Origin of the sequence: Phocaeicola faecicola, assembly GCF_013618865.1 — a bacterium.
Classification (GTDB): Bacteria; Bacteroidota; Bacteroidia; order Bacteroidales; family Bacteroidaceae; genus Phocaeicola; species Phocaeicola faecicola.
Genome location: NZ_JABSOE010000037.1, coordinates 1 through 44,517 on the forward strand (window position 1 = coordinate 1; position 44,517 = coordinate 44,517).

The 44,517-nt window shown below is 45.4% G+C and carries 43 protein-coding genes and 4 tRNA genes; 34 read left to right on the forward strand and 13 right to left on the reverse strand.

The window, feature by feature from the left end; all coding sequences use genetic code 11:
* Positions 1–144: 144 nt before the first annotated feature.
* The 3 genes from H3001_RS10995 to pta all read right to left on the reverse strand — a co-directional run bounded on the left by H3001_RS10995 (position 145) and on the right by pta (position 3,636).
* On the reverse strand, positions 145–1,185 hold the full coding sequence (locus H3001_RS10995; RefSeq protein ID WP_181214951.1) for a sugar kinase: 1,041 nt from the start codon (positions 1,183–1,185) through the stop codon (positions 145–147).
* A gap of 160 nt (positions 1,186–1,345) precedes the next feature.
* The gene (locus tag H3001_RS11000; protein ID WP_181214952.1) at positions 1,346–2,545 is read right to left on the reverse strand and encodes an acetate/propionate family kinase; all 1,200 of its coding nucleotides are present in this window, start codon (positions 2,543–2,545) and stop codon (positions 1,346–1,348) included.
* 80 nt (positions 2,546–2,625) lie between these two features.
* The gene (gene pta, locus H3001_RS11005) at positions 2,626–3,636 is read right to left on the reverse strand and encodes a phosphate acetyltransferase (protein WP_181214953.1); all 1,011 of its coding nucleotides are present in this window, start codon (positions 3,634–3,636) and stop codon (positions 2,626–2,628) included.
* A gap of 239 nt (positions 3,637–3,875) precedes the next feature.
* Between pta and H3001_RS11010 the strand changes: the two genes are divergently transcribed.
* The 4 genes from H3001_RS11010 (at position 3,876) to H3001_RS11025 (ending at position 6,915) form a co-directional block, all read left to right on the forward strand.
* Positions 3,876–4,226, forward strand: a complete 351-nt coding sequence (locus H3001_RS11010) for a CidA/LrgA family protein (protein WP_181214954.1) — start codon at positions 3,876–3,878, stop codon at positions 4,224–4,226.
* Positions 4,207–4,902, forward strand: coding sequence for an LrgB family protein (locus H3001_RS11015; protein WP_181214955.1), 696 nt, complete (start codon positions 4,207–4,209; stop codon positions 4,900–4,902). The genes H3001_RS11010 and H3001_RS11015 overlap by 20 nt, the downstream gene beginning before the upstream one ends.
* Positions 4,903–4,981: 79 nt before the next feature.
* Positions 4,982–5,872: a DUF2156 domain-containing protein gene (locus H3001_RS11020; protein ID WP_181214956.1), complete on the forward strand. Its 891-nt coding sequence runs from the start codon at positions 4,982–4,984 to the stop codon at positions 5,870–5,872.
* A complete protein-coding gene (locus H3001_RS11025) occupies positions 5,869–6,915 on the forward strand; it encodes a GNAT family N-acetyltransferase (protein ID WP_181214957.1) in 1,047 nt (348 codons plus the stop codon). Before H3001_RS11020 ends, H3001_RS11025 begins: the two co-directional genes overlap by 4 nt.
* 325 nt (positions 6,916–7,240) lie before the next feature.
* On the opposite strand, the gene H3001_RS11030 is transcribed toward H3001_RS11025, so the two are convergent.
* From H3001_RS11030 to H3001_RS11040, 3 genes are all read right to left on the reverse strand, one after another.
* Positions 7,241–8,059 (reverse strand): glycoside hydrolase family 16 protein, encoded by an 819-nt coding sequence (locus tag H3001_RS11030; RefSeq protein WP_181214958.1) that lies wholly within the window; start codon positions 8,057–8,059, stop codon positions 7,241–7,243.
* Between the two features lie 70 nt (positions 8,060–8,129).
* The gene (locus H3001_RS11035) at positions 8,130–9,740 is read right to left on the reverse strand and encodes a RagB/SusD family nutrient uptake outer membrane protein (RefSeq protein WP_219915873.1); all 1,611 of its coding nucleotides are present in this window, start codon (positions 9,738–9,740) and stop codon (positions 8,130–8,132) included.
* A gap of 18 nt (positions 9,741–9,758) precedes the next feature.
* A complete protein-coding gene (locus tag H3001_RS11040; protein WP_246368563.1) occupies positions 9,759–12,863 on the reverse strand; it encodes a SusC/RagA family TonB-linked outer membrane protein in 3,105 nt (1,034 codons plus the stop codon).
* Positions 12,864–13,165: 302 nt separating this feature from the next.
* Here H3001_RS11040 and H3001_RS11045 point away from each other — a divergent pair, with 302 nt between their 5' ends.
* Positions 13,166–17,110, forward strand: a complete 3,945-nt coding sequence (locus H3001_RS11045; RefSeq protein WP_181214959.1) for a two-component regulator propeller domain-containing protein — start codon at positions 13,166–13,168, stop codon at positions 17,108–17,110.
* Between the two features lie 212 nt (positions 17,111–17,322).
* On the opposite strand, the gene H3001_RS11050 is transcribed toward H3001_RS11045, so the two are convergent.
* Together H3001_RS11050 and H3001_RS11055 are read right to left on the reverse strand one after the other, a co-directional pair.
* Positions 17,323–19,017 (reverse strand): S41 family peptidase, encoded by a 1,695-nt coding sequence (locus H3001_RS11050; RefSeq protein WP_181214960.1) that lies wholly within the window; start codon positions 19,015–19,017, stop codon positions 17,323–17,325.
* Between the two features lie 48 nt (positions 19,018–19,065).
* Positions 19,066–20,055: an adenosine kinase gene (locus H3001_RS11055; RefSeq protein ID WP_181214961.1), complete on the reverse strand. Its 990-nt coding sequence runs from the start codon at positions 20,053–20,055 to the stop codon at positions 19,066–19,068.
* Positions 20,056–20,134: 79 nt separating this feature from the next.
* Between H3001_RS11055 and H3001_RS11060 the strand changes: the two genes are divergently transcribed.
* From H3001_RS11060 to H3001_RS11200, 29 genes are all read left to right on the forward strand, one after another.
* Positions 20,135–20,208 (forward strand) — tRNA-Asn (locus H3001_RS11060).
* 25 nt (positions 20,209–20,233) lie between these two features.
* Positions 20,234–20,307 (forward strand) — tRNA-Asn (locus H3001_RS11065).
* A 23-nt stretch (positions 20,308–20,330) separates the two neighbouring features.
* Positions 20,331–20,404, forward strand: a tRNA-Asn gene (locus H3001_RS11070).
* Positions 20,405–20,633: 229 nt separating this feature from the next.
* Entirely contained in the window at positions 20,634–21,050 is a 417-nt protein-coding gene (locus H3001_RS11075; protein ID WP_181214962.1) for a hypothetical protein, read from the forward strand.
* Positions 21,051–21,210: 160 nt separating this feature from the next.
* Positions 21,211–22,980 (forward strand): signal peptide peptidase SppA, encoded by a 1,770-nt coding sequence (gene sppA / locus H3001_RS11080; protein ID WP_181214963.1) that lies wholly within the window; start codon positions 21,211–21,213, stop codon positions 22,978–22,980.
* 15 nt (positions 22,981–22,995) lie between these two features.
* A complete protein-coding gene (lpxK, locus tag H3001_RS11085) occupies positions 22,996–24,102 on the forward strand; it encodes a tetraacyldisaccharide 4'-kinase (protein WP_181214964.1) in 1,107 nt (368 codons plus the stop codon).
* Complete coding sequence (locus H3001_RS11090) at positions 24,059–24,868, forward strand: purine-nucleoside phosphorylase (protein WP_181214965.1); 810 nt, start codon at positions 24,059–24,061, stop codon at positions 24,866–24,868. Before lpxK ends, H3001_RS11090 begins: the two co-directional genes overlap by 44 nt.
* Positions 24,869–24,877: 9 nt before the next feature.
* Complete coding sequence (gene thiL / locus H3001_RS11095) at positions 24,878–25,915, forward strand: thiamine-phosphate kinase (RefSeq protein ID WP_181214966.1); 1,038 nt, start codon at positions 24,878–24,880, stop codon at positions 25,913–25,915.
* Between the two features lie 158 nt (positions 25,916–26,073).
* A tRNA-Phe gene (locus tag H3001_RS11100) sits at positions 26,074–26,146 on the forward strand.
* Between the two features lie 445 nt (positions 26,147–26,591).
* Positions 26,592–27,827: a site-specific integrase gene (locus H3001_RS11105; protein ID WP_155268008.1), complete on the forward strand. Its 1,236-nt coding sequence runs from the start codon at positions 26,592–26,594 to the stop codon at positions 27,825–27,827.
* Positions 27,828–28,082: 255 nt separating this feature from the next.
* The gene (locus H3001_RS11110) at positions 28,083–29,252 is read left to right on the forward strand and encodes a hypothetical protein (RefSeq protein WP_032584131.1); all 1,170 of its coding nucleotides are present in this window, start codon (positions 28,083–28,085) and stop codon (positions 29,250–29,252) included.
* A gap of 3 nt (positions 29,253–29,255) precedes the next feature.
* On the forward strand, positions 29,256–30,131 hold the full coding sequence (locus H3001_RS11115) for a hypothetical protein (RefSeq protein WP_032584134.1): 876 nt from the start codon (positions 29,256–29,258) through the stop codon (positions 30,129–30,131).
* Between the two features lie 56 nt (positions 30,132–30,187).
* Positions 30,188–30,805 (forward strand): DUF4313 domain-containing protein, encoded by a 618-nt coding sequence (locus H3001_RS11120; RefSeq protein ID WP_227204741.1) that lies wholly within the window; start codon positions 30,188–30,190, stop codon positions 30,803–30,805.
* Between the two features lie 15 nt (positions 30,806–30,820).
* Positions 30,821–30,976, forward strand: coding sequence for a hypothetical protein (locus H3001_RS11125; RefSeq protein ID WP_181214967.1), 156 nt, complete (start codon positions 30,821–30,823; stop codon positions 30,974–30,976).
* 15 nt (positions 30,977–30,991) lie between these two features.
* Entirely contained in the window at positions 30,992–31,336 is a 345-nt protein-coding gene (locus H3001_RS11130) for a hypothetical protein (RefSeq protein ID WP_032584139.1), read from the forward strand.
* Between the two features lie 18 nt (positions 31,337–31,354).
* The gene (locus tag H3001_RS11135) at positions 31,355–32,332 is read left to right on the forward strand and encodes a hypothetical protein (RefSeq protein ID WP_032584141.1); all 978 of its coding nucleotides are present in this window, start codon (positions 31,355–31,357) and stop codon (positions 32,330–32,332) included.
* 33 nt (positions 32,333–32,365) lie between these two features.
* Positions 32,366–32,659 carry a DUF4120 family protein gene (locus H3001_RS11140; RefSeq protein ID WP_004326290.1) on the forward strand — a complete coding sequence of 98 codons (294 nt, stop codon included), beginning with the start codon at positions 32,366–32,368 and terminating at the stop codon, positions 32,657–32,659.
* 299 nt (positions 32,660–32,958) lie between these two features.
* On the forward strand, positions 32,959–33,897 hold the full coding sequence (locus tag H3001_RS11145; protein ID WP_032584144.1) for a hypothetical protein: 939 nt from the start codon (positions 32,959–32,961) through the stop codon (positions 33,895–33,897).
* Positions 33,894–34,163 carry a hypothetical protein gene (locus tag H3001_RS11150; RefSeq protein ID WP_009121403.1) on the forward strand — a complete coding sequence of 90 codons (270 nt, stop codon included), beginning with the start codon at positions 33,894–33,896 and terminating at the stop codon, positions 34,161–34,163. Before H3001_RS11145 ends, H3001_RS11150 begins: the two co-directional genes overlap by 4 nt.
* Positions 34,160–34,972, forward strand: coding sequence for a DUF4121 family protein (locus tag H3001_RS11155; protein WP_032584146.1), 813 nt, complete (start codon positions 34,160–34,162; stop codon positions 34,970–34,972). The genes H3001_RS11150 and H3001_RS11155 overlap by 4 nt, the downstream gene beginning before the upstream one ends.
* Before the next feature lie 21 nt (positions 34,973–34,993).
* Positions 34,994–35,713 (forward strand): N-6 DNA methylase, encoded by a 720-nt coding sequence (locus H3001_RS11160; protein ID WP_032591937.1) that lies wholly within the window; start codon positions 34,994–34,996, stop codon positions 35,711–35,713.
* A 26-nt stretch (positions 35,714–35,739) separates the two neighbouring features.
* Positions 35,740–36,630 carry a hypothetical protein gene (locus H3001_RS11165; protein WP_004326295.1) on the forward strand — a complete coding sequence of 297 codons (891 nt, stop codon included), beginning with the start codon at positions 35,740–35,742 and terminating at the stop codon, positions 36,628–36,630.
* A gap of 86 nt (positions 36,631–36,716) precedes the next feature.
* Positions 36,717–36,983, forward strand: a complete 267-nt coding sequence (locus tag H3001_RS11170; protein ID WP_032584151.1) for a hypothetical protein — start codon at positions 36,717–36,719, stop codon at positions 36,981–36,983.
* 43 nt (positions 36,984–37,026) lie between these two features.
* Positions 37,027–37,620 carry a hypothetical protein gene (locus H3001_RS11175; protein ID WP_032584153.1) on the forward strand — a complete coding sequence of 198 codons (594 nt, stop codon included), beginning with the start codon at positions 37,027–37,029 and terminating at the stop codon, positions 37,618–37,620.
* Positions 37,617–39,551 (forward strand): hypothetical protein, encoded by a 1,935-nt coding sequence (locus H3001_RS11180; RefSeq protein WP_032584156.1) that lies wholly within the window; start codon positions 37,617–37,619, stop codon positions 39,549–39,551. Before H3001_RS11175 ends, H3001_RS11180 begins: the two co-directional genes overlap by 4 nt.
* 2 nt (positions 39,552–39,553) lie before the next feature.
* Positions 39,554–40,312 carry a hypothetical protein gene (locus tag H3001_RS11185; RefSeq protein WP_032584158.1) on the forward strand — a complete coding sequence of 253 codons (759 nt, stop codon included), beginning with the start codon at positions 39,554–39,556 and terminating at the stop codon, positions 40,310–40,312.
* Positions 40,313–40,368: 56 nt separating this feature from the next.
* The gene (locus H3001_RS11190) at positions 40,369–40,704 is read left to right on the forward strand and encodes a type II toxin-antitoxin system RelE/ParE family toxin (protein WP_005776869.1); all 336 of its coding nucleotides are present in this window, start codon (positions 40,369–40,371) and stop codon (positions 40,702–40,704) included.
* Positions 40,688–40,993 (forward strand): helix-turn-helix domain-containing protein, encoded by a 306-nt coding sequence (locus H3001_RS11195; protein WP_004326306.1) that lies wholly within the window; start codon positions 40,688–40,690, stop codon positions 40,991–40,993. The genes H3001_RS11190 and H3001_RS11195 overlap by 17 nt, the downstream gene beginning before the upstream one ends.
* A complete protein-coding gene (locus tag H3001_RS11200) occupies positions 40,993–41,340 on the forward strand; it encodes a hypothetical protein (protein WP_032584159.1) in 348 nt (115 codons plus the stop codon). The genes H3001_RS11195 and H3001_RS11200 overlap by 1 nt, the downstream gene beginning before the upstream one ends.
* Positions 41,341–41,383: 43 nt before the next feature.
* Here H3001_RS11200 and H3001_RS11205 read toward each other — a convergent pair whose 3' ends face one another.
* The 5 genes from H3001_RS11205 to traN all read right to left on the reverse strand — a co-directional run.
* Complete coding sequence (locus H3001_RS11205; RefSeq protein ID WP_032584196.1) at positions 41,384–41,839, reverse strand: glycoside hydrolase family protein; 456 nt, start codon at positions 41,837–41,839, stop codon at positions 41,384–41,386.
* A gap of 47 nt (positions 41,840–41,886) precedes the next feature.
* Entirely contained in the window at positions 41,887–42,390 is a 504-nt protein-coding gene (locus H3001_RS11210) for a DUF3872 domain-containing protein (protein WP_032584161.1), read from the reverse strand.
* A complete protein-coding gene (locus H3001_RS11215; RefSeq protein ID WP_032584163.1) occupies positions 42,387–43,247 on the reverse strand; it encodes a toprim domain-containing protein in 861 nt (286 codons plus the stop codon). The genes H3001_RS11210 and H3001_RS11215 overlap by 4 nt, the downstream gene beginning before the upstream one ends.
* A 6-nt stretch (positions 43,248–43,253) precedes the next feature.
* On the reverse strand, positions 43,254–43,811 hold the full coding sequence (locus tag H3001_RS11220; RefSeq protein ID WP_032584164.1) for a conjugal transfer protein TraO: 558 nt from the start codon (positions 43,809–43,811) through the stop codon (positions 43,254–43,256).
* Positions 43,808–44,517 (reverse strand): conjugative transposon protein TraN (gene traN, locus H3001_RS11225; RefSeq protein ID WP_246368564.1); only part of this gene is annotated, 710 nt, incomplete at its 5' end. The genes H3001_RS11220 and traN, both read right to left, overlap by 4 nt.

The following is a 44,517-nucleotide window of genomic DNA, read 5'->3' on the forward strand; positions in this document are numbered from 1 at the left end:
TTCCCCCGTTTTGGCTGCCAAACCTTATTTTCGGGGGAATATCTAAAGATACAAAAAAGCCAACTAATTCGCAATACATTGTGTATGAATTAGTTGGCTAATTTTATACTATTTACTGAGTGTCCCTATTATATTATCTGATAATTATCGGGCTACTTCTCCGTTTTCATCCTTTGCCAGCAGACCTTCTACCTCAGAAACCTTCACAATGTTATAGTCGCCTGCAATCGTATTTTTCAATACGGAAGCTGCCGTAGAAAAGTCTACCCGCTTCTGGTCGTCATCGTAGGCATGCTGCGCGTACAGCAAGGCACCGCAGAACGCATCCCCTACTCCTACACAGTCAACCACATTGTCGATATCGAATACCCGGGTATGTTTCAGGGTACCGTTCGAATACAGCAGTCCCGCAAAGGTATGATGTTCCGAACTCATCACATTGCGCAAAGCCACATAAATGTACTTGCAGTCGGGCACCTGACGGCTGATGGCCTGGCAGAATGCCTCATAGGCTGCCACATCATACTTGTTTCCTGCATTGCGGGCCTTGAATCCCGGTGCCGGAATGCCCGTCAGCATGGCATATTCGCCTTCACTTCCGAACATGATGTCGCTGGGTGTCATCAGCGGACGGAGGACCTCCTGTGCAGTCTTTCCGTAATTCCAGAGATTCTTCCGGTAGTTGATGTCATACGAGATTGTCAGTCCCATTTCCTTGGCAATGTCTACCGCTTCACGGCACACCTCTGCCAGTCCGGGAGTCAGCGCCGCATCAATTCCCGACCAGTGGAAAATGGCCGCATCCTTGAAAATCTCCCTCCAGTTCACCATTCCCGGCTTCAGTTCCGAGAAAGCCGAACCGTCGCGGTCGTAAATCACCTTCGAGTTGCGCATCGCCGCTGCCTTCTCCATATAATAGGTTCCCAGACGCTTTCCGCCGATCAGGATGTGACCGGTTCCGATATTGTGCGAACGGAGTTCGGCAATGCAACTTTCCCCCAGTGCATTGTCCGGAAGACGGGTAATGTATTCTACTTCCCCTCCAAAATTTGCGATTGAAATTGCCACATTCGCCTCACTTCCCCCATAATTCACCAGCAGTTCGCGGCTCTGCTGCAGACGCAGGTTGTCGGGAGTCGTCAGACGGAGCATGATTTCCCCAAAAGTTACAATTTTTTTCTTCATATCCGATTCATTTATGAACTTACCTCCTGTCAAAAAACAAAAGAAAGAAAGGAATCTCTCTGCAAGTGTGTTCTTTCTTTGTGACATTCGTACCGCAAAGATACACAATCTTGCAAGGAAATTCCTTTCTTTCTGTTAATATTTTACCTCAGGACAAGGCTTACTTGTTGGCCAGGATGTCCATCGTATCAGTAGCAATCATCAGTTCCTCGTCGGTCGGGATAACAACTACCTTCACCTTAGAATCGTCAGTTGAGATGATGGCTTCTTTGCTGCGAACCTTGTTCTTTTCAGCATCGATCTTCACGCCCAGGAATTCCAGTGTCTTACATACACCGGCACGGGCAGTTGCCTGGTTTTCACCTACACCACCGGTAAACAGGATGACGTCTACTCCGCCCATGGCAGCAGCGTATGCACCGATGTACTTGGTAATGCGGTAGAAATACATGTTTTCTGTGCGGATAGCTACCGGATCATTCTGAGCTACGGCATCTTCCAGTTCACGCATGTCGCTTGAACGCTTGAATACGCCCAGCACACCGCTCTTCTTGTTCAGCAGGTCAGACATCTGGTCTGGAGTCAGACCTTCCTTCTTCATGATGTACAGGATAGCACCACCGTCGATGTCACCGCAACGAGTACCCATCATCAAGCCTTCCAGCGGAGTCAGACCCATAGTGGTATCAATACATTTTCCGTCTTTTACGGCAGCGATAGAACCACCGTTACCGATGTGGCAGGTGATGATTCTTGAGCCTTCTACCGGAATGTTCAGGAATTCGCATACACGCTTTGAAACGTAGCGGTGAGAAGTTCCGTGGAAACCGTAGCGGCGGATACCGTATCTTTCGAAATATTCGTAAGGCAGCGGATACAGGTAAGCATGCTCAGGCATTGTCTGGTGGAATGCAGTATCGAATACGGCTACCTGAGGAACTTCAGGCAACAGTTTCTGTACGGCATAGATACCCTTCAGGTTAGCCGGGTTATGCAACGGGCCCAGGTCGCAGCATTCTTCAACGGCAGCAATCACTGCATCGTCGATCAGTACAGAACCGCTGAACTTGGTTCCTCCGTGCAGTACACGGTGACCTACGGCGTTGATTTCGTGCAAATCCTTCACTGCACCGTATACAGGGTCAGTCAGGATTTCAAAAATAAACTGAACACCGGCAGTATGTTCCTTGATTTCGCGCTCGAAGATTTTCTTTTCACCGTTAGGCAAAGTAATCTTCAGGAACGAATCCGGCAAATTGATTTTCTCAAGTCCTCCCTGAGCCAGGACTTCCTTGGTTGTCATTTCAAACAACTTATATTTGATAGACGAGCTTCCGCAGTTTAAAACTAAAATTTTCATATTTGTTTTTTGGTTAAGATAAGATAAAGACTTGAGTTCCCTCTCTTCTTCCCGGAGAAGGAACCCAAGAGATTAATAAATTACTGAGCCTTTGCAGCAATCGCCTGATTGGCTGTAATGGCAATCATCTTGTATACGTCATCGATAGAGCATCCGCGAGACAAGTCGTTCACCGGACGTGCGATACCCTGCAGGATCGGACCGATGGCAGTAGCGTGACCCAGACGTTCAACCAGCTTGTAAGAGATGTTTCCTACTTCGAGGCAAGGAACTACCAGTACATTGGCCTTACCGGCGATTTCAGAACCCGGAGCCTTGCTCTGTCCTACTCTCGGAACCAAAGCTGCATCGGCCTGCATTTCACCGTCAATCTTCAGGTCAGGAGCCATTTCTTTTGCAATGCGCAAAGCCTCAACCACCTTATCAACCACTTCATGCTTAGCTGAACCCTTGGTAGAGAAGCTCAACATAGCTACACGCGGTTCGATACCTGCTACGGCCTGTGCAGTCTGAGCAGTACATACTGCAATCTGAGCCAGCTGGTTGGCATCCGGAACCGGAGTTACGGCTACGTCACCCATTACCAGTACACCGTTGTCACCGCATTCAGGAGCGTGAGTCAGCATCAGCATGGCACCTGAAACACAGGTTACGCCCGGAGCTGTCTTAATGATCTGCAATGCAGGACGAAGTACGTCGCCTGTTGTGTTGCGTGCTCCAGCCAACTGTCCGTCCGCGTCGCCAGCCTTGATAATCAAACAGCCCAGGAACAAAGGATTAACCACCAGCTTACGAGCTTCTTCGATGGTCATGCCTTTTTTCTTACGAAGTTCGCACAACAGCTGTGCGTATTCTTCTTTTTTCGGATGATTTTCCGAATCGATAATAGTAGCCTTGTTAATATTTCCCAGTCCCCACTCTTTGGCAAGGTTCATGATTTCATCTGGGTTACCTAAAAGGATCAGATCGGCAACACCGTCGGTCAAAATCTGGTTAGCTGCCTTTAAAGTACGTTCTTCAGTTCCTTCCGGAAGTACAATGCGCTGTTTGTTTGCTTTTGCGCGTTCAACAATTTGACTAATTAAATCCATGATTGATATGTTAATTATGTGATTTTATTTTTGTGTACGATAACATCCTATCCAATTCACGATGCAAAAATACTCATTTTTGTAATATCTAGTTTGCAAAAACCAGTTTTTTTTCTTCTAAAGTATGTAAAAAAAATACCGTGTCTGTTCTCGAAAAAGAAAAACTCGGGTTTTTATATCCGCTTTATGCCCGAATCCATATCTTTGCAGTCGTTTTCAAGATAATATAATCAATAGGTATGATACGTCAATGCTTTATCCTTTTCGGATGCCTGGCGTTGGGTGAACTGATTGTTTACCTCACGCACATACAGCTTCCTTCGAGCATTATAGGAATGCTGTTATTGACCCTCTTCCTGCAATTAGGATGGGTAAAACTGCAATGGGTGCAGGGACTTTGTGATTTTCTGGTAGCTAACCTGGGCTTTTTCTTCGTACCGCCTGGAGTCGCGCTGATGTTGTATTTTGATATCATCGCCGCTGAGTTCTGGCCGATTGTCACCGCCACACTTGTCAGCACCGTATTAGTATTAATTGTTACCGGATGGGTTCATCAAATTGTTCGAAAATATGGATTTCCTAGAAAATAAATTCTTTTTGCTGGCCATTACATTTGGCTTTTTCTTTGTTTCCAAACTTTTGCAGAAAAAGACCGGCTGGGTCATCATCAATCCCATACTGATTGCCATCGCCCTGCTGATCTGCTTTCTGAAGGTTTCGGGTGTATCTTACGAAAAATATCAGAAAGCCGGAGAGCTGATTGAGTTCTGGCTGAAACCGGCCGTAGTAGCACTGGGAGTGCCCTTGTACTTGCAGCTCCGCATGATCAAGAAGCAGCTGATGCCGATTCTTATCTCACAGCTGGCAGGATGTCTGGTGGGACTTGTCTCGGTGGTCATCATCGCACAGGCAATGGGGGCCTCTCCCGAAATCGTCATCTCACTGGCTCCAAAGTCGGTCACTACCCCTATCGCCATGGAGGTATCGACTGCCACTCACGGTATTCCTTCACTGACGGCAGCCGTGGTGATTGTAGTCGGTCTGTTCGGTGCCATCTGCGGGTTTAAGGTACTGCAGGTTGGTCACGTAGGCAGCCCCATCGCACAGGGATTGTCCATGGGAACGGCCTCACACGCAGTAGGAACCTCACGCGCCATGGAAGTGAGCGGCAAGTACGGCGCCTATGCCAGTCTGGGACTGACACTGAACGGCATACTTACGGCACTGCTTACGCCTACCATCCTGCATCTGCTGGGACTGTGCTGACAAACGGAGGAATTCCGAAAACAAAAGTGCAAGTGAAAACGTTTTTTCTACAGTAGTTCTTAAGACATATCCACACTTTATGATCTCATTTCACCCCATAGCAATCGAAGACAAACCCCTGGTAGAGAAGTATACCCTGCAGGGAAAAAGACAGAACTGCGACCTCAGTTTTGCCAATCTTTACAGCTGGCGTTTCCTGTACCGCACGCAAGTTGCGGAAAAAGACGGATTTCTGCTCTTCCGCTTCTACGTAGACGAGGAACTGACCTATATGATGCCGGTGGGCGAAGGTGATCCGTGTCCGATAATCGAAGAACTGATAGAGGACGCTCAAAGCAAGCACGCACGGTTTCGCATGACAGGCATCTGTGCCAACATGCTTGAGATGCTGAAAACACATTTTTCCGGCCGGATGACTTTTACTTCCGACCGGGATTATGCCGACTATATCTATCTGCGTACCGACCTGGCTACGCTTTCGGGGAAAAAATACCAACCCAAGCGCAACCATGTCAACCGTTTTAAGAAGAGTTATCCCGACCATTCTTACGAGCCGCTCAGCCAGGAACTTGTGAATGAGTGCCTCCGGCTGGAGACACAGTGGTGCAAAGCCAACAACTGTGCGGAAAACGAAGCGCTGGAATCGGAGCGCCAGTCGATGACGGATGCCCTGAAGCACATGGAAGAACTGAACCTGCTGGGAGGCATATTAAGGGTGGACGGAAAAATTGCAGCCTTTACCTTCGGAGCCCCTATCAACCAGGAGACTTTTGATGTCTGTGTGGAAAAGGCCAATACTGAGATTGAGGGAGCCTATGCGGTAATCAACCAGGAATTTGCCAGCCGGATTCCGGAACAATATGTGTATGTCAACCGCGAAGAAGACCTGGGAATTGAAGGACTGCGGAAAGCCAAACTGTCGTACCAGCCGGAAATCCTGCTGGAAAAATATACCGCCGAACTGCTATGAACCTGAAAGAAGCTACCCGAAAACTCTGGGAGACGTGCTTCGACGACAGCAAGGAGTTCACGGATCTCTATTTCTCCAGACGGTATACCGATGAGGTCAATCATTTCATCGAACTCGACGGACAGGTGGTATCGGCTCTTCAGACTTTGCCCTACCCGATGTCGTCCGGTTCTTCTCTGATCAGAACAGCCTATGTATCCGGAGTATGTACACATCCGGACTATCGGGAAAGAGGACTCATGAAAACGCTCATGCAGCAGACTCATCAGGCCCTGTATCGGGAAGGAGTGGTACTGGCTACGCTTATTCCGGCAGAGGAATGGCTGAAAGGATATTATGCCCGTTTCGGGTACGGTATCAGTTTCTTTTATCAACAGCGTTCCGAAGTTATCAACAAGTACACACAACCTGTTAATAACTTAGAAAGTAATCTGATAATAAGAGAGATAGACCAGTTAAAATCGTGGAATAAATCTCTTTTCCGTTTTTTTGAACAGGAAAATCTGAAAAGGAATGCTTACCTTCAACACACGTATGAAGATTCGCAGGACATACTGGCAGACCACCTGCTTTCAGGCGGCAAACTCTACGTGGCCTATGCCGGCGAAGAGATAAGAGGTATGGCATGGGGTATCCTTCACGAGGGACAACTGACACTGAAAGATTTTTCTTTAGGAGAAGGAGTGGAGAAAGACCAGCTGTTTACGGCATTGGCCATCCACTGCGAGGCAAATGAAATCAACTATATGCTTCCCGGAAAAGCTCCGGAAGCACAGCCTTTGGGAATGGCACGGGTCATCCATGCAGAGAAAGCGCTTTCTCTCTTTGCCCAAGAAGGGATACTGACAGTTCCCGGCATACAGATCAGCGAAGACAAGGACATTCCTGAAAACAACGGATATTACTGCCTTGAGAAAGGAAGGTATATCCGTGTGGGAGAAAAAGCTCCTTCCGGAGAGGAGGTGCCCTGCTTCCAGCTCAGCGAACTGATTCCCGGCCTGTTCAACCGGATGCATCCTTACATGAGCCTGATGCTGAACTGAACAGACAGGGTATGCGGTCTTCAAATCAGGATCAAGAGCGAATAGGCTGCCCATACATCACGGGTTCATAAACAGTACCAGCAAGTCCATCAGACAACTTTTGAAATATCGAAGATTATATAAGGAAACAATAAAAAGACATTGTAAAAATGGTATATGAAGTGATTAAGTCCTATCAACTTCATATACCATCTTATTTTCCGCTTACTGATTCCCTTCCATCAATAAGGAGTTTTTTGCCATCCGCTATACATCTCTTTAAAGATAGTCTGCCCGGAAACCAGTTATTACAGTCATTAATATACTTTCTATTGTAAAAACCATCTTATATTTTTGTAACTTTTACCCAGTCTATCCACAACTCTCCCGGGAGGTCATTATCATCTATCTTACCCGGCCATGTAGAGGCACCGTTTAATTCTCCTCCAAGAGAAAAATTAAGTATTATATCATATAAATAGCTGCAAAACGGGAACTGCATTTTCTCTGAAGGCAGATTCAGGTTATTGTATCTCCATGTTTCAACACCATCGATATAGAAAATCACCGCTTCTTCTGTACGGTCGGCTCCATAAACATGATATTGAGTGACATCGAAGTTTGTCGGACGGTCAGGGTTTGTAGCCCCCGCCGAGCCACCATCTCCATTGATGTAATAGGTATGAACTGTCTGATATACATCGTAAGGAGTACCTTGTACCCACTCCATGAGATCTATCTCACCACCTTTGGGCCACTGCGGAGCGTTCATAGGCATCTGCCATATTGCCGGGAAACCGCCTTTTACCAGTTTTGTCAGTCTGGCTCTGACTTCAAGTCGTGTATTGGAGGGAAATCCAATTTTCGTTCTGACACCTCCGTTCTTATAAATTCCATTTTCTTTCGAAGCCTTAAGTTTCAGTATGCCATCTTCTATCTTTACGTTCTCGTAGCCTTCAACATGCTTGAAATGCTGCCCCCAGGCATTATTGCCATACTTACATAACTCCCATACAGAATTGTCAGGAATAGATGTACTACCTGAAAAATCATCGATAAACAGAAGCTTACTGTCTTCTTCTCCTTCTTTTTTATCACATGACGACAATACAGTTGATATCCCAAGGAATACAGGGATAATTATCAAGTAAATTATTCTATACATAGTCGAAAATATTAAAATTTGCCTATTAATGAAACAAGATTACCTTTAAAACAATCCTGTTCCTGTAAAACTATTTCCATTCATCATGTTGCACAAGCAGCTTATTAGTATCAATCTCGCCTTGTGGAATTGGCCATACATTATCCTGAGGACCACGGTAAGCACAGTCATATACTCCGAAACCATAGAATTCTTTGTCATGCTGCATTCGCTTGATGCCATTTTCCCATTCGTCCCATCTGTACAGGTCGGCAAACCGCAAATCTTCGAACGCCAGCTCAACACGGCGTTCATGGCGTACTATTGCTCTTAATTCTGCCTGAGACAGATGATTTCCTTCAGCTTTTTCTATAGCTGGCATACCGACGCGGGCACGAACTTCATTGATGTATTTACTAACCTCCTCCTGTGGCATACCTTTTTCTATTTTCGCTTCAGCCATTGACAGAAGAACTTCTGCATAACGAATGATATAATAATCAAGACTGCCATCGTATTCGTTTGCTGTATTTTCCGGAGTATACCATTTAAGGATACAGGCAGTAGACGATGCAGGCAGATTATTAGTAAACTTTTTACCGTTCCATGTCATACCTGGCAGCATCAATGTTGCTTTAAGACGAGGGTCGCGATTTTCGTATCTTGCATAGTCAGGGTTAGCCTTGGTATGCCCTCCCTTTTTCAGACTACCTTTAAATAAAGGAGATTTGTTGATAGGCAGTCCATCAGTACAGTAAAAATCATCGCACAAATTCATTGATGCTTCAATGGCATTCATTGGAGCCCCCCAGCATACACCGAATGTACTTCCTTCTTTCAGGCCAGGCCCTTTATAGTGTACGCTGAGCAGAACTTCATCCGCAGTCTCGTTTCCTTCCTTGAACAGATCTCTGAAGTTTGCTTCATAGTTTGAACCGTCACCTGACTTGAACAACTTTACTTTACCGATTACATTATCGTATGCAGCTATGGCATCATCCCATCTTTTATTAAAGAGAGCCATACGTCCCATAATTGCATATCCTGCTTCGCGAGTCATTCTACCTTTAGCCTCAGAACCCTTTTCCGGAAGATTCGGCAAGTTAGCCTTCAAGTCGGCAATCACATTTTCAGCAATTTTAGCCTTCAGCTCTTTAGGGGCTTCAGGATTCTCCAAAGTCAAAGGTGCTGTAAGATAAGGAACATCCCGGTATAGAGAAGTCAGGTTACAATATCCTAGTGCCCTCAAAGCAATAGCTTCGGCTTTAATTACATTTTTTGATGCCTCATCCATAGGAATGCCATCCAGCTTAGAGAGAAGGAAATTACAACGTTTAATCAACTCATAATTTGCGTTCCAATAGTTAGTGAAACATGCGTCAGTTGTAGCCGAAATTCCTTTAGCAACCGTACTCCCTTTCATCCAGTCTCCCCATGTATGCTGTCCGTTATCGGTGCTGCTTTCGCGCATCAGGAATCCGAATCCTCCACCATCCACATTGTCATCATACAAATGGTCGGACTGCAAAGCGTCATAACATGATGCAAGTCCCATTAAAGCATCACTTTCAGACTGCCAGAATGTATTATCTGAGACCTGATTTGGATTACTCAAATCCAGAAAACTGTCCGAACAAGAAGTTGCAGCAATAAGCAATCCAGACAACAACAATCCTCTGTATATATTCAATCTAAGTTTCATAATAGTATATTTTATGGTTTAAAAGGTTACATTTACACCAAATGAAAAAGATTTTGCATTTGGATAATTATAGTTGTTTGTATCATTAGCTCCCTTTTCTGGATCCCAGTTGTTAAGCTTGGTGAATGTCAGCAGATTTGTTCCAGCAAAGTATACACGAAGCTTTGAAACTCCAATTTTGGATATCTGACCAAATGTATAGCCGAACTCCAGATTCTTCAATCGCAAGTAACTTGAATTTTCCAGCCAGAATGAAGAGAACTGGTCATTGATAGTATTACCTAATGACGGCATAGAAGCATTAGGATTCTCCGGCGACCAGCGATCGAGCCATCTGTCGGTAAAGTTACCGCGGATATCAGTAGTCGTTTCCCAGTTATAGCGGTATATTCCTGCTACTCCCTGCCAGAAAGTAGAAAGGTCGAATCCTTTCCAGCTTGCGCCAAGATTAATACCATAAGTATATTTAGGGAACGGATTGCCGATTATGGTTCTATCAGCAGGAGTGATATTTGCATCATCATTCAGGTCGGCATACATTATATCACCCAGTTTCGGTTTAGCTCCATGCTGAAGAACCTGTTCACCTTTAGAATTGGTTCTGTTCAGGTCGGCTTCTGTCCTGTAGATACCTATGGCCTGGTAAGCATAATATGCACCGATAGGTTCTCCTACACGGTTGATAGTTTGTCCGCTGATCCGCTCTTTCAGCCCACCCATATAAAGAATTTCATTTTTTACGTGTGAGAGGTTGAATCCAGCATACCAGCTCCAGTCGCCTTTGCTGTCATTATAGTTCACGCTCCATTCCCATCCCCTGTTGCGTACTGTACCCACATTCTGATACGGTGCCCCCAGTGACCCCAGGAATATGTTTGGCATAGCCAACTGCATAAGAATATCGGATGTTTTCTTATCGAACCATTCAAATGTAGTCTGAATCCTGTTATTGAAGAACCCCAAGTCGATGGCAGCATTGACAGTTCTGGTTGTTTCCCATTTGATGTTTTCATTAGGGATAGAAGTTGCCACCATACCGGTCTGCGGGTCTTTTCCCTGATCGAAGTAGTAGTTACCCAAAGCACCAAGGCTTGCAAGATAAGCATAACTACCTATTTCCTGGTTACCCAACTTACCCCATGAAAAGCGCAGTTTACCGAATAGCCACTGATAATCTTCCATAAATGCTTCATTTGTAAATACCCATCCGGCAGAAACAGAAGGGAATGTAGCATACCGGTTGTTCTTAGGCATACGCGAAGAGCCATCGTGACGCACGTTTACCTCGAAAAGATATTTGTCTGCATAACTGTAATTTATACGCCCGAAGAATGACTGAAGTCTATACTCATCCCTGTTGCCTACTGCCGACGGGTTCTTTGAGCCTCCATCAAGTTCATAAATACCTTCAGTAGGGAATCCTTCTATACCTGCAGTTGTAGTAGAACGTGTATAACTCAACAATGAGTGTCCCGCCAGTATACTAAGATTATGCAAACCAAACTTTTTGTTATAAGTAAGGATATTTTCGTTAGTCCATATAGCTTCTCTCCAAAAATAATCCTCCAGTCTGTTGTTGGCTCCAGCTATTTTCAGTTCATTTCCTTCTGCATCATATCTTGCCAGTTCTCTTGGCTTGTAGGTCTTTACAATATTCATGTTGAATGAATATGCCAGGCTGGTCTTAAACTGAAGTCCGTCTATAATATCAACTCCTGCATAGGCCTTACCATTGAAGCGCCATGTTTCATCTTTACGGTAACCTTCGTTCATAAACTGAACAGGATTCTTCACCATTTCTGCATTCTTGAGCGAGCCGTCCACATATCCGTAGCGTCCGTTTGAATATTTTACAGGCACAGTCGGTCTTGAGAACCACGAAAGGAATCGCATTACACTGGTATCCCCACTAGGAGAAACATATGCCGGCTGGTCTACATTATTCTTGTTACCAGAGATATTCACACCAAAATTGAAACGCCCTATCTTGCTGTCAATATTTGTACGGAACGAGAATTTCTCAGCCCCAGTCTGTTTCATTATACCTTCCTGGTTTGAATAAGAAAGAGAAGTCATATAATGAGTATTCTCATTACCTCCCGAAACCGACAGGTGATGCTGGTGCATGACAGCATTTCTGAACACCTCATCAAGCCAGTTGGTATTGGCATAATGATCCGAATCTGAACCGTCTCTCAGTTTCTGCAGTGCCACATCGTCATATGTACCCGGGCTGATTTCATTTTTCATCAATGCCCAGTTATAAGCATCCAGATAAGTAGGCAGCATCGGCGACTGTATCGTATAGTTTCCGGAATAGTTCACGCTTACTTTCCCGGCCTTTCCTTTCTTTGTAGTAACAAGGATTACTCCATTTGCCGCACGCACGCCGTAAATGGCAGCCGATGCCGCATCCTTCAGTACAGAGATGTTTTCTATATCAGCTGACGGAATATCACTCATTTGTGACAGTGTACCTTCTACACCATCGATAACTACCATAGGGTTGTTGTTACCGAAAGTACCTATACCACGCACACGCACTTCCATGTCTTCTTTACCGGCCTGACCACCGTTTTGGCTGATCATCAGACCTGGCATACGTCCCTGCAGCAATGCTGCTGTATTCGATGTGGGGACGTCTTGAATATCTTTGGCCGATACAGATGCAACAGAACCGGTCAAGTTAACCTTCTTCTGAGTGCCATATCCAACCACCACAACTTCCTCCAAAGTCTCAGTATCTTCTGCAAGACTGATATTTATATCAGTTTTCCCATTAGTATTTACTTCCTGAGTTTTGTATCCTATATAAGAAACAACCAAGACAGCATTTCTGGATGAAAGATTTAAAGAGAAACGACCGTCGAAGTCGGTTATAGCTCCATTGGCTGTTCCTTTTTCCAGAACGTTTACACCAATAAGAGGTTCACCGTTCAAATCAACTACTATACCTTTTACCGTAATATTCTGTTGGGTAACTGAAGTAAGACTGAGGTTGGGGGGCGTACTTGTTTCTGCATAAGAATTAATTGTAACAAGTAAACCTACGGCTACCGGAATTGACTGTAATAAACATCTCCGCCATGGAGAGTTCATTGTTGAAAAAAGGTTTTTTTTCATAGGTTTGGTTTTAGTTAACTTTAAAAAATGAGAATTGGTCGTTAATAATCAATTTTTGTTTTTTAAGGTATTTTGGTTTATTGCAAACCTAAGTAAATCTTTGTTTTACGATTTTAAAAAAATGACTTTTAATTTTAAGAAAATGACATAAATATATGATTTTCAATATTTGTTTATTTTATCCCTTATTTTCTGACAAAAGCCTGACAATATCTGCCCCTCCTATCCTAAAATAATTTTTAATAATGTCATTTATGTAGGTAATATTGTTACATTTGTAATGCTAAACTTAGAAATACAACATGAAACTATCTCAGATTATATTTTTTATTATAGTACTCTGCAGCTTATTTGTAAATGCCTCCAAAGCATTTGCTGATTATGCATATACTCAGATTTATCTGCCTTCCGACGTTCCTTCGGTCGTTCATTGCATTTTTAAAGACAAGCACGGATTCATCTGGATGGGTACCAGATCCGGCCTTTTCAGGTACGATGGTCAAAATATAAGTGAATACAACAAAGACGAGTCCTCTCCATTGGGAAACTATATATATAAAATTTTTCAGGATATTAATGGGGAACTGTGGGTATTGACCAATAATGGTATATATATATACAACTATTCGATAAATGACTTTACTGCCGTCAACGGCTATGACGGTAAACCACTTATGGCATTTAGTGCCATAAACCATAAAGGAAAGATTATTTTAGGCAGCAAAAATGTGATTTACAGTTATGATGCATCAAAAAAAGAGCTGGCAGAACTCATATCGTTTAATGAAATCAACGATTATAACGTATCGGATATAATCATCGTGGGAAATGATTCTCTTGTGTGCAGCGACCGATGGTACGGTATGAAACTGGTAGACCTGAAAAAAAAGAAATCGGAAAACATTTTCACAGAATGCGAAAAAGACATTATCTGCACTTATAAAGACAAAAGCGGGAAAATCTGGATATCATCGTATAACCAGGGGGTAAGATGCTTTGACAAGAAATTCAACCTGCTCAGACATTACTCTAAAGGAAACTCCGGCATAAGCAGCAATATTGTTCTTAGCATTATAGAACATAAAGGAGATATTTGGTTTGGAACAGACGGAGATGGAATTTCTATATTAGACCAAACATTGGGAGAGTTTAAAACTTTAAAACATGTACCTGGTGAAAACAATTATTCTTTGCCCAGCAATTCTATAATCAATTTGTATGAAGACTACTATGGAAACGTATGGATAGGAAGCATATATTATGGTTTGGTATGCATACACGAAGTATCCATGCGAACATATAATGATGCTTTGCCGGGCAATAGCAACGGACTCTCACAAAGCACAGCCCTGTTTCTGTATAAAGCAGAAGACAACCGTCTGTGGATAGGTACAAACGGAGGGGGAGTGAATGCATATGACATGGATAGCGGAAAGTTTATTCATTACCCTACTACGTTTGGCGATAAGATAACTTCCATATGCAGTTTCGGCAAGAACAAACTTCTGATATTTAATTTTGCCCAAGGTCTTTTTATCTTTGATACCGAGAATGGTACCAAGAAACCTTTTACAATTGTAGATGAGCATATCAATGAAAGACTTTGCCATCATGGGAACTCTGTATTCATCTACCGCAACACTCCGAATTCAATCTTATTTCTTGCTGACTTTGTCTATTGGTATGACGAGAATACCAGGACTTTTAGTGTCATAAAAGAGAAAAACGGAGTCAGTATTAAAATAGGGTCGCTAGTGGCCGTTTCCGGCGATTCAAGATATACGTATCTGAAAGATATCAAAAATATATACAGACTTGATAACAGGGCAAGAGTGCTGGAACATATTTATGCCGTCCCCGATGGGGTATCGGTTACTTCCGTAAGCATAGACAATTCAGGTATTTTTTGGGTAGGAACGGATAAAGGACTACTATGGTATGATGCTGCAAACAATTCATCCGACTGGCTGAAAACGGAACTCTTCAAGAGAGTTTCTTCTGTAGTATGTGTAGATAATAAGGTATTGATTGGAGCAGAGTCCATGCTTTTCTGTTGGGAAAAAGATAAAAGAAAATTCATTTTCTACGGAGAGTCTAACGGAGTTATGCCCAATGAATACATGCCGGACTCCAAATTTGTCAATACCAACGGGAGTGTATTCATGGGTGGTGTACGAGGGCTTCTTAAGATTGACAGCCTGCAGGATTACGATATGAATTCTACCATATCACTTAATCTTTCTGAAGTAGAACTTAACGGCACGAAAACGTTCTTTTCCTCCGATGGAAATATCCCGCATTTCGAAATGTCTGAATCTGGGAGTATTGTTCTGAGGGTTTTTGCAAACAGCGAAGACATATTCAGAAAGAAAATGTACAGCTTTGGGATATATGGTCCGGGAGTAACAAAAAATATAGAAACATATAATTCGGAACTTGCCCTACACTCGTTGTCGGCAGGAACATACCGCATTATGGCTTCATGCACAACCCGAGACGGTGACCAGACTAATGAAAAGTGCCTAATGGTACTTAAGGTTATTCCACCATGGTACAAAACCGGATGGTTTTTCCTGGCATGTATCATCCTGCTGATTATGACTTTTGCTTTTATCAATATGCAGATAATAAGGAAAAAGACCGAGAAACACAACTTCATTATCAAGGAGCGTGAGAAACAGATGTATGAAGACAAGATACGCTTTCTCATTAACATCAGCCATGAATTAAGAACCCCTCTGACATTGATTCATGCTCCATTACAGAGAATACTGAAAACAATGGATATGGACAATCGGCTCTATCTCCCTTTGAAAGGTATTTTCAGACAGACACAACGTATGAAAAACCTGATTAATATGGTGCTTGATGTAAGAAAGATTGAGGTAGGAGGCTGTAAACTGAATTTGGTTGCAACAGATATAAATGAATATGTAAAGTACATAGGTCATGACTTTATAGAAGAAGCTAAGGCAATCGGAGGTGATTTGATTTTCAACCTTGATATCGAAGCGGGTATAGCAGAGATAGACAGGCAGAAGTTCGACAGCATACTGACTAATTTTCTTGTCAATGCCCTAAAGCATTCATCAAGTGGCGGATACATAACTATTTCGACCGAAAATATAGACAATGGTTGTTTTGTGAGAATATCCGTATCCGACCAAGGCCTGGGATTGAAAAATGTTGATTCCTCACGCTTGTTCAGCAGGTTTTATCAGGGAGCAGGGGAAGAAACCGGAACAGGTATCGGACTTTCTTATTCAAAGATTCTGGTAGAAATGCACGGTGGCAAAATTGGAGCATTTAACAATGATGACAAAGGGGCCACTTTCTATTTTGAACTTCCCAGGAGAATTGAAAACAATGCGAAATATGAGTCCGCACACTATTTGAATAAACTTGTTTTCGACTTCAACAGCAAGGAAGACAATAATAGCGGAAAGTTAGAAGATATTAATCTTGCTGCCTGCACGGTGATAGTGGTAGATGACAATGCCGATCTAAGAAACTTTCTTAAAGATACTCTAAAAGGATATTTTAAGAAGGTAATTACAGCATCGGAAGGCGAAGAAGCATTTATGCTTACAAGGAGTTACATACCAGATATCATTATCAGTGATGTCATGATGCCTGGCATGAACGGATATCAGTTATGCAAAGCAATCAAGCAGGATTTCTCTGTCAGTCACCTGCCGGTGATATTGCTCACAGCGAAAGACGACAATGAAAGTAAATTAAGCGGATATAAAAATGGGGCAGACGATTATCTTGTGAAACCATTTGATGTTGACATGCTCATAGAAGTCATAAAAAACCGTCTCAGGAACAGGAATATCGCACGCAAGGCCTATGCAGACAAAGGACAACTTCCTGTTGCTGAGAACACGACCTTCAGCCAAGTGGATGAATCGTTCATCATCAGACTGAATTCTATCATAAATGTGAATATTGGTAATCCGGAACTCGGAGTTAATACTATTTGTGATGAACTGGGTATGAGTCGCACCTCAGTATACAGCAAACTGAAGAATCTCACCAATATGGGCATTAACGATTACGTAAACAAGATAAAAATGGAGAAGGCTATAGAGATGCTGAGTACAACGGATATGTCACTTGCTGAAATAGCTACCACTATAGGATTTACCTCACAAAGCTATTTCAGCACAGTTTTCAAACTGTATACAGGGAAAACCCCAACTGCATACCGAAAAGAAGTGAGAGGGAAGATCCAAACCGGGTAGTTGTTCCTGTATTTTCCCTCATTTCGGAACACATCTAATACAAAATACAAAAAGCCAGCCAATCCCCACAAACACAGCGGATTAGCTGGCTAATTTTATATTATTCACTGAATATCCCTCATTAATATCCAGCCACTGGATACATAATGGCCGAACGGTACTTTTAACATTCAATCAATCTTATCGGACAGCAATAATTTTAAAAAGGTAATTTACTTCTTCGCAACCGGAGAGACAGTCAGAATCTTCCGGTAAGCCTCCGGATTGGTCAAGGTTTCAATCGCCTTCTCCAAATCAGCATCGTCTTTCAAACGCTCCATAACTGCTCCACGCTGATAGAAGAACCGGGTAGCGATGTCCTGGGCAATCTGCTTCTTGATCTGCGGTGCAAAATGATCCAGGTCGCGGTCCAGATTATGATTCAGTTTCTGCTCCAATGCCTTAAACTCTTCGGAAGCCCCCTCCATATAACCTTCGAATTCGGCTACTTCCTTCAATGTCTTCAGCATTTTCTCGCTCTGACGGTCGTACGTAAAGTTGCGTGATTTCACCAGTTCCTTAAACTCCTTGTAATCTTCGTCGGTAATCCGGATGGAATCAACCGAAGCAAGCACCGGATGCTTGATGCAATAACGGGTCACATAGTCGAAAATCAAATCATCGTTAAGCAGATAGAAAAGGATGTTCGGGAAACGGTCTTCCTTCACCTCAATATCCGGGCGGATACCTCCACCGTCGCGTACCTCACGACCGGCAGCCGTATGGAATACGTGTGTCAGACTGTCGGGAGTACGGGCAACTGTTCCATCGGCATTCTTCTTTGCATAGTCGATAGCCTGAATACAACGTCCGCTCGGAATATAATATTTGGAGGTTGTCACCTTCAATGTACCATTGTAAGGCAACGGACGGGTGGTCTGTACCAAACCCTTTCCATAGGTACGGGTACCGATAATCACCGCACGGTCGAGGTCCTGCAGCGAACCGCTCAGAATCTCCGATGCCGAAGCGGAAGAACCGTTTACCAGTACGGCCAGCGGAATTTCCACGTCTACCGGTTCTTTGGAGGTCTTAAAAGAACCTTCTGCCTGACGCAGCTTGCCCTTGGTCACCACAATCTCCTGACCCTTCGGTACAAACAGGTTCACGATATCAACTGCCTCCTGCAACGAACCTCCTCCGTTGTCACGTACGTCAAAAATCAGTCCTTTGGCCCCTTGCTGCTTCAGTTCGATAAATGCCTTCTTCACATCCTTGGCACAATTATCCGTAAATCCTGTCAGATACAGGTAGCCGATGCTGTCGCGAAGCATGCCGTAATACGGTACCGGATTGGTACGGATGCTCTTACGGGTAATCTTGAATTCCATTTCCGTACTGTCATTTTCCTGCGGACGAAGCACTTTCAGGACAAACGAGGTTCCCGGTTCGCCGCGCAATGCCTCGCTCACCTTGGAAGAAAATTCCTGTGGCGACATCGAGCCCCGGACCATTTCCTTTCCTCCAACCGAAAGAATGATATCCCCAGCCTTCACACCCATTTCTGCGGCAGGCATTCCCTCGGTAGGTTCCACAATGGCAATACGGTCTTTCGCCTTATAATAACGGATCGCAGCCCCAATTCCCCCGTATTTTCCAGTAATCATCTCTTTCAGACTGCTCATCTCCTCTTCCGGATAATACTCCGTATAAGGATCGGTCAGCGCCAGCATGCCGTTGACCCCGTTCTGTATCATCTTTTCAGGATTGATGGTATCCACATAGAACATATCGAGTTCCTTGAATATCGCATTAAAGATATCCAGATTCTTTGCTTTCTGAAAACTGCGGTCGTCTTCCGTAAAAGAGGAAAATCCCAGTCCCAGCAAGACCACCAATGCACCTACTATCGATTTTCTGACTTTCATATTTTCAAACATTCATTTTTATTTACTCAAAGAAACACATAATTCCGGTTACGGATGCAGAATCGCCTCAATATTTAACTTTATTTCGTTCCACTGCTCCTTTGACAGGTCGGTACCGGTTACCTGAATGACGTATCCGGCCAGGACCGAACTGATTCGGGCACATTTCTCCAGAGAATAACCACTGGTGAGACCGTACAGGAAACCTGCCGCATAGACATCTCCGGCTCCCGTAGTATCGACCACATGGTCTACCGGCAGAGAAGCAACCGTTACCACCTCTGTACCTTTCTTTACCATCGAACCCTGCTTGCCGGTCTTGACCACTGCAATGCTGCACTTTTTACCGATTTCAGTAAGGGCTTCCGCCGGTTCCTTACCGGTGTAAGCACGCGCCTCACTCTCATTGGCAAATACGATATCCACGTACTGGTCAATCAGCATATCAAAGAACCCCCGCTCAGATTCCACTACATTGTAACTGGCCATATCCATACAGATCTGCAGACCGGCCTCTTTTGCCAGTTGCATGGCACGCAGCATCAATGCATGGTTCTGCAGCAGATATCCTTCTATATAAAAGTATGAATACCCTTCGAACATTGAGATTGACAAATCATCGGCACTCAAGGTTCCGGATGCACCAAGATAAGTGCCGAACGTACGCTCTCCGTCGGGAGAAATAAAGGTAGAAGCAATACCCGACGCATGTTCCGATGTCGTCAGCAGACAAGTATTAACTCCCTGATTCTGTAAAGTCTGACGGAAGAAATCTCCAAATTCATCCTCACCCACTTTTCCGATAAATCCCGGAGACATACCCAGGTTACCCAATGCACAAATGGTATTGGCCACCGATCCGCCACTGGAACGGTGATACACGTGTGCAGACTGTATATGCTGTATCCGAGTCAGCATTTCCTCATCGATCAATTGCATGCTTCCCTTGGGCAATTTCAGTTCCGCCAGAAGAGAATCATCCTCCATTTTCAACAAAACATCGACCAAAGAATTGCCAATTCCTAAAATTTTATCCATTTCGCTATATTTTTTTTGCAAAGATATTGCATATTTCAAAATATCCTACTACCTTTGCATCGCAATTGAGAAAAAACCTTCTTCAGTAGCTCAGTCGGTTAGAGCATCTGACTGTTAATCAGAGGGTCGTTGGTTCAAGTCCAACCTGAAGAGCTTTTTTAATCGAGATTGCAAGTATTCTTCAGTAGCTCAGTCGGTTAGAGCATCTGACTGTTAATCAGAGGGTCGTTGGTTCAAGTCCAACCTGAAGAGCACTTCAAATAAAAAACAATCATTCTTCAGTAGCTCAGTCGGTTAGAGCATCTGACTGTTAATCAGAGGGTCGTTGGTTCAAGTCCAACCTGAAGAGCAGAAAAGTTCGTGTAAAAGCGAACTTTTTTTTGTATCCGGTACACACCTCTTATCCGTTCAACCCATGCAACACTCCGTTTCTTTATCCTTCAGACACTCCGAAATAATTTTTTCTTGTGCAGAAATGTCCGCAAGATCCGAAGAACCAGTTTGCAATGCAACGCTTCACCATCCGGCCGCACACTGCAGCCACATCATTTTCATCAACCTGTCATAAACTCAGCCCTATGAAGTACGGAGTCTCACGGAATACCCTGTTCATTATCGCCGGCCTCGTCTGGATTATCGCCGGATGCAATATCCTTCATGTCGGAATCTCCTGCTGGCTGAAAGACGAGCAGTCGCTGCTTTCCAAGCTCACAGAAGCCACACTGGTCTTTCTGTTTTTTGCCGTTTTCATCTTCCGGAAACTGTACCTGAAACACTCCCGGCGCATTGCACAAAAAAGTGACAAGAACTGTCCGTTTGCCTTTTTCGACCTCAAGGGATGGGGCATCATGGCATTCATGATTACCCTGGGAATGACCATCAGAGGGCTTCATCTGCTTCCCGACTCCTTCATCACGGTATTCTATACCGGACTTTCCCTGGCCCTGATCATCACCGGCATACGATTTATCGCATACCGGAAAAGACATCTGTAAATGCTCTCCAAGCCACCGTGAGCCATCTGGCCGGAAATAAAATCCCCTTATCCCTCCACGACCACACAAAAGCCCTTGCAAACAACTAGATATAATCTTTGTATTTTTCATAAAAAGAAATATCTTTGTTAGATATTTAATATACTAAAACTTCAACACAATGAAAGACTTTTTAAAATACATGCTGGCCACCATACTCGGACTGATTGCCACAACCACCCTGTTCGTTATCCTGGGAATCATCAGTCTGGCCGGCATGGTAGCATCCTCAAGTTCCGCACCTGAAATTCAAAAAGAATCGGTTTTCGTACTCGAGCTGAAAGGTAATATCATAGAAAGATACCAGGCCAGTCCACTGGACCAGTTCCTGGGAGAAGAACTTCCCACATACGGACTGGACGACCTGCTGGCTGCCATCAAGAAAGCCCAGGACAATGAAAAGATTTTGGGAATCTACCTCCATCCGCAGGTATTTGCCTGCTCACCGGCCTCCTTGCAGAGTATCCGCAGAGCATTGGTGGATTTTAAACAAAGCGGCAAATTCCTTGTGGCCTATGGAGATTCCTATACCCAGGAAGGTTACTACCTGGCCAGTGCTGCCGACAAGATCATCGTCAATCCTTCGGGAAGCATCTCATGGCACGGACTGAGCGTACAGACCATGTTCTTCAAGGACCTGCTGGACAAACTGGGAGTAGAAATGCAGATTTTCCGTGTAGGTACGTATAAATCGGCCGTAGAACCTTTCATCTCCACTCAGATGAGTGAGGCCAACCGGATGCAGAATCAGGCATTTGCCAATTCTATCTGGGGACAGATACTGAACGAAGTGGCAACTTCGCGCAACCTTCCGGCCGATTCACTGAACCGTCTGGCCGACCGGAACATGGATTTCCAGTTGGCAGAGACCTATGTACAGAACGGCATGGCAGATACGCTGATGTATCAGGATCAGGTATTGAGCTATCTGAAGGAAATCACCGAGACCGACGAAGACAGCAAGTTGCGTACCGTCAGCCTCGACGACATGATCAATACACAGACCCTGACACCGAAAGACAAGAGCGGCAACATCATCGCAGTGTATTATGCATACGGTGACATCGACGGAAGCACCTCGGCATACGACGGCATTCACTCGGAAAAAGTATGCAACGACCTCCGCAAACTGAGAGAAGACGAAAGTGTGAAGGCAGTAGTACTGCGTGTCAACTCCCCGGGAGGAAGCGCTTACGGTTCGGAACAGATATGGAGAGAAGTCACCCTGCTGAAAGAACAGAAACCGGTAATCGTTTCTATGGGCGACTATGCGGCTTCAGGAGGATATTACATTTCGTGTGCCGCCGACTGGATTGTAGCCGAACCGACTACCCTGACCGGTTCTATCGGTATCTTCGGTATGATTCCGAATGCCCAGAAGCTCGTTACCGAGAAAATCGGTATCCGGATGGATGGCGTAAAGACCAACCAGCTGGCCGACATGGGCAACCTGACACGTCCTTTCACTCCGGAAGAAGCCAACCTGATACAGCAGATGGTAAACAACGGTTATGAACTCTTTACCCGCCGCTGTGCAGAAGGCAGAAACATTCCGCTGGATGAACTGAAGCGCATCGCAGAAGGAAGAGTATGGACCGGAGAAATGGCAAAAGACGTCCGCCTGGTAGACGAACTGGGAGGACTGGATGCCGCAATTGCCGTAGCCAAGGAACGGGCAGAGGTAGAAAATTACACACTGGTAAGCTATCCTCAAAAAGAAGACTTCCTGTCTCTCTTGCTCCAGACCAACACAGAACGCTATATCAGCCAGAAACTGCAGGGACAGTTAGGTCAGTTCGGAACCTGGTACCACAGCCTGTCATTGCTGAAGAATCTCGGAGAACGCGATTACCTGCAGGCCAGAATACCGTTTGTACTCAATATCCATTAATCAGGAGGAACCGGCATGCATCCTTTGCAAAAGCCTCACATATATGCTATTCTGCTCCCGTTCGCTTGCCTGTACCGGGCGGGAGTCACCTTGCGCAACTGGTGCTTTAAGCGCGGAATACTTACTTCCCGTTCTTTTGCACTGCCCGTTATCTGCGTAGGAAACATCAGTGTGGGAGGAACCGGAAAGACCCCTCATACCGAATACCTGATCCGGCTGCTGTCGGATACCTTTCAGGTAGCCGTACTGAGCCGGGGATACAAACGGAAGTCGAAAGGCTTCGTACTGGCACAACAGGGAACCAGCATGGAAGAGCTGGGAGACGAGCCGTTCCAGATGTGGGGAAAATACCCGCAGATAAAAATGGCCGTCGACAGAGACCGCTGCCACGGTATTGAGCAGCTGTCTCAACTCACCCATCCGCAGGTAGACGTCATCGTACTGGACGATGCGTTCCAGCACCGGTACGTGAAACCCGGTCTGACCCTGCTGCTGATTGACTACAACCGGCCGATTTTCCGTGATGCCCTGCTGCCCGCCGGCAGACTCAGGGAGCCTCAGGAAGGGAAAGAACGGGCCGACATCATCATTGTCAGCAAGTGTCCGGAACACATGGGAACGGAAGAGCAGAAAGAATGGTACGACGCCATCGCCCCTCTCCCCCATCAGCAAGTCTATTTCACGACGTTCAAATACCGGCACCTGTGCAATGTCTTCCAACCGGAAAAGACCCGTGCCCTGGAAAGCCTCTCTTCGGAAGCACACATTCTGCTTCTGACAGGAATAGCCTCTCCGGCCCCTCTGATCAGCAAGTTGTCGGAGTACACCCGCCACATTACACCGCTGTCGTTTCCCGACCACCATATGTTTACGGAAGAAGACATACAGCGGCTGACAAAGGTATTCCAGCGCTTACCCGAAGGAAAACGGATCATTATTACGACCGACAAGGACGCGGTCCGCATCAGAAATTGCCGGAGTCTCTCCCCCGCACTGAGAGAGGCCCTTTATACACTTCCCATAGAAGTAGGCTTTCTAAACGAAAAAGAATCATTGTTTAACCAAAACATAATGGAGTATGTTAGAAAAAATTCAAGAAACAGCTGCCTTTCTGAAGGCTAAAATGCACACTCAGCCCGAAACCGCCATCATCTTAGGTACAGGGTTAGGAAGTTTGGTACATGAAATCACTGACAAATATGAAATCAGTTACTCGGAAATCCCCAATTTCCCCGTATCAACCGTAGAAGGTCATAGTGGAAAACTCATTTTCGGAAAATTAGGAAACAAAGATATCATGGCAATGCAGGGACGCTTTCATTTTTATGAAGGCTACTCCATGAAAGAAGTGACTTTCCCGGTACGCGTCATGCGTGAACTGGGCATCAAGACCCTTTTTGTGTCCAATGCGGCAGGAGGTACCAATGCAGCCTTTGAAATCGGCGACCTGATGATCATCACCGACCATATCAACTTCTTCCCGGAACATCCGCTGCGCGGCAAAAACATCGACTACGGACCTCGTTTCCCGGATATGAGTGAGGCATATTCCAAGGAACTGATTCAGAAAGCCCTGGAAATAGCCAAGGAAAAAGGCATCAAGGTGCAGCAGGGAGTATACCTGGGTACACAGGGACCGACTTTCGAAACTCCGTCGGAATACAAGATGTTCCACATTCTGGGAGCCGATGCGGTAGGTATGTCTACAGTGCCCGAAGTGATCGTGGCCAACCACTGCGGCATCAAAGTGTTCGGCGTATCGGTAATTACCGACCTGGGCGTTGAAGGTAAAATTGTAGAAGTCTCACACGAGGAAGTACAGAAAGCTGCCGATGAAGCACAGCCTCGTATGACAACCATCATGAAAGAACTGATTAACAGAGCATAAAAAGAAATCATGCACGAAGGTAACAGAACAGAAATAGCCACTCTTGGAGAATTTGGCCTGATCAAGCATCTGACCGAAGACATCAAGTTACAAAACAAAGAGAGCGTATACGGCATCGGTGACGACGCAGCCGTACTGGATTTCTCAGACAAGCAGGTACTGGTCACTACCGACCTGCTGATGGAAGGAGTCCATTTTGATTTGGTATACACCCCGCTGAAGCATTTGGGATACAAGGCAGCGATGGTAAACTTCTCCGATATCTATGCCATGAACGGTTGTCCCAAGCAGATAACCATCTCACTGGCATTGTCCAAACGGTTCTGCATCGAGGACATGGAGGAGTTTTACGACGGAGTAAAACTGGCCTGCCAGCTGCATCATGTGGACATCGTAGGCGGAGATACCACTTCATCCGTTACAGGACTCGCCATCTCCATCACCTGTATCGGAGAAGCAGCGAAAGACAAGGTAGTTTATCGCAACGGTGCCAAAGAAACGGATTTGATCTGTGTATCGGGCGACCTGGGAGCTGCCTACATGGGTCTGCAGCTGATGGAACGCGAAAAAGCGGTTTTCCAGGGAGAGAAAGAGGTACAACCGGATTTCGCCGGCAAAGAGTACCTGCTGGAACGCTTCCTGAAACCGGAAGCCAGAAAGGACATCATCGAAAATCTGGCTGCTGCCGGAATCAAACCGACGTCAATGATGGATATATCCGACGGACTGTCTTCAGAACTGATGCATATCTGTTCACAGAGCAATGCCGGATGCCGGGTATACGAGGAACGTATCCCTATTGACTATCAGACTGCAGTCATGGCAGAGGAATTCAACATGAACTTAAGTACCTGTGCCTTAAACGGCGGAGAAGATTACGAACTGTTGTTTACCGTTCCTCTCACCGACCATGAGAAGGTTTCGCAAATCAAGGACGTAAGAATCATCGGCCATATCACCAAACCGGAGTTGGGCTGTGCACTCATTACCCGTGACGGAAATGAACTGACCTTGAAAGCGCAGGGCTGGAATCCTTTGAAAGAATAAAAAAATCCGATAATCAGATGCCTTCCAATGCCTAGAATCGCACTTGGAAGGCATTTTTCAACTTTTATTGAATCTTTTTTATCCAAATATTTTGCAGATTCAAAAAAAACACATACCTTTGCAACCGCAAATGAGAAACAAAGCAACACTTTGCAAACGGTGCCATAGCTCAGTTGGTAGAGCAAAGGACTGAAAATCCTTGTGTCCCCGGTTCGATTCCTGGTGGCACCACTTTTAGAAAACGAAAAATTATGAAACCCGCTGAAATACAGTCATTTCAGTGGGTTTTTTCTTTATCCACAACCCGCAGAAATATGCAATTTGGTGCAATTAAAAATTGCCGATTCGGTGGTTTTTTTTGAGTCCCATGGAAAAACCACCGAATTGTATCATATTTCACTAATTCTCAATAATTTGCGTGATTCATTTTTAGGGGTTAAAATATACATTTGTAAACCCTCCTGAATGATGGAAAAAAGCAAAACCTGGTGCAGGTTTTCACATCTGACGAGAAGATTAGAGAAAGAGGTCAGATAACATAAAGAAAAACAAGAATCGGTGGTTTTTTATAGCCGGCGATAATAAAAACCACCGATTTTAACAATTTTCTTCATTCTTCCATTTCCTTCAGGTTTGACGAAACAACCGAATGTACAACTTCAAAAAGAAAATGATCATGAAACAAGGAACAATGAACATTCTATTTTTCGTTCTAAAAACAAAACTGCTAAAAAATGGCGAAGCTCCGATTCTTATGCGTATTACCATCAACGGACAATATGAAGAAGTAAGAATACAAAGAAGTATTTCTTTAAAGAATTGGAATCCGGCCAAGGGATGCAGTAAAGGAAAAGACAGAGCCTCCATTGAACTGAACAATTATATAGGAGCACTTACTACACGCGCATATGAAAAGCACAAGGAACTGACCTTTGAATCGGCACTGATAACTCCCAAAACAATTTTAAAACGTGTATTTGGAAAGGACGAAACAATCCGAACTTTGATGGGAACAATTAGAGAAGAAATTTCCTCTATGGAGAAGGTTGTTGACATAGACTATTCTCCCGTGACAATCAACCGTTATAAAAATGTACTCAGAAAACTTGAAACTTTTGTGCCACGTTTTTATGAGAAGGAGGATATTACATTCCATGAACTTTCCCCTGATTTCATCAAGTCCTTTGACATTTTTCTAAAAACAGAAGCCGGATTATGCCGTAACACAATAGTCCGCTACATGAAATGCCTGAAGAAAATTACCAATATGGCAATAGCAAAAGAATGGATGCGAAAAGACCCGTTTTACGGATATAAGATGGAACAGGACGAGACTGATCCGGTATTCCTGACAAATAACGAACTTCAGTCCATAATGAACAGGGAATTCGATATCCCTAGGCTGGAGCTTGTCAAGGACATATTTTTATTTGCGTGCTTTACCGGTCTGGCGTTCGCTGATGTTTCCACATTGAGACCGGAACATCTGGAGCAGGACAATAACGGTGACTGGTGGATAAGAAAAGGACGTGTAAAGCTTGAGAGAAGAAGAAAGTCAAGTTCCATAGCCAATATTCCGCTTCTTCCTGTTCCATTGGCAATCCTGAAGAAATATGAATCACATCCGATATGTCTTCAGCAAGGGACATGCCTTCCTGTTGTCTGCAATCAGAAGGCAAACAGCTACCTGAAGGAAATTGCGGACTTCTGCGGCATCAAAAAGAATCTGACCACACATGTGGCCCGTCATACGTTTGCTACTACCGTCACACTGGCAAACAACGTTCCATTGCAGGAAGTATCTGCCATGCTCGGACACGCTTCTACAAGAATGACACAGCATTATGCAAGAGTCATGGACAGAAACCTCAAAGAAAATATGACTATTGTAAGGGATAAAATGGGATTATAAAAAGATCAATTACCAGTCTGTTAGGACAAGTGTCAGACCATTATTTCATTTCTTACAGCAAATATCGCCCTTTGCCACTGACTGTGCAAGGCGGCCCTGGCGGGCTGGTTGGCTGGAAAAAAATCATCCTCGCTTCGCTCCGGTATTTTTTTCCGCCAAGCCTTGCACCGGTCATTGGCAAAGAACAGCCGGGCCAGTAAGAAATTGAAATACTGGCTCCACGGAGCCGGTCATGTCTAATTTAAATAAAAGAATATGACTGAAGAAGTTGGAAAGAAGGTATGTGAAGGTACAGTAGCAGACCTCATGAAGGACAAGACCGGAAAACAGACGGTTGTCACGTTGACAAGAAAGAACGCTTACCGCGTGAAGAAAATCAGAGAACAAGGGACGGACGATGAAGCCGTCCTTTTTCATTTCCGTAAACGCTGTACGGGAATGGGCTCCTATGTACACACCATCGAAGCGGCAGACGGAGAAACAGAACTGCATCCGTCTGAATTTGAAAAATGGGAAGCCGTGGAATTCCTGTATCCCGGTTATCTGGAAGACCTGCTTGATGCTGCATACAATGCGTACAGGTGGAGTTCCTTCGAACCTGAAGCAAGGGCGGAAACAGACATCATGCAATATGAAAAACAACTTGTAGAGGATCTGAAACAGATTCCGGAAGAAAAGCAGAACGAGTATGTCAGTGCATACCACAGTAAGTTCTCCGCCCTGTTGGGCAGTCTCTCACGATGTGCCAGTCCGATGGTGACAGGACCTGCCAAATTCAACTGCCAGCGCAACAACAAGGCCTTGGACGCATACCAGAACAGATTTGATGAATTCCACGACTGGCGTAACCGTTTTAAGTCTGCCATGGAAAGGATGAAAGAGGCTGCCAAACCGGAAGAACAGAAGCAGGAGGAGGCATGGAACCGCCTGAAGCGTGACATTGCAAGCAGCGCACAGACCATCCATGATATTGATACCGGTAAGGCAAGAGGATACAGCCGTGCCCTGTTCGTCAGCAGTATCCTTAATAAGGTAAGCACCTATGCAGGAAAAGGAGAAGTGGAAATCGTGCAGAAAGCGGTGGATTTCATTACAGACTTCAATGCACAATGCAAGAAACCGGTTATCACTCCACGGAACCGTTTCTTCCAACTGCCGGAAATGGCACGCCAGGCCAGACTGAAACTTCAGGAAATCAGAGAACGGGAAAACCGTGAACTGAAATTTGAAGGCGGAACACTGGTATGGAACTATGAGGCGGACCGCCTGCAAATCCTGTTTGACAGCATTCCGGATGACCAGAAGCGCAAGGAACTGAAATCATACGGTTTCAAATGGTCGCCGAGATACCAGGCATGGCAACGGCAGCTTACACAGAATGCCGTATATGCAGTCAAAAGAGTGTTGAACCTTCAAAACCTATAAAACATGAAAGACCGATTGAAATATGTAGTCGATTCCCGCTACTTCGACGGGACATGCCTGACCAGCATGAGTGACGGATTCCGCAATGACTATGGCGGGGAGACAATCGAAGAACTGCGCACAAGGGAGAATAATCCTTTCCTGAAAGTTATATCAGCCACAGAACTGGACAAGATGCTGCGTCTTTACCATCAGTCCCTCTCCGAGCCGTTCAGGGAGATCACCGAAGAAGACTACTATGACCTGCTGGATGTACTGCCACCATTGCGCATGAGACAAAACTCGTTCTTTGTGGGTGAACCGTACTACGGGAGCATGTACTCTTTCTGCTTCACCCGTGAAGGAAGATACTTCAAGGGTCTGCGCTCCATACAAACCCCACAATCAGAACTGGACCGTCAGATAGACCGTCATATGGGAGTCATCAGCCGAAAGGCAATAATCTCCAAAGAAGGAAAGGACGGGAAAAACGGTAAAGGAATCATTCCCTATTATTTTTCACTGGACGGGAAACAACCCCTATTCATCTGCAATCTTGTCATCCAATCAGATTCCGTACAAGCAAGGGCGGACATGGCCACAATCCTGAAGAGTCTTCGCAAGAACAATTACCTGCTATACAAAGGAAAAGGAAAGTACGAAACTCCGGACGAACTGATAGACCATGTATCCGGAAAGAAACTCACCCTTGTTTCCGACGGACATTTCTTCCAATATCCTCCAGGCAGGGAATCCGCAACTTTCATCGGACACATCAAGGAGACATCAGAGGAATTTCTTTTCCGGATCTATGACCGTGAATATTTCCTGTATCTCCTAAAAAGACTGAGGACGGTAAAAAAGGAGTCCGCACAATATATAACGAATATCAAATCATAACATTCTGGGAATACGGTAACATGACTGCCGTATTCCCTCATAACAACAATACAAGTATGGACAAATCAAACACACTATACTGGAAAACAGCCACAAATCCGGCTGAGCGCATTGAAGTCAGACTGGTTCTGAACAGTTATACCGACAATGACAATCTGTATGCAGGACTTGAATCCAGGTCCAAAGTGAATCCGGAAAGCTGGGAATCATACACGGACATCACCGTCAACTTCAATTCCCTTCCCCCGTTCCATGCCTATGTGGACAGCAGGGACTGCAACAGACATGTACATGATTTCCTGACCAGTAACAGAATAGCGGAGCCTGCCGGATTTGAATATCAGGGATTCAGTATGTTCCGCTTCAATCCTGACAGGTTGAAGGAACTCGCACCTGAACAGTTCAAGACAATCAGCGCCAAACTGCCACCACAGGATGATATGATAAAGGACATCATCTATCAGGAAAGACGTTTCCCTTTGAGAACTGTTCAAGACATTCACGGAATATATCTTGTTTCAAGCAAGGAACTGAAAGAATCTCTGATCGAAGGAGTACGGAACCTGGATGCTGCGGCAAATGAACTGCTGGATGGCATCTGCCTGTTCTGCTCCACACAGGAACTGCGCTATCTTACGGATGCAGAACTGATAGAAACAATCCATGCACAATAAAAAGGAGGAACAAATATGAAAACCGGAGACATTGTATTTATGAAACGTCCCTATAAGGGATACCGTGCCGTCGAACTGATGGAAAGACTGGAATGCCGCTGGCTGGTAAGGATTGTCGAGAGCGGTCTTGAACTTGAGGTCTATGAAGATGAACTTATATCAGAATTCTAATACGGACAAAGTGTTATGGAAAAATATCAGTTTGCATTCCATTCGGAAATAATCGGCTATACCTCCCCACATATCGGGGAGGTCAGGAAAGCCATACACAGAAAAGTGGAAAAGGAAAAGTCTGCCGTCATAAAGAATGATATTGAACTGCACATGTACAAGGTGCATGACGGCATACCGGTTCTCCTTAACACCTGCTACCTGTACGATGAAAAAGGATGTATGGTACACGGAAGTATCAAGGGAACCAAGGATTATCTGCTTGAGACATGGAGATACCATACAAACAGACATTCCAAAGGCAACGGTTCCACAAGAATCAGGCCCTGCACGACAAGCAGGGCTTTTTCGTTTGTATAACTCTTAAAACCAGGAATCATGAACCAGACATTACAACTTACAGACTATATTCCACAGTATGTGAGTCTTTACTATGTGGATTATCGGGATGACCTTGATGAGCATGAAGACATCCAGGAGGAATGCGTCCGTTCCAACAATATGGAAAAGCTCTATGAAAAGGCATACGAATGGTATGAGGAGCAGGAAGGCTCAAACATGCACGACTATCTGGAGGAGACAAGAAAGAATATGGAAGCGGACAATCTTGCCGGAGAGTTTGAAGAGCATGAAGATGAAATCAGGGAACTTATCTACGACCGGAACGATTCCGACCCGGTAAAGGACCTGATACGCAACTCGTCCGTCACTAATTTCTTCTATTCGCTCGGAGTGGAAATCAGCGGATACCTGACCGGCTGTTCACTGCGGGGAGAATCGGTCGCCATGGCCTGCCATAAGGTACGCCGCGCACTGCATCTGAAAAAGGGACAGTTTGACGAGAAGATAGAGGAACTGGTAGGGAATGCCACATACGGCGGAGAACTGCGCATCTACTTCAACGCCATGTTTGACAGGCTCATCAGCAAAGACCCTGAGAACGATTTCAAGAGCATCCGTTTCCACGGGAATGTAGTGGTGGCCATTGCCGACAGCCGGAACGGTTCCGGACATCATGTACGGATTCCGCTGGACATCACTTTCCCTTTCCGAAGGGAGAACCTGTTTGTCGATTCACAGGTACACTATTCCTATGCCAATGAAGTCTGCGGCATGACCAATGACTGGTGCGATTCCACAAAATGGGAAACGGGCATGATACCTTTTACCGGATCTGTCCGAAAAAGCCGGATGGCTGAATACAAGAAACAGGAAGCCGCTTACGAGCAGACATTCCGAAGCGGGAAATGCACCTTCGGTGACATGAACTACAAACGCCACCGTGACGTGCGGTATTCGAATGAGTATCCTGCCGGATGCAGGTGCCCTCATTGCGGTACTTTCTGGATTGACTGAAAAAACATTTACCAACCAATAAATTCAAACGATATGAAAATCTGCTGTTCACAAGAGCATTACGACAAGGTCGTACAGTATGCAAAATCAATCAATGACAAGACACTGGAAAACTGTCTTGAACGTCTAAAACAATGGGAGAAAAACGAGAACCGTCCATGCGAAATCGAACTCTATTACGACCATGCGCCGTATTCGTTCGGATTCTGCGAACGTTATCCGGACGGGAATACAGGCATTGTCGGAGGACTGCTGTATCATGGAAATCCTGACGAGTCCTTTGCCGTCACCATGGAACGTTTCCACGGATGGAGCATACATACCTGACATATATGCGACAGTCTGTATTGGGGAGCCTCATGCAATATGGGGTTCCCTTTTTTTATGCCGGAGACATGATGACAGCATCCTCATTTCTTGCTGCAAAAATAGCTGTTTGCCGCGCAACTCCCGCAAGGCGGCCCTGCCGGGCTGGTTGTCTGGAAAAAAATCATCCTCGCTTCGCTCCGGTATTTTTTTCCGCCAAGCCTTGCAGGGATGCGGGCAAACAGACAACAGGGACAACAAGAAATAAGAATGCCTGTACCTTACAGGCAGACAATGTATAACAATAAATATCAGAAGTCATGATTACAGACCAGAAGACACAGAACAGGCTTCACGCGGAGACTGGAACAGAACTGTTCTCCATCAGACTAAGGAAGGAAGCCGTCACAAGGATGCTGGACATTCTGAAAGAAACTCCGGAATACCTGCAGGTTATGAACCATATACCGGCTTATGCCATGGATGACGATACGTCAGAATGGTGGAATTCCGAAGAATCGGAAAATTTCATGAACTCACTCCTGGAAGTGATGGAAAGCTATACTCCGGACGGATACAGGTTCGGACCGAAATCCGGCACGACTGACCTTTACGGCTACTGGGAAAGCAAGACCGGACGGACAACCCTCTTCCATCTGCTTTTCAGTCTGGAAAGCGGATATGAATGGGGAAAAGGTCTTTCCCATGAGAAAACGGACGCATTCTACAAGGAAATAAAAGAGAAATTTCATGGAGAGGGATTCGACACGGACAGAACAGGCTGTACATCACAGGCCATGTATCTTGTAAAAGGAAAGACACGTCTGTACGTGCATCCGATGGAAATAAGCGGCTACTGTGAAACACTGCATATTCCACAGATTACAGCCATACTGAAAAAAGGAGGCCGTACATTCCGTCTTGTAAAGGATACGATAGCGGAAGAGGTGTATTCCTTCACCGATGAAGAAGAACTGGAATATTACCGTGCCAGATACGGAACGTGCATCCACCGGAATATTCTGGATGCCTTCAGCAACCGCCACGCAGGGAAAGAGGACATACTTTCCATGATGGCATCACGGATAAATGTGGCTACGACATCACATCTTCACGGTATCGGATATGATTCACCGGCATACAGGTTTGTGCATGAGGCATACGACAGACTGGTAAACAACGGAAAGCTGAAGGAGAATGCCCGGGAAATCGGTTGCTGCAACATCATAATGGCCATTTCAAATACCAACGCAATATGAGACTGAATTACAATGACATGCTGCTTCTGGCAATATGGGAATACAACAGGAGACAGGACGAGGATCTGACCCTGGAACTGTTTCAGGAAACATTCGGACAGGTTCCCGGCGCACATTTCCATGACAAATGGGTGCATTATTACAACAAGAACCTGCTGATGATGGCCGCCTATTTCAGGGGTGAGGAAGAAAACGGCCAGAAATTCTGTGATATGATCACCCGACAGGTTGAACGCTATACACAAAACAGGAGGAGAACAGGATGAATACAAAGATACGATATGACCTTGACAGTCTTGAACTGGCAAACGGTGACTTCGGGTATCCCATTACAGAAAAGGAAGTACGGAAAGTGAACCGTATGCTGGAACTGATTGAGAATGTCCGAAGCAGGCAGATGTACCCGACAGAAGGAGACTGCGTTGAATTTGTCTCACGTTCGGGTGACTATTTCGGAAAGGCCCATATAGAACGGATAACAGGCAAATATGCGGATATATGCCTGATACCGGAAACGGTATTCTGTTTCGATGACATGGGAAAAGCCGCCTATGATACCACCGGAAGCCCCTGGACGCAGGTCAATATCCGGAACATGAAACCCGCAGGTACTGAAATCCGCATATTCAGGACATGGGGATTCGGGAAACGCAGCAATACGGGCAGTCTCAGGTTCGACGCTCCGGTCAGGAAATGGAAATACAGAGAACCGGATCCGTTATATGACGGTTACACCACCCGTAACTGGTTCCGCTATCATATCATGAAACACCGGGACAGGGAAAGGACAGGCGAATACACCTTCCGCAGCGATTCATTCACGCTGTACAGCCGGAGCGAGCTGGACGAGTTGGCCGCAATCCTGAAAGGCAGACTCTACAAGGGAATCCTGCCTGACTCTCTTGTACTTTGGGGATACCGCATGGATATTAAGGAAATATCACGTGAGCAGTGGAACGGTATGGGACAGCACGGACAAATCCGCATGAAATTCATGGGATACGGTCCCGTCAGAATACACACGGACAATGAAAACCATACCGTAACAGTATACAGAATCAACGACAGTATATAACCAATTATAAAATTAAGGAATATGGCACGATATGAAATCTCCAACGAAGTCAAGCCGCTCGACAGGCTTATCACAGGCTTTGCCTCCTCATGCGGCTATGAAATACAAACCGTATTCAACGACCTGCTGCGTTTCATCATCCACGGCTTCTCTCCGGGAGCACCGCCAATAAGCAACTGGAAATACAAGCGTCAGCAAAATGCCTCGTTCATGGAAATGACAGCCGAATGGACACGTATCATGCAGAAACAAATCGGCAGGTCAGGCTGGTTCGACGCTTTCGGTGAACTCCACATGGCTTACTGCTCAAAACCGGGACAGCAGGCAAACGGACAGTTCTTCACGCCGTCACATATCTGTGAACTCATGGTCATGTGCGCGGCAGGTAAAAAAGAGACCGGACAGAGGATGGGAGATCCCACATGCGGCAGTGGAAGACTCCTGCTGGCATACCATGCACACAATCCGGGAAACTATCTGGTCGGAGAAGACATCAGCCGGACCTGCTGCATGATGACCGTATGCAACATGCTCGTCCACGGATGTGTCGGGGAAGTGATCTGTCATGACAGTCTCCAGCCGAAGGCGTTCACCGACGGATGGAAAGTCAACCAGGCACTGCCCTTGACGGGAATACCTTCTATAAGACGCATGAAGGAAGAGGAATACAGGAATCCTCTTCCGGAAAATATCGGACGCTTCAAAGAGGCAGTCCGTATCATCAACCTATTGGACAAATAATTACCAACCTTTTAAAAAATATAATTATGGAAGCTTTAGCAACATTGAACAATCAGAGACAGTTTGATTTCCAGAACAACGGAATCGAAGTAATGGACCTTGAAACACTCCAGCGTACCTACAAGGAGAACGACATCTACGGCAATCCGGTCAGGGGTATCTACCACTACCAGGTCATCCAGCGCATGACGGACATCTGCCGCCGTCACAACCTGAACTACGAGGTGGAGGAAATCTTCGCCGCCCAGAACAAGAACCGGACACAGCCCGGAGTGGTCATCCTGCCGCAGGTGGAACAGACCTATGGAGAGAAGGCGGTAGAAGCACATGTACTGCGAAGAATCTTCACCACCATCCGTATTCTGAACGGGGATACCGATGAACTGACAACCACACTCGTGGTAGCCTACCATCAGGACGGTATCCAGGCGGCAATAGGTCCCTGTGTACGTATCTGCCACAATCAGTGTATCCTTTCACCCGAACGAAGCGTTGCCAACTATGGCAAGGACAAGGTGACTACCGAGGAACTGTTCGGGAAGGTGGATGACTGGATGCGGAATTTTGAGCGTGACATGGATGCGGACAGAAGCCGAATCCAAAGGCTCAAGGAAAAGGTGTTGACACCCGGTGAATTATACATGATCATCGGTATGCTGACGGCTCTGCGTGTATCGCATGACAGTGCAGACAAAAGACTGGCATCACAGGTGGACACCTATCCACTTAACCAGGGACAGATTTCCGTGTTTACGGAAGAACTGCTCAAACTCTCACTTGAACAGCCACGCATTACAGCGTGGGATGTCTACAATGTAGCGACAGAAATCTACAAGCCTGGAAAGACTGATTTTCCTGCCATGATTCCACAGAACGGAGCAATGGCCGATTTCCTGCTTTCATATAACCAGAATTAAAACCTGAAACCGAATACGACAGGCCCGGTTCCGTCACCAGCGGAATCGGGTTTTGTCATTTATCAACCCGAATAATCAGATAAGATATGGCAGCAAGTAACAGAATAAAGGCTGAAATGTATATCCTTTTCAGCTGCAACGCATGGCACGAATACAGTTCATTCGAGCCAAAGGCGGTCTTCTCTTCCATAGAAAAGGCAGCAGACTTCCTGCAGAAGAACAGAAGAAAACTGAAACTGGAGGAAGATGACGTCGAATGTTTCAGACAGCACAGTCAGACTCAGGGCAGAAATACCAATTACCTGGTACAGTCCTGTCCCTATAATCCAGTCCGCGCAAGAGACTTGGAATGACAAAGAATCGCATTCATAAACAATCATATAAAAATATACGACTATGACAAATGATGAAAACACTTACATCGGAATGTCCCTGCCGGAAGGAATACGGTACATCACCGTTTTTGAAAAAGGGGATTTTGAAAACTGCGGAAGAATACTCAGGACATTTTACCGTACGGAAGACAGGGTGAGAAAACTGCTTGCTTTGGGAAACCTGCTCCATTTGGGAGGCAGCCTCTCATCAAATGAAAACAAGACAAGCTGTTGGCCTTTGAATAATGGGAATCCCATTTACGAAGCAAAGGAAATATCAGGCAAGGAAAAGTTCTTCCTGCTCGGTGCCTGGACTTACCTGTATGAAAATGGCAGATGGTTTCTGGGCTATGAAGGAAAAATCTATGAAATCAGCAATCCTGAATTTTCTGTATTTGTTCCCGACAAGGACCATACGCCTTCCCCTCTGGACAAAGGACTTTCCTTTGCCGTAATCGGCGAAACGGGAAAACTTGAATTCACTCCGGAAATTGTCAACGGATGGGATACCTGGAAAAGCCTTCCCAAAAGAGTCAGTGAAAAAGGGAAAACGGTATATGTATTCCGCAAAACACAACTTATAAAAGTCATCAAACCTAAAAAACTGGAATCATGAAAGAAATCAATATGACAAAGGCTATATCATGTATGCCGGACAAATTCATCACAATGGAAATGGTTGAACTGGCCGCAGCCGAACACCGTCCGGAACTGGTCAACTATCTGCCGGAGAAATATATTACTTCTGAAATACTTGACAGTATATTCAAAACAGATGATTACGGATGGCGTTCCTGGCAGCTTTCGAAGATACCTGAAGAAAAACGTAACCGCCAGATTTGTCTAAGGGCAATAAAGGCCGAAAAGAGTAATTTTCCTGACATACCGGAAAAATACAGGAACAGTAACATACTTGAATCGCTGTTCGCACACAGGAATTTCATGCACTACCTGCATCTGATACCTTTATCATCATGGAACAACGGAACAGTCCGTGATGCAATATACTCCCTTTACCATAACGTACAGCAGGACAACGGTTTCCGCTACAGCCCGGACAGATACGAACAGCAGTTCCTGACCACAACGAAAGCCATGCTTTCTTTCGTTCCCCAAAAGGCGAAAGGTTTCAGACTTTGGAAAGGACTGCTACGCGACGGACGTATAGCAACCCAAACAATCGACAGAATGACGCCCAAATGTTTCAAACAGGCTGCATACTACAGGGAATGGGCCATACGCTGCATCAGGGAAGTGGATACATGCTGGCTTGACTATGACACCGTATGGAAGGCCATCTGTCACAAGACAGGCAACCTACATGGCATTTTCGATTCATACGGACATTACGAATGGTTCTCTAAACATGCGGATGATGCCATGGCTGACAAAGCAATGGAGCTGGAACCAAACCTGTTTTACAGACTTCCCGGACGGTTCCGGACACCGGAAAGACTTATTCATGCACTTGAAGCGAAAAGAGAAATCAACAGTTATAACTTCCATCTTGAGCCGAACCTGATGACGGAAGAGGTCTGTATGGCACTGGCCAGGAGGGATTCGTTCTATCCGGATATCCCGTCGGAACGCTGGAACAGGAAACTTGTGGAATATTTCATTGAACACGGCCATAGTCTGTACTGGCTTCCCCAACTGCCGAAGAGACTACAGACCAGAAATCTCGCCGAGAAAGTCCTGAAGGAGAAACCCCAATACTTCCATTATCTGCGGATGGAATTCATCACACCTGAAATGTCCAGGCAGCTATGTCAAAAAGACCAGGATAATATCCGTCATTTCAAGGAACGGGCCATGGAGTTCCGGAAATATACAGGACTTCCGGATGAATTCTATGGATGTGAAACGGATTTCGAGCATATCAGGGACCGTAATGACAGCCGCCGATACTGCCGGATAGGATTGACTTACATCGCCTTGCAGAAATGCAAACGCGGATGGCACGAAAGTGAATACTATCTTATCATGACACGCCATCAAAACCGATATATGCCTGCCGAAACAGTGTTCAGGAAACAGATTACTACATTCCACCGGACATGGCTGGAAAAGACAATATGTGACAACGACCCGCAATTCCGGATTCCGAAGATTCAAAAGGACTTGAAGGATGTACAGGCCATGCGGTATTATGAGGTGAAACATATCCGTACCATCCTCGGATGCGAAATATACCGCAACTCATTCATGGGACGGACTGTGGAATACTGTATCCGCAAGGACGGACTGACATACCATGACAGGAACATGGAAAGGCTCGCTTCCGGCCTGCAATACAAGATCCGCCGGTTGAAGGAACAGGCCGTTCTCCCCAAAGGAACGGATGATTCGATGGAAATCAGTGCCGAAACGGTACACCGCAACATGGGGTATTGTCTGACCGGAATAGAAGCCTTTGCGGAAGACTACGGGCTGGACGTAGCCAGGACCTATACCCTGAAAGAATTGAAAGACGTTATCCATGAACAGGGATACAAGCCTTCACTGGAGAAATACAAAAAAGAAGTCCAACATCTAAACCTTATCTGAATATGAATATTTTCCAAAAAAGAATTGAAAACCTGTGCGATGAAATCGTCGGCAGGATACTTGCACTGATGCAGGCAAACTCGGTTTCCGAAGTAATGTTGACAGACAATGACAATCCGGTTTTCGTAATCCTGTTTGACAAGACAGGTGATCCATGCGAATGCTCCGTACACAAGGTAACTGCCGTCGGAGAAGGAATCACACTTGAAGTCCACGATAAGATTACCGGAGAAAACTACAAGGTCACAAGCCGCCATGAGGCGGCTCTGGCCAATCCGGTATGGCTTAACGACATTCTGGAAGCCATGACAAATATCTTCCATATAAAAGAAGATAATGTCATATGCTGCAAATGCGGAAGTAGGGACGTAACCTGTGAAGCGATGATAAATCCCAATACAAAGGACTTTGACCATTATACGGACGACTCTTTTCAGTATGGGTGGTGCGACAACTGTAAATCCGGAACAGTCATAAGCGATACGTCTGAAGTAAAGAAGGGAATATCGCAGAAATATAAGGAGTTTAAAGATACTTACAATACCGAACCGCAACTGGCCTTATGCCGCATCATATGGAAAGATGATATGAAAGAAACGGAAGTTTCCATAGCACTCGAAAAGATTCCGGAAGAGCATGACGATGCCATCTTCTTCTATTGCGACAGTCTGTCCGATTTCATGGCGTTGGCAGAATATGGAGGAGAAGACTTCATGGTTACGGAATGTTTTAGCTTTACCGGCCTGGGAAATGAGGAATAATTTATTTTTATCTTTTCAAAGTTGCCTGATATGTAAACTTTTTATATATTTGCGGCATGAAACAGGAACGGACCATATCAGCCTACAAGAATTATTTTACGGACTTCATCTCGTCCCTCAAAAAAGAGGAAGCCCGTAAGATATACTATATTCTTGATATGCTGAAAGTACAGGAAAGGGTAAGCAGCAAGTTCGTGAAGTATCTGCGTGAAGAGCTCTATGAGATCCGTGCTGAATATGGAGGCAATATCTTCCGGGTATTCTTCATATTTGATGACGGGAACATCGTAATCCTGTTCAACGGATTTCAGAAAAAGACACAGAAGACACCGCCTTCTGAAATAGAAAAGGCATTAAAGATAAAGGAGGAGTATTATGAAAGCAAGAAATGAAAACCTGACCAGCATCGATGCTATCATGGATGCGGAATTCGGCAAGCCGGGAACACCTGAACGTGAGGAGTTCCGTAAGGAAGCATACGCCTACTGCATGGGACAGATCATATGTGATGCCAGAAAGAAGGAAAAGATGACGCAGTCCGAACTGGCTGAAAAAATCGGGACTAACAAATCCTATATCTCCAGAATTGAAAAAGGCATTGTAGATCCGGGTATCAGTACGTTCTGCCGTATCATTGATGCACTCGGATTGAAGATTGAAATTGTCAAACCGGTATTGTGATGGAAAATTATCAGGAAAAAGCCAGGGAAAACTTTTACCGTAACCGTCCGTACGGTATTCACATTGATTATGCCCGGAAAGGATTTGTACTGTTCAATCACTATACAAACTGTCTCGGAAAACAGGAAACCGGTTCCATCGAAGGACTTTCCCTTGAAAAGTTCGAGGATGTGGACGCGATACCATTGAACGGGAAAATTATAAAAAATGGTAACCGGACAACAGACATCTATTTTTATACGGACGATTCAAACCCTTACAAAAACATGAAGCTGGATATGGATGCGTTGAAACAGTATAACCGATTCATTTATCCCCTTTCACTTTTTTTAGACAGGATATTATAACGAGACAGCCGTGAATCATGGTAAATTCACGGCTGTCTTTTCTCTATGGCATAAACAGTAACCTGTATTCTTCTTTCCTTCTCCTTTCTATTGACGGAATCTTCTTTCCTTTATAGCGACAATATCGTATGAAGTCCGCATAGATGTCCCGATTCCCGGCTTCCAGTTTCCTTATCAACGTGCTTTTGGGCATTCTGCCATAGCCGAGTAACTTATATGGTCCCACCTGGTATGCCAGACACGCAACTAAAAGTGAATCCTTTCCCAGATGTCGGAATAATGCACACATTTCCTTCAGATCATTTTTCAAAATACTGTCTCCCTCACTTTCTGTCAGCGTGGCGGGAAACTTTTCCCCTTTTCTGATACGGTGACCGTATGCAACATACGGATGATGTTCCGGACCATGCCATCCTTCATATTTCTTGATACACTTGACAGCCGTTTCCCAACGTGAGTCTTCCACATTCTCCTGTGCCCGCAGGGAAGTTACCGTCATGGCCAGTACCACCAACGGCAGTACTGACCTTAGAGACCTTACGGTTATTATAGGACACCTCCTTCCTGAACTGACACTGAATCTTCCACGGCATCCGTCTCTTCATCACCTGCATTGTTGAAGTCAAATTCCATTTCTGTCATGTTTCCCCAGTTGTCCTCTACAACGACAATGAAGTTCTGCGCCTCGTCACATAGTGAAGTATAATACAGCCTGAACTTCCTATTCTCCAGCAGATAACGGTCATTCGGCTTGAATTCAAGACCGTTGTCCAGTTTCAGGGAACCTTTCCCGTCATACTGGAAATAACGGATCGTATAGACCGTACCGTCAAAATCGCCCTCACTTTTGAGTTCACATCGTATTTCCGCCGTCTCATTCCTGTTCAGTTCCTTTGGAACCGGCATTGTTTCCACGGTAAACGGATAACTTTGCTGGATTTCCAGCTCGGATTCACACGAGGTCAGTACAAGACTGACCAGACCTATGCAGAACATGGCAATCTTGCCTGCCAGCCCAAGTCCTTTTCCTATATTCTTTTCTGTCTTCATTTGTTTTCCTTTGTTTTTGTCAGATATTCATTCAAGTCCTTAAATCCATCATACAGACCGGAACAGTCCGTAACCTTGTTCCCGAAATGTATGGTCAAAGTCTCCAGTGCGGTAATCCCGGCCCGGTCACGGTCAAGAAAGCACCGGATTTTGCCGTAACCCTCCAGAACGGCATACGACCGTTCCAGATTGGATACAGAGTTCAGCACCAGGCAGTCTTCGTCCGCCACAGTCCGCAATCCCAATGCCGAAAGGAAATCCACAAACCCTTCAAACACACAGCACGTATCCTGTTTCTTTCCGGACAGGGACACACAGGAAATATCCTTGGGAGAGATGCATCCCTTGAACATCGGGTTACGGAGTTCATAACCGCCGCTCCGGTTCATGAAGCCTATGGCAAAATACCGTTTGCCCCGTATTCCGTATGCCACTTCCTTGCAGAATCTCCCGGCTATGGCCGGATCAATGCCTCTCTCTTTCAGGTAGCCTTTCAATGCCTCATGACTCAGTTCCGTCACTTTCACGTCCTCGAATCCGGAAACGCGGGGTATCTTCTTACGTTCCTGTAAAGGCCGGAGAGGAAGGATGCCGGATTTCCCTGAAAGGAACTCCAGCTGCTCCATGAAACCGGTACTTCCTGTCAGTTCCCCGGCAAGATGGAAGATGTCACCTCCCTTTCCGAGTCCAAAATCAAACCAGACATTCCGCTGTGTATCCACCTTGAAGGATGCTGTTCTCTCATTTCTGAAAGGTGATCTGAACCAGACATCATTTCCTTTACGGGATACCGGTACATGCCCCATACCTTCAAGAAAACCTACAAGGGAAATCCGTCTAATCTGTTCCAGTTCCATAACCCGCTAATTTATCATAAAACGAATGCCGATTCCATACTGGGTATGGCAATGTCCGAGACTTCCGCCCCACAGGAAACGCTCACGCAAGGAAGCCGTCAATGCCACACGGTCGGCAAGGTACAGTTCCATCTCCAGCGTCAGGGCACAGCCGTACACAAAGGCATCGCCGTTTTTCAGGGTGGCCCCGTCATAGAGCTTTTTATCGGACCAGTTTACCGTCTCATATCCGGCCAGTGCCAATCCTCCCAGATTGAGGAAGAACACTTTTCCCGCATCGGAAAGGAAATTCAGGTAATATCCGCCTTCTGCCGTAAACTGCGCCGAAGGGATGGTCACATGACGGTAACCGTGCTTCATGTGCAGGTAATCCGCTCCATATACCCATTTGTTCCCGCCTTTGGCATAGCTTGAAAGAGTCATTCCCATATAGTATCCGTTATCGGAAGCCATACCTCCACGCATTTCCACACCCTGCATCCTTGGCAGAATCCGCTGGGCGTCTGCCTGTCCCACGGAAAGGACAAGCAGCAATGCCAGCATATACAATACTTTCGTTCTCATCGTACCTTCAGCTCATTGATGGTTTCCGCACGCACCAGGTCTTCGTTGACCACCTCAAAACTCTGGTGACGGCCGCCCTGTTTCTCATACATCTCCACAACCAGTTTCTTATCGTCCGGTATTGTAAACTTGGGAAGGGCAAATACCGTACATTCCGAATCCCTGCCGTTTACACGTGTCACATAATTGTAGGCACGCAGCGGATAAATCACCTGCTCCTGCATGGCCGTACGCTTCATCACCTTTTTATCCACCACCTTGAACGTAATGAAATCCACGTCAAAGGGAACATTCGAGGAGTTCTTTACCTGGGTATGGAAATAAAGCAGGTCATTATGGGTGTACAGACCTTTGAGCAGATACTGGATACCGAAACGCTTGCAGCCGATATGACGGATACGGCGCTTGTCATTCTCATACACGGATTTCATGATAAGACGTACCAGACGGGGGGACTCGTTATCCAGCTCGGTCAGATAGATTTCCATGGCATTGTTGGGACGGTTCACCGATTCTCCGTCATGGATGAAATCACACATCTCCACATTCAGCAGCAGCGGCTCGTCGGCATACTTCACGTGTAGGCTCGGTAATGGACGCCTTGCCACCTTTCGGTGGTAGGTTTCCCATAACCTGCCCCCGAACCGTACGTGCAGGTCTCCCTGCATACGGCTCTCCACTGGTAATATCAGTTTATTTGTCATGT

Excerpts from the sequence above, each read along its gene's own strand:
- H3001_RS11220 (WP_032584164.1), bottom strand. The coding sequence starts at position 43,811 with ATGAGAACGAAAGTATTGTATATGCTGGCATTGCTGCTTGTCCTTTCC.
- H3001_RS11000 (WP_181214952.1), bottom strand. The coding sequence starts at position 2,545 with ATGAAAATTTTAGTTTTAAACTGCGGAAGCTCGTCTATCAAATATAAG.
- H3001_RS11110 (WP_032584131.1), top strand. The coding sequence starts at position 28,083 with ATGACTGAAGAAGTTGGAAAGAAGGTATGTGAAGGTACAGTAGCAGAC.
- H3001_RS11030 (WP_181214958.1), bottom strand. The coding sequence starts at position 8,059 with ATGTATAGAATAATTTACTTGATAATTATCCCTGTATTCCTTGGGATA.
- H3001_RS11035 (WP_219915873.1), bottom strand. The coding sequence starts at position 9,740 with ATGAAACTTAGATTGAATATATACAGAGGATTGTTGTTGTCTGGATTG.
- H3001_RS11055 (WP_181214961.1), bottom strand. The coding sequence starts at position 20,055 with ATGGATAAAATTTTAGGAATTGGCAATTCTTTGGTCGATGTTTTGTTG.
- sppA (WP_181214963.1), top strand. The coding sequence starts at position 21,211 with ATGAAAGACTTTTTAAAATACATGCTGGCCACCATACTCGGACTGATT.
- H3001_RS11175 (WP_032584153.1), top strand. The coding sequence starts at position 37,027 with ATGACAAATGATGAAAACACTTACATCGGAATGTCCCTGCCGGAAGGA.
- H3001_RS11090 (WP_181214965.1), top strand. The coding sequence starts at position 24,059 with ATGTTAGAAAAAATTCAAGAAACAGCTGCCTTTCTGAAGGCTAAAATG.
- H3001_RS11120 (WP_227204741.1), top strand. The coding sequence starts at position 30,188 with ATGGACAAATCAAACACACTATACTGGAAAACAGCCACAAATCCGGCT.
- H3001_RS11195 (WP_004326306.1), top strand. The coding sequence starts at position 40,688 with ATGAAAGCAAGAAATGAAAACCTGACCAGCATCGATGCTATCATGGAT.
- H3001_RS11165 (WP_004326295.1), top strand. The coding sequence starts at position 35,740 with ATGGAAGCTTTAGCAACATTGAACAATCAGAGACAGTTTGATTTCCAG.
- H3001_RS11075 (WP_181214962.1), top strand. The coding sequence starts at position 20,634 with ATGAAGTACGGAGTCTCACGGAATACCCTGTTCATTATCGCCGGCCTC.
- H3001_RS11215 (WP_032584163.1), bottom strand. The coding sequence starts at position 43,247 with ATGGAACTGGAACAGATTAGACGGATTTCCCTTGTAGGTTTTCTTGAA.
- H3001_RS11180 (WP_032584156.1), top strand. The coding sequence starts at position 37,617 with ATGAAAGAAATCAATATGACAAAGGCTATATCATGTATGCCGGACAAA.
- H3001_RS11150 (WP_009121403.1), top strand. The coding sequence starts at position 33,894 with ATGAGACTGAATTACAATGACATGCTGCTTCTGGCAATATGGGAATAC.
- lpxK (WP_181214964.1), top strand. The coding sequence starts at position 22,996 with ATGCATCCTTTGCAAAAGCCTCACATATATGCTATTCTGCTCCCGTTC.
- H3001_RS11160 (WP_032591937.1), top strand. The coding sequence starts at position 34,994 with ATGGCACGATATGAAATCTCCAACGAAGTCAAGCCGCTCGACAGGCTT.
- H3001_RS11210 (WP_032584161.1), bottom strand. The coding sequence starts at position 42,390 with ATGAAGACAGAAAAGAATATAGGAAAAGGACTTGGGCTGGCAGGCAAG.
- H3001_RS11170 (WP_032584151.1), top strand. The coding sequence starts at position 36,717 with ATGGCAGCAAGTAACAGAATAAAGGCTGAAATGTATATCCTTTTCAGC.
- H3001_RS11015 (WP_181214955.1), top strand. The coding sequence starts at position 4,207 with ATGGATTTCCTAGAAAATAAATTCTTTTTGCTGGCCATTACATTTGGC.
- H3001_RS11135 (WP_032584141.1), top strand. The coding sequence starts at position 31,355 with ATGAACCAGACATTACAACTTACAGACTATATTCCACAGTATGTGAGT.
- H3001_RS11125 (WP_181214967.1), top strand. The coding sequence starts at position 30,821 with ATGAAAACCGGAGACATTGTATTTATGAAACGTCCCTATAAGGGATAC.
- H3001_RS11020 (WP_181214956.1), top strand. The coding sequence starts at position 4,982 with ATGATCTCATTTCACCCCATAGCAATCGAAGACAAACCCCTGGTAGAG.
- H3001_RS11050 (WP_181214960.1), bottom strand. The coding sequence starts at position 19,017 with ATGAAAGTCAGAAAATCGATAGTAGGTGCATTGGTGGTCTTGCTGGGA.
- H3001_RS11130 (WP_032584139.1), top strand. The coding sequence starts at position 30,992 with ATGGAAAAATATCAGTTTGCATTCCATTCGGAAATAATCGGCTATACC.
- H3001_RS11155 (WP_032584146.1), top strand. The coding sequence starts at position 34,160 with ATGAATACAAAGATACGATATGACCTTGACAGTCTTGAACTGGCAAAC.
- H3001_RS11045 (WP_181214959.1), top strand. The coding sequence starts at position 13,166 with ATGAAACTATCTCAGATTATATTTTTTATTATAGTACTCTGCAGCTTA.
- H3001_RS11145 (WP_032584144.1), top strand. The coding sequence starts at position 32,959 with ATGATTACAGACCAGAAGACACAGAACAGGCTTCACGCGGAGACTGGA.
- pta (WP_181214953.1), bottom strand. The coding sequence starts at position 3,636 with ATGGATTTAATTAGTCAAATTGTTGAACGCGCAAAAGCAAACAAACAG.
- H3001_RS11115 (WP_032584134.1), top strand. The coding sequence starts at position 29,256 with ATGAAAGACCGATTGAAATATGTAGTCGATTCCCGCTACTTCGACGGG.
- H3001_RS10995 (WP_181214951.1), bottom strand. The coding sequence starts at position 1,185 with ATGAAGAAAAAAATTGTAACTTTTGGGGAAATCATGCTCCGTCTGACG.
- H3001_RS11010 (WP_181214954.1), top strand. The coding sequence starts at position 3,876 with ATGATACGTCAATGCTTTATCCTTTTCGGATGCCTGGCGTTGGGTGAA.
- H3001_RS11185 (WP_032584158.1), top strand. The coding sequence starts at position 39,554 with ATGAATATTTTCCAAAAAAGAATTGAAAACCTGTGCGATGAAATCGTC.
- H3001_RS11140 (WP_004326290.1), top strand. The coding sequence starts at position 32,366 with ATGAAAATCTGCTGTTCACAAGAGCATTACGACAAGGTCGTACAGTAT.
- H3001_RS11200 (WP_032584159.1), top strand. The coding sequence starts at position 40,993 with ATGGAAAATTATCAGGAAAAAGCCAGGGAAAACTTTTACCGTAACCGT.
- H3001_RS11205 (WP_032584196.1), bottom strand. The coding sequence starts at position 41,839 with ATGACGGTAACTTCCCTGCGGGCACAGGAGAATGTGGAAGACTCACGT.
- H3001_RS11105 (WP_155268008.1), top strand. The coding sequence starts at position 26,592 with ATGAAACAAGGAACAATGAACATTCTATTTTTCGTTCTAAAAACAAAA.
- H3001_RS11025 (WP_181214957.1), top strand. The coding sequence starts at position 5,869 with ATGAACCTGAAAGAAGCTACCCGAAAACTCTGGGAGACGTGCTTCGAC.
- thiL (WP_181214966.1), top strand. The coding sequence starts at position 24,878 with ATGCACGAAGGTAACAGAACAGAAATAGCCACTCTTGGAGAATTTGGC.
- H3001_RS11040 (WP_246368563.1), bottom strand. The coding sequence starts at position 12,863 with ATGAAAAAAAACCTTTTTTCAACAATGAACTCTCCATGGCGGAGATGT.
- H3001_RS11190 (WP_005776869.1), top strand. The coding sequence starts at position 40,369 with ATGAAACAGGAACGGACCATATCAGCCTACAAGAATTATTTTACGGAC.